The 57,671-nt window shown below is 50.3% G+C and carries 35 protein-coding genes (2 of these 35 only partly in view); 16 read left to right on the top strand and 19 right to left on the bottom strand.

The window, feature by feature from the left end; translation table 11 throughout:
- The 5 genes in view from WBG78_RS08955 to WBG78_RS08935 are tightly spaced (at most 57 nt apart) and all read left to right on the top strand, a layout consistent with a single transcriptional unit that may run on beyond the window.
- Positions 1 to 876, top strand: partial view of an HlyD family secretion protein gene (locus tag WBG78_RS08955; RefSeq protein WP_337326064.1) — the 3' portion only. The gene continues 45 nt to the left of window position 1, outside the view; 876 of the gene's 921 nt are visible here — the last part of the coding sequence; its start codon lies off the left edge, out of view; the stop codon is at positions 874 to 876.
- Positions 877 to 933: 57 nt separating this feature from the next.
- Positions 934 to 1,887, top strand: a complete 954-nt coding sequence (locus WBG78_RS08950; protein WP_337326063.1) for an ABC transporter ATP-binding protein — start codon at positions 934 to 936, stop codon at positions 1,885 to 1,887.
- Entirely contained in the window at positions 1,862 to 2,644 is a 783-nt protein-coding gene (locus WBG78_RS08945; protein ID WP_443092773.1) for an ABC transporter ATP-binding protein, read from the top strand. Before WBG78_RS08950 ends, WBG78_RS08945 begins: the two co-directional genes overlap by 26 nt.
- Before the next feature lie 17 nt (positions 2,645 to 2,661).
- Positions 2,662 to 3,768 (top strand): ABC transporter permease, encoded by a 1,107-nt coding sequence (locus WBG78_RS08940; RefSeq protein WP_337326062.1) that lies wholly within the window; start codon positions 2,662 to 2,664, stop codon positions 3,766 to 3,768.
- Complete coding sequence (locus WBG78_RS08935; RefSeq protein ID WP_337326061.1) at positions 3,765 to 4,883, top strand: ABC transporter permease; 1,119 nt, start codon at positions 3,765 to 3,767, stop codon at positions 4,881 to 4,883. Before WBG78_RS08940 ends, WBG78_RS08935 begins: the two co-directional genes overlap by 4 nt.
- A gap of 7 nt (positions 4,884 to 4,890) precedes the next feature.
- Here WBG78_RS08935 and WBG78_RS08930 read toward each other — a convergent pair whose 3' ends face one another.
- Entirely contained in the window at positions 4,891 to 6,666 is a 1,776-nt protein-coding gene (locus WBG78_RS08930; RefSeq protein WP_337326060.1) for an L-lactate permease, read from the bottom strand.
- Between the two features lie 230 nt (positions 6,667 to 6,896).
- Here WBG78_RS08930 and WBG78_RS08925 point away from each other — a divergent pair, with 230 nt between their 5' ends.
- From WBG78_RS08925 to tnpA, 4 genes are all read left to right on the top strand, one after another.
- The gene (locus WBG78_RS08925) at positions 6,897 to 7,859 is read left to right on the top strand and encodes a D-2-hydroxyacid dehydrogenase (protein ID WP_337326059.1); all 963 of its coding nucleotides are present in this window, start codon (positions 6,897 to 6,899) and stop codon (positions 7,857 to 7,859) included.
- Positions 7,860 to 7,901: 42 nt separating this feature from the next.
- Positions 7,902 to 8,735, top strand: a complete 834-nt coding sequence (locus WBG78_RS08920) for a fumarylacetoacetate hydrolase family protein (protein WP_337326058.1) — start codon at positions 7,902 to 7,904, stop codon at positions 8,733 to 8,735.
- Positions 8,736 to 8,838: 103 nt separating this feature from the next.
- Positions 8,839 to 10,356 (top strand): aldehyde dehydrogenase (NADP(+)), encoded by a 1,518-nt coding sequence (locus tag WBG78_RS08915; RefSeq protein WP_337326057.1) that lies wholly within the window; start codon positions 8,839 to 8,841, stop codon positions 10,354 to 10,356.
- 293 nt (positions 10,357 to 10,649) lie between these two features.
- On the top strand, positions 10,650 to 11,111 hold the full coding sequence (gene tnpA, locus WBG78_RS08910; RefSeq protein ID WP_337326056.1) for an IS200/IS605 family transposase: 462 nt from the start codon (positions 10,650 to 10,652) through the stop codon (positions 11,109 to 11,111).
- A 185-nt stretch (positions 11,112 to 11,296) separates the two neighbouring features.
- Here the strand turns inward: tnpA and WBG78_RS08905 are convergent, their stop codons facing one another.
- The gene (locus WBG78_RS08905; protein WP_337326055.1) at positions 11,297 to 12,610 is read right to left on the bottom strand and encodes an acetylxylan esterase; all 1,314 of its coding nucleotides are present in this window, start codon (positions 12,608 to 12,610) and stop codon (positions 11,297 to 11,299) included.
- Between the two features lie 371 nt (positions 12,611 to 12,981).
- Here WBG78_RS08905 and WBG78_RS08900 point away from each other — a divergent pair, with 371 nt between their 5' ends.
- On the top strand, positions 12,982 to 13,641 hold the full coding sequence (locus tag WBG78_RS08900; protein ID WP_337326054.1) for a phosphoribosyltransferase: 660 nt from the start codon (positions 12,982 to 12,984) through the stop codon (positions 13,639 to 13,641).
- An 89-nt stretch (positions 13,642 to 13,730) separates the two neighbouring features.
- Here WBG78_RS08900 and WBG78_RS08895 read toward each other — a convergent pair whose 3' ends face one another.
- On the bottom strand, positions 13,731 to 15,350 hold the full coding sequence (locus WBG78_RS08895; protein ID WP_337326053.1) for an ABC-F family ATP-binding cassette domain-containing protein: 1,620 nt from the start codon (positions 15,348 to 15,350) through the stop codon (positions 13,731 to 13,733).
- Between the two features lie 83 nt (positions 15,351 to 15,433).
- On the opposite strand from WBG78_RS08895, the gene WBG78_RS08890 reads away from it, so the two are divergent.
- Positions 15,434 to 16,354, top strand: coding sequence for an SAM hydrolase/SAM-dependent halogenase family protein (locus WBG78_RS08890; RefSeq protein ID WP_337326052.1), 921 nt, complete (start codon positions 15,434 to 15,436; stop codon positions 16,352 to 16,354).
- A 377-nt stretch (positions 16,355 to 16,731) separates the two neighbouring features.
- Here WBG78_RS08890 and WBG78_RS08885 read toward each other — a convergent pair whose 3' ends face one another.
- Positions 16,732 to 17,175, bottom strand: a complete 444-nt coding sequence (locus WBG78_RS08885; RefSeq protein ID WP_337326051.1) for a hypothetical protein — start codon at positions 17,173 to 17,175, stop codon at positions 16,732 to 16,734.
- Positions 17,176 to 17,497: 322 nt separating this feature from the next.
- On the opposite strand from WBG78_RS08885, the gene WBG78_RS08880 reads away from it, so the two are divergent.
- The gene (locus WBG78_RS08880; RefSeq protein WP_337326050.1) at positions 17,498 to 19,237 is read left to right on the top strand and encodes an ABC transporter ATP-binding protein; all 1,740 of its coding nucleotides are present in this window, start codon (positions 17,498 to 17,500) and stop codon (positions 19,235 to 19,237) included.
- Positions 19,238 to 19,357: 120 nt separating this feature from the next.
- Complete coding sequence (locus tag WBG78_RS08875) at positions 19,358 to 19,792, top strand: hypothetical protein (RefSeq protein WP_337326049.1); 435 nt, start codon at positions 19,358 to 19,360, stop codon at positions 19,790 to 19,792.
- 80 nt (positions 19,793 to 19,872) lie between these two features.
- On the opposite strand, the gene WBG78_RS08870 is transcribed toward WBG78_RS08875, so the two are convergent.
- The 10 genes from WBG78_RS08870 to WBG78_RS08825 all read right to left on the bottom strand — a co-directional run bounded on the left by WBG78_RS08870 (position 19,873) and on the right by WBG78_RS08825 (position 47,945).
- Positions 19,873 to 23,154 carry a hypothetical protein gene (locus WBG78_RS08870; RefSeq protein ID WP_337326048.1) on the bottom strand — a complete coding sequence of 1,094 codons (3,282 nt, stop codon included), beginning with the start codon at positions 23,152 to 23,154 and terminating at the stop codon, positions 19,873 to 19,875.
- Between the two features lie 178 nt (positions 23,155 to 23,332).
- Complete coding sequence (locus WBG78_RS08865; RefSeq protein ID WP_337326047.1) at positions 23,333 to 23,530, bottom strand: hypothetical protein; 198 nt, start codon at positions 23,528 to 23,530, stop codon at positions 23,333 to 23,335.
- Between the two features lie 90 nt (positions 23,531 to 23,620).
- Positions 23,621 to 25,528: a polysaccharide biosynthesis protein gene (locus WBG78_RS08860; RefSeq protein WP_337326046.1), complete on the bottom strand. Its 1,908-nt coding sequence runs from the start codon at positions 25,526 to 25,528 to the stop codon at positions 23,621 to 23,623.
- Complete coding sequence (locus WBG78_RS08855) at positions 25,525 to 25,746, bottom strand: hypothetical protein (protein WP_337326045.1); 222 nt, start codon at positions 25,744 to 25,746, stop codon at positions 25,525 to 25,527. The genes WBG78_RS08860 and WBG78_RS08855 overlap by 4 nt, the downstream gene beginning before the upstream one ends.
- Entirely contained in the window at positions 25,743 to 30,404 is a 4,662-nt protein-coding gene (locus tag WBG78_RS08850) for an Ig-like domain-containing protein (RefSeq protein ID WP_337326044.1), read from the bottom strand. Before WBG78_RS08850 ends, WBG78_RS08855 begins: the two co-directional genes overlap by 4 nt.
- A gap of 729 nt (positions 30,405 to 31,133) precedes the next feature.
- Positions 31,134 to 32,261, bottom strand: coding sequence for a DegT/DnrJ/EryC1/StrS family aminotransferase (locus WBG78_RS08845; protein ID WP_337326043.1), 1,128 nt, complete (start codon positions 32,259 to 32,261; stop codon positions 31,134 to 31,136).
- A gap of 245 nt (positions 32,262 to 32,506) precedes the next feature.
- Positions 32,507 to 34,777, bottom strand: a complete 2,271-nt coding sequence (locus tag WBG78_RS08840) for an exopolysaccharide transport family protein (protein WP_337326042.1) — start codon at positions 34,775 to 34,777, stop codon at positions 32,507 to 32,509.
- A gap of 120 nt (positions 34,778 to 34,897) precedes the next feature.
- The gene (locus tag WBG78_RS08835; protein WP_337326041.1) at positions 34,898 to 36,133 is read right to left on the bottom strand and encodes a hypothetical protein; all 1,236 of its coding nucleotides are present in this window, start codon (positions 36,131 to 36,133) and stop codon (positions 34,898 to 34,900) included.
- On the bottom strand, positions 36,127 to 37,140 hold the full coding sequence (locus tag WBG78_RS08830) for a PorP/SprF family type IX secretion system membrane protein (RefSeq protein WP_337326040.1): 1,014 nt from the start codon (positions 37,138 to 37,140) through the stop codon (positions 36,127 to 36,129). Before WBG78_RS08830 ends, WBG78_RS08835 begins: the two co-directional genes overlap by 7 nt.
- A gap of 8 nt (positions 37,141 to 37,148) precedes the next feature.
- A complete protein-coding gene (locus WBG78_RS08825; RefSeq protein WP_337326039.1) occupies positions 37,149 to 47,945 on the bottom strand; it encodes a tandem-95 repeat protein in 10,797 nt (3,598 codons plus the stop codon).
- 361 nt (positions 47,946 to 48,306) lie between these two features.
- Here WBG78_RS08825 and WBG78_RS08820 point away from each other — a divergent pair, with 361 nt between their 5' ends.
- The 3 genes from WBG78_RS08820 to WBG78_RS08810 all read left to right on the top strand — a co-directional run bounded on the left by WBG78_RS08820 (position 48,307) and on the right by WBG78_RS08810 (position 51,250).
- The gene (locus tag WBG78_RS08820) at positions 48,307 to 49,014 is read left to right on the top strand and encodes a YebC/PmpR family DNA-binding transcriptional regulator (protein ID WP_337326038.1); all 708 of its coding nucleotides are present in this window, start codon (positions 48,307 to 48,309) and stop codon (positions 49,012 to 49,014) included.
- Between the two features lie 289 nt (positions 49,015 to 49,303).
- On the top strand, positions 49,304 to 50,209 hold the full coding sequence (locus WBG78_RS08815) for an outer membrane beta-barrel protein (protein WP_337326037.1): 906 nt from the start codon (positions 49,304 to 49,306) through the stop codon (positions 50,207 to 50,209).
- A gap of 9 nt (positions 50,210 to 50,218) precedes the next feature.
- Complete coding sequence (locus WBG78_RS08810; protein ID WP_337326036.1) at positions 50,219 to 51,250, top strand: phosphotriesterase family protein; 1,032 nt, start codon at positions 50,219 to 50,221, stop codon at positions 51,248 to 51,250.
- Positions 51,251 to 51,281: 31 nt separating this feature from the next.
- On the opposite strand, the gene WBG78_RS08805 is transcribed toward WBG78_RS08810, so the two are convergent.
- The 5 genes from WBG78_RS08805 to WBG78_RS08785 form a co-directional block, all read right to left on the bottom strand.
- Entirely contained in the window at positions 51,282 to 52,814 is a 1,533-nt protein-coding gene (locus WBG78_RS08805; RefSeq protein ID WP_337326035.1) for a sensor histidine kinase, read from the bottom strand.
- 210 nt (positions 52,815 to 53,024) lie between these two features.
- Entirely contained in the window at positions 53,025 to 53,948 is a 924-nt protein-coding gene (locus WBG78_RS08800; protein ID WP_337326034.1) for a ribose-phosphate diphosphokinase, read from the bottom strand.
- Positions 53,949 to 54,072: 124 nt separating this feature from the next.
- Positions 54,073 to 55,560 (bottom strand): mandelate racemase/muconate lactonizing enzyme family protein, encoded by a 1,488-nt coding sequence (locus WBG78_RS08795; protein ID WP_337326033.1) that lies wholly within the window; start codon positions 55,558 to 55,560, stop codon positions 54,073 to 54,075.
- Positions 55,561 to 55,600: 40 nt separating this feature from the next.
- Positions 55,601 to 56,533, bottom strand: a complete 933-nt coding sequence (locus tag WBG78_RS08790) for an RraA family protein (RefSeq protein WP_337326032.1) — start codon at positions 56,531 to 56,533, stop codon at positions 55,601 to 55,603.
- Between the two features lie 107 nt (positions 56,534 to 56,640).
- On the bottom strand, positions 56,641 to 57,671 hold the 3' portion of the coding sequence (locus WBG78_RS08785) for an enolase C-terminal domain-like protein (RefSeq protein WP_337326031.1). 388 nt of this gene lie beyond the right edge of the window; the window shows 1,031 of its 1,419 coding nt (coding positions 389-1,419); the start codon falls outside the window, past its right edge — the gene reads right to left on this strand; the stop codon is at positions 56,641 to 56,643.

Here is a 57,671-nt window from a genome sequence, read left to right as displayed (position 1 = left end):
ATGGCATTGATAATTATGCGTTGCTCGACGAAGGAAGACAAGTACGATGCGTCGGGAACATTTGAGGCGGTGGAAACAATTGTTTCGGCTGAGGCCAGCGGTGTGCTTAAAGCATTCAATGTAGAGGAAGGCCAGGTAGTCAAAGAAGGAGAACAAATAGGATACATCGACAGCGTACAGCTTTATCTCAGGAAGAAACAACTTCAGGCACAGATAAGGGCAGTCGTTGCCCGAACACCGAACGTTTCAAAGCAACTCTCAGCCCTATACGCACAATTGGACCACGCCCGGAACGAGCAGCAACGGGTGGCTCGTCTTCTCAAGGCCGACGCCGCTACACCCAAGCAATATGATGATGCCACTGCGCAGGTGGCGGTCATCGAGCGACAGATCGAAGGACAACAATCCACACTCTCTGTAACAAAGAACAGCATAGGAGAAGATGTACTTCCTCTCCAGGTACAGATCGAACAACTAAACGACCAGCTGTACCGCTGCCGTATCGTTAATCCCGTCGCGGGCACGGTTCTGGTGAAGTACGCTGAGGCCTTTGAAATGACAAATCCCGGAAAGGCACTGTATAAGGTCGCCGATCTGTCTACACTCGTATTGCGCACCTATGTTACCGGTGAACAACTTCCTGCCATTAAAATTGCTCAGGCAGTGAAGGTGTTTACCGATGCCGCCGACAACCAGTCACATGAGAGCGAAGGAAAAATCGAATGGATCAGCGACAAGGCAGAGTTCACGCCGAAGACCATACAAACAAAAGATGAGCGTGCTAATCTGGTGTACGCCGTCAAGATAAGAGTACCGAACGATGGCCGTCTGAAAATTGGAATGTATGGCGAAGTTAAGTTCCAGCCTTCACACTAGCGACATGCCCGCAGCAGCGGATAATGCAACGGTCAATGAAAGAAAATCCGGCATAGCATGATTCAATTAAAGGAACTAACCAAGACGTACGGCAAAGAAAAAAAGGTCGCGGTTGATCGCGTAACGTTCTCCGTTGAAAAAGGTGAGCTCTTTGGCCTTATCGGTCCCGATGGCGCCGGCAAGACAAGTATCTTCCGGATGCTTACAACGCTCCTCCTACCCGACGGCGGAAGCGCTGCTGTCGACGGCTATGATATCGTGAAGGAATACCGCTCGATACGAAATACTGTCGGCTACATGCCCGGCAAATTTTCCCTTTATCAGGACCTGACTGTACGCGAGAACCTCAACTTCTTTGCCACTGTGTTTGGAACAACCATCGAAGAGAACTATGAACTGATAAAAGACATCTACATACAAATTGAAAAGTTTGCGGATCGCCGGGCAGGAAAACTCTCCGGCGGTATGAAACAGAAGCTGGCCTTGTGCTGTGCGCTCATTCATAAACCGACAGTACTGTTTCTTGACGAACCTACGACCGGCGTCGACCCGGTGTCGCGTCGCGAATTCTGGGACATGCTCGAACGACTGAAACAACAGTCCATCACCATACTGGTGTCAACTCCATACATGGACGAGGCCAACCGTTGTGATCGGATTGCACTCATTCAGGAAGGACAGATACTGGCCATCGACAGCCCGCAAAGAATTACTGCTTCTTATGGCGATACATTGTTGGCTGTAAAGGCAGCCAACATGCACGCACTGCTGAACGCACTACCCTCTTACCCCGAAGCCATAAACAGCTATGCCTTTGGTGAGTATGCCCATGTTGCCGTGAAGAACAATGATGTACATGCGCTGCAACGATGGTTGAGTGAAGCGGGAATCGACGGCGCAGAGATTGATTCGGCAGAAGTAACCGTCGAAGATGTATTTATCAGGCTGCTCGGCAAAAGAGAGGAGCCGGTCGGTCTTCAAAAGAATGAAGAAAGGAAGCTCAGGAGGTGATATCAATATGATGCCAGCAACAACTACAGTAATCGAAGCGCACGAACTCACCAAGAAGTTCGGTGACTTTATAGCTACCAATGCTATCACCCTAAACGTGTACCGTGGTGAGATCTTTGGATTTCTGGGCGCTAATGGGGCAGGCAAAACTACAGCCATGCGAATGTTGTGCGGCCTGTCGGTGCCCACCTCGGGAAGCGCTACTATTGCAGGGTTCGATGTATACCGGCAGCGCGAACAGATTAAGAAGCACATCGGTTACATGAGTCAGAAATTCTCGCTATACGACGACCTTACGGTTCTCGAAAACATTCAATTCTTTGGCGGCATCTATGGTCTGAGCAACGAACAGATTAAAAGCAAGAGCAGCGACCTTATCAAAAGACTTGGACTCGAAAAGGAAGCAAAAAGTCTGGTGGCTACGCTACCTCTGGGCTGGAAGCAGAAGCTTGCATTCTCGGTGGCTGTACTGCATGACCCGAGAGTTGTTTTTCTGGATGAGCCTACCGGCGGTGTGGATCCTGTTACGCGTCGTCAATTCTGGGAAATGATTTATGCCGCTGCGGATAGTGGTGTCACAGTTTTTGTAACGACACATTATATGGATGAGGCCGAATACTGTAATCGCATTTCGATCATGGTGGATGGAAAGATTGAAGCGCTTGATGAGCCTTCGAGGCTGAAGCAAAAGTATAATGCAAAATCCATGGAAGAGGTCTTTTACGTGCTGGCACGCGGTGCCCGCAGAAGCGATTAATTAATCTATAAAATCAGATGAAACGGTTCGCCACCTTCCTTCGCAAAGAATTTGCCCACGTGCTCCGGGACCGGAAGACGTTGCTGATTCTCTTTGGTATGCCGGTCGTACAGATCCTGATCTTTGGATTTGCCCTCACCAACGAAGTAAGCAACGCGCGCATTGCAATCGTTGATCAGTCTAACGACAACGCTACACGAAGGATTATTGAACGGTTATCGGCAAGCCGGTATTTTGATATCACTGAAACCATTACCGATCCTCATCAAATGACCAGTGTGTTCCGCAGTGGCAATGCTAAACTGGTGATCGTCTTTCCGGTACAGTTTGAACAGCGCCTCGCCCACGACAATACCGCCGAGGTACAGGTATTGGCCGATGCTTCAGATCCCAACGTGGCCACTACACTCACGAATTATGTCAATGCCGTGCTGCTTGACTATCAACAGGAACTGTCATCTCCCAATGCGCCAGCGTTTTCCATCAAAACAGAAATGCGTATGCTTTACAATCCGCAGCTCAAGGGTGTTCACAATTTCGTTCCTGGAGTTATGGCACTCGTGCTGATGCTGGTATGCGTAATGATGACTGCCGTTTCGATAGTGCGTGAAAAAGAAATGGGAACTATGGAAGTGCTGCTGGTGTCACCCTTTCAACCACTGTTGGTGATGATATCGAAGGCAGTCCCCTACCTGATCCTATCGATCATCAATGTAATCTCTATACTGCTGCTCAGCGTTTACGTCCTGCATCTTCCAGTCAATGGTAGCCTTGCGCTGCTGATGGCGGAAAGCATACTTTTCATCATTACCTGTCTTACAATTGGAATCTTCATCTCAGTAAAAACAAGCTCGCAGCAGGTAGCCATGCTTATTTCGTTAATGGGCATGATGCTTCCTACCATTCTTTTCAGCGGCTTCATGTTTCCTATAGAAAATATGCCGATCCCGCTGCAGATCATTTCCAACATCGTTCCGGCAAAGTGGTATTATATCATTGTAAAGTCGGTGATGATAAAGGGTCTTGGATTTAGCGATATCTGGAAAGAAACATTAATACTTGCTGGTCTAACACTATTTATGATGGCTCTCAGTCTGAAGAACTTCAAGATCCGATTAGCATGAGAACAATACGCTTTCTGCTGCAGAAGGAATTCCGGCAAATATTCCGGAACAGGGTGATCCTTGCCATGATCGTAGTGATGCCCACGGTACAGCTACTGATCCTTCCTTTGGCCGCAGACTATGAAGTCAGGAATGTAAATCTTGCCGTAGTAGATCGAGACCGTTCGCCTTACTCTCAGAAACTATTATCAGACATTACCAGTTCAGGCTACTTCAGACTAGTGAGTTATGATGATTCATATGATGAATCTTACAAAAGAATTGAAAGCGACGAAGCAGATCTGGTCCTGGAGGTACCCGATCATTTTGAAAGAGATCTCGTGAGCGGGGATGCCGGGAAATTGTTCGTCGCCGTTAATGCCATCAATGGCACGAAGGCAAACCTTGGAGGGGCTTATTTGAATGTCATTATTCAGCGATTCAATCGAGACATTCAGGTGGACCTGCTTCAAACCGGAAACGTCCCGTCAATTCCGTCCATCGTTCTGACTTCGTCCAACTGGTTTAATGTGCATCTCAATTACAGGATATTCATGGTGCCCGGAATACTGTCGATCCTGGTGACGATGATCGGAGGTTTTCTTTCCGCCCTGAACATCGTGAAGGAAAAGGAAATCGGCACGATCGAACAGATTAACGTGACGCCCATACGCAAACATCACTTCATTCTCGGCAAGCTTATTCCCTTTTGGGTGCTTGGCAACATCGTATTCAGCATAGGTATGCTTATCTCCTGGCTGGCTTACGGAATTGTTCCCGCTGGCAACCTTCTTCTTTTGTATTCCTTTATCGGTGTATACCTGCTGTGCGTGCTGGGACTGGGTCTTTTGGTGTCGACGTTTTGCGACACTCAGCAACAGGCGATGTTCATCATGTTCTTTTTCATGATGATTTTTATCCTTATGAGCGGACTGTTTACTTCAACTGATGGCATGCCTGATTGGGCCAAAGCCCTTACACGTGCCAACCCGGTGTATTATCTTGTTGACGTGATGCGCATGGTTGTACTGAAAGGAAGCAGGTTCGCGGATATCGCCGGTCACATGATTACTGTCGCAGCATTCGCAGTGGTACTGAATAGCCTGGCAGTATTCAATTATCGCAAGGCGAATTAAAAATAATTCATGACCTGTTTGAAGTCGCTGTTTTTCGTCCTGCAGTCAGAACAATAATCAGAAGAAACAGCGCTACGCCGAGGCCAATGAGATATGGCCAGCCGGAGCTTCCGGGTTGAACTGCACTAACGCTCTTCACTACTTCGTATTCAGGAATTATTCCCGTGAAAACATAGGCCTGCAGCATAACGAGGATTGAGATAATAAACAACATGAGCAAGCTGTGTCTTACCGTAAAGCGAAAGAGGTCCGACTCCTTACCAGCGAGTCCTACGGCAGCAGCAGCCGTTGCAACAGATTGAGGTGAAATCATTTTCCCTGTAACGCCACCGGAAGCATTCGCAGCAACTGTCACAACAGGGTCTACTCCTATCGTGTCGGCAGTGGCAGCCTGCAGCTTACAGAACAAGGCATTGGATGATGTATCTGAGCCTGTAATGAAAACGCCTATCCAACCTAGTATTGGTGAGAAGAATGGAAACAGAACGCCGGTGGCGGCAAGGGCCAGCCCAAGCGTTAATGACATGCCGGAATAGTTCGCCACAAAAGCGAAGGCGACAACACTGGCAATAGTAAGTATGGCCCAGCGCAACTGCTTTAAAGTCTTACCATATATTTGAACGGCATCACGCCACGTCAGACCGGATACAGGCACAGATATAATTGCTGCGAAGAGAACTGCAGAACCCGGAGCAGACAGCAGGTTAATCTCGTAAGGCTTCACCTCGAGTAAAGCGCCGGATGGTGAATAGATTGAATCGTGGATAAATGGCAAGTGGATCTTGAACAATGCCAGATCATTTAACGTCGCCTTCACCGGCGCAAGGCCCCAGGTGACAATAAACAATGTCATGATGAGATAAGGCGACCACGCACGCAGTATTTCACCCCCGGTGTATTTCAGTGAATTGCCACTTACAACGGTCGGACTACCCGAATTGAACCGGTCCTCCCCTGAAAATTCCCAAGTGCTCCGGGGCCGCCAGAAGCGAACAAGAAGCAGGACACAGAGAATGGAGGCGATTCCTGCGAGGACATCCGGCAGCATTGGTCCCAGATAGTTTGCAGTGAACCATTGAAAGAATGAAAATGAAAGGCCTGAAACCAGAATTGCCGGCCACACTTCCCAGGCGCGCCGAAACCCGGCCATGATCACTACCAGATAAAGCGGTAGCAGCAGTGAAAGCAAGGGAAGCGTTCGTCCCACCATTTGTGAGATGGCCAGCTCAGGTAAATCAGAAATGCGTGAAGCCATGATGATGGGAATACCGATCGAACCGAAAGCAACGGGTGCGGTATTCGCAATGAGGCAAAGCCCGGCGGCATACAATGGATTAAAACCAAGCCCGATCAGCATTGCCGCCGAGATAGCAACCGGCGCTCCGAATCCAGCCGATCCTTCGAGAAATGCTCCGAATGAAAATGCAATAAGCAGTGCCTGCAGCCGCCTGTCGGGGGTGATCGTTGCCATAAAATCACGGATGATGGCAAACTGACCGCTCTTCACGGTAAGATTGAAGAGAAACACTGGCCCCAGAATGATCCAGCATATTGGAAATAATCCGTACAACGCGCCCTGCAATGCGGAGAAGGCCGCCAGCGGAGCCGGCATGCCGTATAGTGTCAGGGCCAGGACCAATGCAATACAGAGGGTGAGGATACTGGCCAGATAACCCTTCATCTTCAGCATGAGGGCCGTGAAAATGAAGACTACGGGAATGGCGGCAACCATCGCTGAGAGGGCGAGGCTATCGAATGGATATACTACCTGTGTCCACTGCATGAGATCGGATTAATGCCTCTGCCCTCGGTTGGGCACTGCACAACCGATGAATGTAATAAAAACTTTTCTTTACGGCAGCATCATTTTTCGTAATCTGCGTATCCTGCAATGGATGTGGTCACTACATTAGCATTCGGTTCTGAGTTGACAATGATAGTATTGAGAGAGGCGGGTGCCGGTAAGTTGAGCATCCGCTGCATTAATCGTACATTAATCAGTTAAAATCGAACGTGAAGCAATCCGATAAGTTCAAAATTGTTATAGCAGACGGATACACTCTCAATCCGGGAGACCTCGACTGGAAAGGTATCGAACGATATGGTGATGTAACCTATTACGATCGTACACCCGCGGCAGAAATGGCCGCGCGTTGCAAATCTGCCGACATCATCATCACCAACAAGGCACCATTAGATGCCGCACTCATTAAGCAGGCAGAACGATTGAAACTGATACTCGTGACCGCTACGGGGTATAATATTGTAGACGTAGCGGCAGCCAGAGAGAAGAGTGTAGTTGTTTGCAATGTTCCCGACTATGGGACCGCCTCCGTCGCGCAGCATACTTTTGCCCTCATCCTGGAGCTTGCCAATCTTGTTGGCGCCAATAGCCGGGCCGTTGCTGATGGCGCCTGGGTCGCGTGTCCTGACTTTGCTTTCTCGAAAGGTCCACTGATGGAACTGCAGGGAAAAACGCTGGGCATCGTAGGCCTCGGAAGAATTGGCAGCCAGGTTGCCCGTCTTGCAGAGGCGTTCGACATGCGTGTCCTGTATCACAGCCGTACTCCAAAGCCTGAAGCAAAGGGAGAATATGCACCACTGGACAAGCTGATGGCCGAAAGTGATATCGTGTCGTTGCATTGCCCGCTCACGAAAGACAACACCAGGTTCATCAACCGCGCGCTACTCAGTAAAATGAAACGAAACGCCTGGCTGATCAACACTTCACGGGGCGCACTGATAGACGAACAGGATCTTGCCGATGCCCTCCGGGAAGGAACCATTGCCCATGCAGCGCTTGATGTTCTTTCAGTTGAACCTCCGCCTGCAAACAATCCTCTCCTTAGTGCACCTAATTGTCTGATCACTCCGCATAATGCCTGGCTCAGTCTCGAGGCGAGAACGCGAATTCTGCGCGTCACAGAAGAGAACCTTTTGAACTATACTAAGAACGCGCCGGCCAACACTGTGTAGTTGTCTATTCAATAACTTATTACCAGCTTGAACACCAGACCTATGAAAATATACAAGACAAAAAACACCATCATCATTGAATCTGAAGGGAAGAAGTACGATGCCGGTCTGCATGACTGGGATACCTTCATTAACCGCGACAATCTTGCAGAATACCTGCGCGATCGGTTGCCTGCTGCAAAGGCTGTGACCGACGATTGGTTTGCTCAGCAGACCGTGGAAGCACCCATTGGCTCGCAGGAGATCTGGGCCGCTGGTGTCACTTACCTTCGCAGTCGTGACGCGCGTATGGAAGAGTCTAAGGATGCGGGCGGTGGAACCTTCTACGATAAAGTTTATGATGCTGCTCGCCCCGAGATATTTTACAAGGGCACAAAACATCGCACTGTGGGAACCGGGGGAAAGGTACGTATCAGAAGGGACTCCACATGGAACGTTCCTGAGCCGGAGTTGACGCTGTTCATGTCGACCAGTGGCTCCATCGTTGGATACACTATTGGCAATGATATGAGCTCGCGCAGCATTGAAGGCGAAAATCCCTTGTACCTTCCACAGGCCAAAGTTTATGATGGATGCGCGGGACTCGGACCCTGCATTTATGTGCCCGGTAAGCCAATTGATGAGAAGTCGAAGATCTCACTTGAGATAAAGCGTGACGGCAAACCGGTGTTCTCTAATTCTATCGCCATCACTCAAATGAAACGCAAGCACGTTGAGCTCGCGGGATATCTTTTCATGGAGTGCAGCTTTCCAACAGGCGTATTCATGATGACGGGTACAGGCATCGTTCCTCCCAACGATTTCACGGTAGCTTCGGGCGATGAGATCGTAATTACTATTGAAAATATCGGCACTCTGGTGAACTTCGTCGCCTGAACAGGCATTTACTTATAAATAGTTTTCTTCCAACAATTCGGCTTTACCAACAAATAATACTCAGGGCTAAGTACTCAGGACTCAGGACTAAAAAACACTACACATGGACGTCATCGGGAAACAATTGATTCGTGGTTCGCAACGTGCGACAGGTAAAGAAACGTTTGCCTCTGTTCACGCGGCAACAGGCAGTGAAACGCAGCACACCTTTTATGAGGCCACAGACGAAGAGATAAACGATGCAGTGGAAGCTGCTGTCGATGCGTTTGAAACATATGGCAAAGTCACGCATGCTGAACGTGCGAAGTTTCTCAGAACGATAGCGAAGGAAATTGAGCAGTTGGGTGACATGCTGCTGGAAACAGCGAGCAGTGAAACAGGGCTCGGTCTTGAGCGATTGCGTGGCGAACGCGGCCGCACCATGAATCAGCTCAATGCGTTTGCATCGTTCATTGAAGATGGATCGTGGCTGCGGATCATCATCGATCGCGCTGATCCCGAGCGTAAGCCGTTGCCCAAACCCGATCTTCGTCAGATGCAGGTTCCGATCGGCCCCGTTGCTGTATTCGGTGCCAGCAATTTTCCACTTGCTTTCTCGGTGGCAGGAGGTGATACGGCCGCGGCGTTGGCTTCCGGCTGTCCCGTAGTGTTCAAGGCTCACCCGGCACATCCTGCCACATGCGAGCTGGCTGCTACTGCCATCATGAGGGCTGTTGAAAAGTGTGAGCTTCCGGCCGGAACGTTCTCAATGCTGCATGGACGATCCAACCGTGTAGGCGGTGCGTTGGTCACACATCCGCATATCAAAGCCGTGGCATTTACCGGTTCATTCCGCGGTGGCAAGGCACTCTTCGATCAGGCCGTGCGGCGTCCTGAGCCTATACCGGTGTATGCGGAAATGGGAAGTGTAAATCCTGTGCTGATCCTGCCCTCCGTCGCGAAACGGAACAGGACGAATGTTGCAAAGCAACTTGCAGGTTCGATCACTCTCGGCTCGGGTCAGTTCTGCACGAACCCAGGCCTGCTGATGATGAGCGGCGGCGACGAGACACAGGATTTTCTCAGCGAGCTGGCAACGGAACTGGCCACTATTCAACCTGCAACAATGCTTACCTCAACAATTTGCAATTCATATATCGAAGGCATTAAAAATCAACGGGCCGTTGAAGGCGTGAAGTCGCTCACCGACGGACCATCATCCAATCCGTCTCCGCATCTGGCGTGGATCTCCGCAGCGGATGCCGTAACACATCCTCATGTTTTAGAAGAGGTGTTTGGGCCCTCGTCGATGGCGGTGGTGGCAAGCTCGATGGACGAACTTCTTGCCTTTGCCAAATCACTGCCTGGTCAACTTACCGCGACCGTGCTCGGTGAAGAATCAGAGATTGGCGAAGCGGCCCCGCTGATTGATGTCTTAAGGCAAAAGGTAGGCCGGATCATATTCAACGGTTACCCTACTGGCGTGGAAGTGTCGCCAGCCATGGTACATGGTGGTCCGTACCCTGCAACGACAGATGCGCGTTCCACATCCGTTGGAACGACGGCAATCTATCGCTTCACGAGGCCGGTATGCTTCCAGAATTTTCCGCAGCAGCTTTTGCCTGCGGAGCTGAGAGACTAACAACGAAATTGGATTTGATACCCGCAGGGATCATCGTCGATCAATATCAATGAAATGAATTTGATCCCGTAGGGATCACAGATCAATAGCAACGAACGTCGAAACGCTCACGCGCGCGACGTTCGTTTTTTTTTAATATATACGAACGCTCATCGCGAGCAATGCACGAACGTTCAAAAAAGTGCACATTCAACGCAGGCAATATCTTCATTACGAAAAAAATGATCAGGATTTTCAGATTGACGTGACGATACGGTACGTCTTACATTCGACCCGATAAGATCGTAATTAAGATGCCCAACACGTACACTCAGCTATTGGTCCAACTAGTTTTTGCCGTAAAATTCCGGGAGGCCGTTATTGCCAGGCACTGGAGGTCCGATCTCTGTATGTACATAAGCGGAATAGTTCGCAAACATGGACACAAGCTATTATGTGTCAACGGTGTCGCGGATCATTTACATATCCTTGTCGGGATGCATCCGAGACAATCAATTTCCGAATTGGTCCAGGAAGTGAAGAAAGCCTCCTCTAAGTGGATAAATGACAATCGCCTGGTTCGAGGACATTTCTCGTGGCAGGAAGGATATTCTGCATTCAGCTATTCCCAGGAGGCGTTGTATAACTTAGTTCGGTACATTGAGAACCAGAAAGAGCATCACAAGAAACGAACGTTTCGCGAGGAGTACGTCGCAATGCTTAAAGATTTCAATATTGAGTTTGAAGATCGTTACATATATAAAGAATTATCCTGAGGCATATTAATTTAAATTCGCGCACCACGTTGCGTGCGAGGAACATTCGTATATATTAAAAAAAACGAACGTCGCACGCGTGAGCGTTTCGACGTTCGTTGCTATCGATCTGCGATCCCTACGGGATCAAATACAACTCTCTTGCTATTGATCTGCGATCCATACAGAATCGAATCCAACTCCCTTCAATTCTTCAACTTCTTCTCCAGCCACGCATTGAACTTATCACGCTGTTCCGGATACGTCCAGTGACCTGTCTCAAGAGCAAGCATCAGTTCCTTCGGCGCCGTGATCACATTGTAGGCCGCGTACATCGAAGTTGGCGGACACGTTTCATCATTGAAACCCCATGAATACAAGCCCGGCACTTTCAGCGTTCGCGCAAAATTTACAACGTCATAGTATGGAACGGTCTCCAGCTTCTCCTTGATGTTATGGACAGCAACGTTGTCCTTATTGAACAGATGCGGCCACCCTCCTGCCCTACCATTCAGATAGCCGGTCACATCGCTGAGCGCGGGATAGAACGCGGCGAGAAACTTCACGCGCGGATCAAGCGCTGCAGTAACAATTGATAAGGCACCACCCTGGCTTCCGCCGGTAACAGCGAGATTCGTTCCATCGAACTGAGGCAGAGAAAAAAGGAAGTCATTAGCACGGACGCATCCCAGGTACACGCGCTTGTAGTAGTATCTGTCGCGGTTGTCAAGGTTGTAGGTGTTGTAATCGGCAAGGGCGCCTGCACGCAGGTCGTTGTACACACCAGGGTCCATATTGACCGGAATGCCATGAATACCAATCTCGAGGGTAATGATTCCCTTCTCAGCCATGGCAACGTCACCCGCATATGGCCTTACACCTGCCCCAGGCACGCGCAGCAGCGCAGGGTACTTGCCGTCCTTTTTAGGCACACATAAAATCCCGTAGACACGCGCACCTATCCTGAAGTTCTGAATATTAACGTGATAAACATTCACGGTTTCCGTACAACGTTCAGGCATCAGTGTCATTCGTGCGTCCAGCGGTATAGTTGCCAGGTCCTTCTTGGCCTGGTCCCAGAACGCATTGAAGTCAGACTTGTCTGCAACGGTAGGTCTGATCGACAGTGGATCGAAGCCCGCCGTACCGAGGCCCTTATATATCTTGCCATCTACCGTTACCTCTGCGGTGCAACGCAGAAATCCTGCAGTTTTCATTGTCCCTCCATTCACACTCAACGTTCCTTTACTGGCAGCTACTCCCTCCTTCTTAATAGTCGGCTCCATTTTCTCGGGCCCTACCTGGTAGTTAATGGCCACGTTGTGCAAAGGATTGCCATTTTGCAGAACCGTGATGGTGAACGTTACAGGTTCTCCCGTCTTGTAAGTCCAGTCGGCGCGTTCAGGAGCCACCACGACTTTGACAAATTGTTCAACGGGCTGAGCCTGAAGACAGGCAATCAACACAAGCATCAGCAAGGCCGTGGCTGAAACGTTGCGGAAAACGAATTTCAATTTCATACAGGGATCGGTTATTGGAATTTTTACTATGAGCGTGTAGGTACTATCAGGGTAATATACACACCGAGATCAATGATGCCAATCTGTACTTGAGTTGCGGAGAAATGACCTGACCAAAAGCGTCTATAACATTGGGGTACTTCGAAATTCTACCCGGCAACGAAATACCATACACTGGTCGGCTTCTGCGATCATTCACCGACAAACGGGAGTCTTCTCACTGAATCGCTTGACTCGAAGCATTAATAGAGTCAAATTCAATATCTGATTTTTCGGTCTGAACACTCCCGTTGCTACCCACAGCGGGTTCCTGTAATGCTGTTCGGAAGGTGCGTGATTTTTTTGACTTGTAAATTTTACCTGTGAATCCTATGGTAGTACCTCAGGAGGCTGTCTTTCAAAACAGAAGGCATGCGGCCTTTTTGCTCGGCGAGCGATTGATGGAATATCGAAACACCGACAACGTGGTGGTCGCTGTACCTGGCGGCGGGATACATATGGGTGCCTATCTGTCCGAATTGTTGAATCTTCCATTGGACGTAATGCCCTGCCGCAAGATCAAACATCCGGCCGATCCGCAAAAGACCATCGGTGCTGTGAGTGTCGATGCCGTTGTATTACCTGAGCAGGATCGCAACCTCCCCCAGGACTACGTTTATCACCAGATCCAACTCCTTCAGCATGTTATCGATATGCAGGCAAGACACTATGCCGCAGCGCGTCCGGCCGTGTCGTTTGAAGGCAAGACCATCATTGTTGTGGATGATCTCATGCTGACGGGCGACAGCGTGCTGGCCTGCGTAAAGGCCGTTAAGCAGCACAACCCTGCAAAGGTAGTGGTGGCTGTCCCGAATGTTACACCAGCTGCCACACAGCTTATCTCAGGATCGATCGACGGAATCGTATATCTCACCATCGAGCCGAACGCAGCGCAACACCTTTATGCTGAATTTCCTCCGATCACAGAACAGGAAGTGATCGACATCCTGCGACAGCGCGCTGCCGCGATGGAGTCGGTTACCATACTGTGAAAATTAGCTGGATCAGCACAGAGTTCCCTAAGAGAAGAGCAGATCATTTCAATTGAGCTCCCTTATTGAGCACTCCCATTGGGCTCCCTCTAAGAATAGAGTACTTCCTTCTGCTCCATTACCTTCTCGCTTGAAATGTATTCATCATAGCTCATTAGCTTGTCGATGAATCCGCGCGGTGTGAGTTCGATGATCCGGTTCGCTACCGTCTGCGTGAACTCGTGATCGTGCGACGTAAACAACACCGTGCCCGGGAAATCCTTCAGCGCGTTGTTAAAAGCAGTGATCGATTCCAGGTCGAGGTGGTTGGTCGGTTCATCAAGTATAAGAAGGTTAGCGCCGGCAAGCATCATGCGCGACACCATGCAGCGAACCTTCTCGCCTCCGGAAAGCACCGTGCAGCGCTTGAATACTTCTTCTCCGGAGAACAACATCTTTCCAAGAAACCCGCGAACGTAGATCTCGTCCTTGTTCTCTTCTTCAGCAAACTGACGAAGCCAGTCGATAAGGTTGTCATCGGACTGAAAGAACGACTCGTTATTAACGGGTAGGTATGCCGTTGTGATCGTCTGACCAAACTTATATTCTCCTTTGTCCGGCTTCAACTCGCCGGCAAGGATCTGAAACATTGATGTGATCGCAAGACTGTCCTTTGAAAGGAAGGCGATCTTCTCACCTTTCCTCACATAAAAGCTTACATCCTTAAACAGCTGATTGCCATCGATCGAATAGCTGAGGTTATCAACAGTTAAAATCTGATCACCCGCCGTGCGCTTTTGCTGGAAGATAATGGCCGGATACTTACGCGTCGATGCCTGGATCTCGTCGACGTTGATCTTCTCCAACAATTTACGACGGCTCGTTGCCTGCTTCGACTTCGAGGCATTGGCACTGAATCGCGCGATGAATTCCTGGAGTTCCTTTCTCTTATCTTCCGCCTTCTTGTTTGCCGACGAGCGCTGCTGCAAAGCTAGCTGACTCGACTGATACCAGAATGTGTAGTTACCGGTGTACAAACGAATGGCGCTGAAGTCGATGTCGACAATGTGGGTACAAACTGTATCGAGGAAGTGACGATCGTGAGATACAACAATCACGGTATTCTTGAAATCGAGCAGGAAATCTTCCAGCCATGACACCGTGTTGATGTCGAGGTCGTTGGTTGGTTCATCGAGGATGAGGATGTCGGGATTACCAAAGATGGCTTGCGCCAGCAACACGCGGACCTTCTGGTTACCACTCAGCGTTTTCATGAGTTTCTCATGATCATCTTCTGCAATTCCAAGACCGCTCAGAAGTGCTGCAGCGTCAGACTGCGCATTCCAACCGTCCATCTCAGCGAATTCGTTCTCCAGCTCGGAGGCACGGATACCATCAGCCTCTGAAAAATCCGGCTTTTCATAGATAGCGTCCTTCTCCTTCATGATGCTCCATAGCCTGCCGTGTCCCATCATCACCGTATCCAAAACAGGAACCTCGTCGAACTCGAAGTGGTTCTGGCGCAAAACAGCCATGCGCTTGCCCGGCTCGATGCTTACAGAACCTCGCGTCGGGTCGATGTCTCCTGCCAGTATTTTTAGGAACGTACTTTTGCCGGCGCCATTTGCACCGATAACACCGTAGCAGTTACCAGGTGTGAATTTTAGGTTAACTTCGTCGAACAACACCCGCTTCCCGAATTGCAACGACAGATTATTTGCAGCGATCATGTTTCAGAGTGGAAAAATTAGCCGCAAAGATAAGTAAAACTCCCGTTTTCGTGGCGCATATTGGGACAACGTCCAGCTATTCTATGCACATAATCTCCCGCCCCCGATTTCAATCGTTCGTTCTGCTATTTCTTTTTCTAACGACGGCCCTGTCGGCGCAAGCGCAACGTCGCGCCCTCGTGTTCCAGTCCGACTTTGGGTTGAAAGACGCTGCCGTCGGAGCCATGAAAGGTGTCGCCTTCGGTGTGTCGTCCGACATTGCCATCTTCGACCTCACCCATGAGATTCCCGCCTTTGATATTTGGGAAGCGTCGTACCGGCTTGGCCAGGCCGCTGCCTATTGGCCAAAGGGAACGGTCTTCGTCTCGATAATCGATCCTGGTGTCGGTTCCTCCCGCCGTTCGGTCGTCGCCCGAACAAAGACAGGCCATTTCATTGTTACACCCGACAACGGAACGTTAACCCATGTTGCCGAGTCATTGGGAATCGACGAAGTCCGCGAAATCGATGAGGCAAAGAATCGATTAACCAACTCTAACGAGTCATATACTTTTCATGGCCGCGATGTCTATGCCTATACCGGCGCGCGTCTCGCATCGGGCACCATAGCATTTGAAGAAGTTGGGCCCGCGTATACCGGAGGCGTTGTACTTATCTCCTACCAGAAGGCAACGTTCAGCAGCGGCGAGGTGATCGGAGGAATACCGGTACTGGATATCCAGTATGGCAACGTCTGGACTAATGTCGATAAAACTACGTTCAGCAAGCTCGGCGCCGGCACAGGCGATTGGTTACAGGTGAAGATCGTTCATAAAGGGAAAGTCGTTTACAACGAGCGCGTAAAGTTTGTGGAAACATTCGCGACTGTGGAAAAGGGAAAGGATCTTGGGTATTTGAACAGCCTCCTGAACTTTTCACTTGCCATAAATCTTGGAAATTTTTCTCAGACCCATCAGGTATTCAGCGGCAGCGACTGGACCATTTCTATTAAGAAAAGCCAATAGTTCCTGACAAACTGCCCGGTACTTTTAAATTCAATATGTATAATAAATCAATAATGTAGAGTTTTACATTTTGCGGTTAACCGCCCAAAAGAACTAGCCTCGTATAGCACGGTGCCTCGCCCAAAAGCCCATAAAAAAAAGTGGTCCAGGCGATATCCCTTCCGGATAAAAGCCTGGACCGTGTAAAACACCCCCATTAAATGGAGCCTGGAACGGCCCCAAGAAATCTTTATATCATTCGGCCCTTTTGATTCTCTGGACTTTACTTGGTCCAGGCGATATCCCTTCCGGATAACAGCCTGGACCGTTGTAAAACACCCCCATTAAATGGAGCCTGGAGCGGCTCCGAGAATCTTTATTTAGCCGACTATACTTTTTCAGTTGTTAACAGTAGCAGATCCCTTGTCGATCCGGACATAGACGTATTTCATCTTGTCTTTACTCGCTTTCTTGTTGCCGCCAGTTGAAACCGGCGACATGGTGAGCGAATTGTTCGTCAATACAATCTCCCATTCTACTATTTTCGCATCGTCAGGTTGCAGCTGGCTTTCCAGATACAACCGTGAATCATTCTCATTCAACCGAAAGGATCCACTGTCAATGCTCGTCGTATGGTTCACATACCTTCCGTCATTTCTGAACTCGATCCATTGCCCTGAAGTTGGATTCCGGGCCACTTCGGTTTTTCCCGAAAGAACTTTCTCCACTTTCCAGGCTCCGCGGATCTTTTCGATCTGCTTATTCGCTCCGTCCTTTACTTGTGCAAGAGCTGATGATGTGATCACCAGAGCGCCAAGAAGGACTGCTATTCTTCGTGACATAGTTGTTTAGCGAAATTCACATAGTTGTTTAGTGAACTTCTGCGAACACATTTGTAAAAACCATGCCGGATGACCGAATCCCTGATTTCAGCGTGAAATGCGCGTCGTGCCAAAACTTATGTGCATTGCTTGCGGAATATATTCCACATTGGCCGTGAAAGTTTTGTACATGTGGCTACAATATGAGGACATGCATAAGCGACATAATATGAGTATTTAGTCCTTAGTCCTGAGTATTTGGTAATAAGTATTTGTACTAATACTCAGGACTAAGGACTCAGGACTCAGGACTTATTAAGTATCAATGCCAAACCATAACTCAATGAGTAAGACCAGCAAAGTAACCCTTGGATATGTATTTAAAACCATCGTGTGGCCGAGACGGTCATTGTTGCTGATCGGATTGATCCTGATCATCATCAGCCGGCTCGCGAGCCTGGTGCTACCCGCGGCGAGCAAGTATCTGATGGATGAAGTTATCGCGAAGCAGAATCTGGAAATGCTGAAGATGTTGCTTCTCGCCGTCGTCGGATCCATCGTCGTGCAGGCAATCACATCGTTCCTTCTCACGAAACTACTTAGTGTGGAAGCGCAGCATCTTATTTCCGTACTGCGGGCCAAAGTGCAACGCCACCTGTTGAGGCTTCCGATAGGCTTCTTTGACAACAACAAAGCCGGCGCCCTGGTATCGCGTATAATGACTGACGTGGAAGGCGTGCGTAACCTGGTGGGAACAGGACTGGTCCAGCTCATCGGCGGTGCAATAAGCGCCGTAGTGTCGCTGGTTATCCTTATCCGGATCAGTCCGATCATGACCGTATGCGTGCTGGTGCCGGTGATCATTTTTAGTCTCGTCTCGCTGAAAGCATTTGCCTACATCCGTCCCATATTCCGTGAGCGTGGAAAGCTGAATGCGGAAGTAACGGGACGCCTGACGGAAACCCTCAATGGCGTCAGGGTGATCAAGGGCTTCAATGCCGAAGAACAAGAGTACAGGACATTCGTACAGGGCGTCGACAAACTTTTCCAGAATGTAAAGAAGAGCCTCACGTCTACGAGCCTTGTAACAAGTTCAGCAACGTTTCTGCTTGGACTGGCATCGGCTGGAATCATGGGCATTGGCGGATATTTTATCATTACCAACGAGATGACCATCGGCGACTTTCTGTCCTTTACATTGTTCCTCGGGTTCATGATTGCGCCGATTGTGCAGATGAGCAACATCGGCAGTCAGCTAACCGAGGCCTTCGCCGGGCTTGATCGCACAGAGGAACTGCTGGCCCATCCAACCGAAGATGATGCCGCATCAAGAACCCAGCGAATAGGCAATATCAAAGGCGACATAGAATTTGAGAACGTGTCGTTTGCGTATGAGGAAAACAAGAATGTATTGAACGACATCAGTTTCAAAGCACCTGCCGGAACGGTAACGGCCCTGGTAGGCACGTCAGGTTCTGGCAAGACGACCATCGCAGGACTGGCGGCTTCGTTCCTTAGTCCGGCAGAGGGAAAGATCCTTGTTGATGGCATCGATTTATCTACGCTGATACTGGATAGCTACCGCAGTCAGCTTGGTGTAGTGTTGCAGGATGATTTCCTTTTTGAGGGTACTATCCGCGAAAACATTTTGTTTCCCAGGCCGAATGCGAGCGAGGAGAACCTTATGCTTGCCGCCCGAGCCGCCCATGTACTCGAGTTTACTTCGAGATTTGAGAAGGGACTGGACACCGTTATCGGAGAGAGAGGGGTCAAACTATCGGGTGGTCAGCGTCAGCGAATCGCGATTGCCCGGGCCATCCTGGCCGATCCGCGCGTGCTCATTTTGGATGAAGCCACTTCCAACCTCGACACGGAAAGCGAAGCACTCATTCAGGAGAGCCTTAGGGTGCTTATGCAGGGCAGAACTACGTTCGTGATAGCGCATAGACTGAGTACAATCCGCCAGGCCACGCAAATACTCATTGTTGAACATGGGTCGATCATTGAGCGTGGCACGCATGATGAGCTTATCGCCAGAAAGGGTCGCTACTTTGAACTGTATACTTATCAGGCACGTATCTGATTCACTGAATATCCCATAAGCCAGCCGTTGTGAATTGATGCAATCGACAAAAAAGTTTGTGATAGCGGTAGATGCAAAGAATATTATTAGTTAACTTTTGGGTATTAAACTCCCAACGCTATGGCAAAAAAAGCTAAGAAGTCTGCCAAGAAAGCTCCTAAGAAGGCAGCTAAAAAAGCCGCTAAGAAATCTGCTGTAAAGTCAGCAAAGAAAGCTGCTAAGAAGGTAAAGAAAGCAGTAAAGAAAGCCGCTAAGAAGACCGTTAAAAAGGCTGCTGCAAAGCCCGCAAAGAAATCAGTTGTCAAGAAAGTTGCCGCGAAAGCCAAGGCGATCAAAAAGACAGTAGTGAAGAAGGCTAAGGCTATCCGGAAGGATGTGTCGGCAACTGCATCATCACTTGCTGCCGCTTCTGCTGAAAAGGCTGTCGAAGTGAAAGACGCAGTAGTAGATACCGCTTCCAACGTGGCTCACACAGTAAGCGATAAGCTCGCAGAAGCAAAAGACGCATTGGAACAGAAGGTATCCGATATCCAAAAGAACTTGTTTGGAGCCTGAGGCTTCAACTGATATTGATGTTGCATAATGGGCTGCCAACAGCCCATTTTGCTGCTGCTGTCGGTATCTGGAGATGAATTTCAGATCTTCACAAACCGCACCCACTGCGTTTTTCCAAAACATCGTACTGCCAGCTGATAGGTGCCTGGTGGCAGTAATTCTAATGACAGCACGCATACTGCGCACCTGTCGTTCGTATCCTTTCTCTGCACTCCCCGCGCCTGTGGGATTTCCATGCAAAACAGCCGAGGCTCAACGCGCATACCTGGAGCGTTGTATATCTCAAATGAAAATGATTCGGTCAAGCGACCTTTCCCACTTTCAATGACCGGCCTATTGTTGGCCGTTCCACTCCCACGCCAGAACTCACTATTACCTTCCCGGCTACTGCCGATTGAACAGGCTCCGCAGCAAACCTGTACAGTCATTTCCTTAACTACGGGGTTTGGATAAGCCTTAATACACAGCTCTTTGTTTTCAGGGGTATATTCATGCTGACTTATCAATGAATGAATTCGGAATGGATGTTCCTGGTCACGCTTATCAATTGACAACAAGGTCGTGTCTGTGGCAGGTGATGGCTGATCAGCACGGGCAATGGAATCAATCAATAGCAACGTAAACCGGTCCGCGCGACGCGATGAAGGATCAGGGCTCACTGTAAACTTAATAGGATGATCCGGCGTGAGTTTATCCATGCGGCCAAGGTAATCGTCCCGCAGCAGACAGGTCAGAAAGCTCAGATCTGCCCAGGAAACATCGAATTGATATGCTCCCTCATTGAGGCCGCTCAAATGAATGCTTATCGAATCAGGAAGTGCAGGACGGCTGTCGATTGCCAGCTCCAGGCCGTCGGGGGACAGTAATGAAATATTCAGTGTATCGTTGAGAAGTTTCACTCCGTCCCAGGCATCAAGGGATTCTTTGCTCTGTTTGCGCAGGCGAACAATGAGCCGATCGGAATGCCTTGCCGATGATACTTTAAGGCACAGTGACGGTACTTGCACAGCGGGTCGCCGGTAGAAGGCAGCATCATCTGTTTTTGCTTCCTCGCGAAATGTGAGTGAAGCATCCGCAGACATTGCGCGAACCCAGAATGATTGCCCTAATGCGATCCTTCCTTCCGGTATGTCAGTGAACTGCGCATCACCGTCCCAATAACGAAAGCGATGATCGCCGTTGTCGGTAATGACGATCACATGTGACAGACCATTCTTTATCAGCGATGGAGACTCCCAACTGATTGAGGACGGGTATGGATTTCCAACCAGGTTCCATCCATTCGCTCTGCCTGAGTGTAATGTATAGGTGAATGGAATCGTAATATCATGCTGATTGATGGGACCGACGAAGTCAACAATGGTGGAAGAGGTATTTCTGATGAATGCTGCATATCCCCGGCCGATGACAAGTGGAGCTTCCGCAGCCCGGCCACCACGGGGGTACTCCCGCCAGCCAGCTAACTTTTCACCATACGTTTCGTCGTACTCGAAGAACGACGGATTAAACGTGCTGATCCCTGGCCCGCTGCTCGGGTCGAGGAATCTGCCAGTTACCGGGAAGTCATCCATCACCGAGCCCACCGAGCCGTTGCTAACCGGACTCGACAGATAACGATAAAGACGGCCCTCGCCACTCATAAAACGCTGCACCGTTACATCCCCTTCTATTGAAGAGCCGGCCCCCAGCGCGCCGATCGCGGCCGTCTGCCCCGCTCCGTCTCCGAGTGACAACAAAGTCAGGTATCCGTTGGAAGCCAGTATGTTGTTACCAGGACCGACGTCGATCTTTTTGGCGATCATCAGCGGACTTGTCATCTCCGCTCTCCCTCCTGTCTTAAAGAGCTCCAGGCGGTCAATAGATGCCCCATTAGCATCGATCGTCTGACGGCCGGCACCAGACAGCCGGACGCCTTCAAGCCTTGTATGAGGAGGCCTGAGTGTGAAATTGCCATTGACAATAAGCGTGTGACCAGCCTGGTCAAAGGTTCCTCTTTCCAGCGCGAAGTCATTCATTACGGTGACATCTGCCACCTGCATGACACCCGCTTCGTTGCTGAGAACCGTGTGCGCCATGGAAGGATGGGCTGTGCCTATCACCTGTCTGTCGGAGCCGTTATAAATGACCGTGGATTGAGCTGTAAAGTGTCGCGGGCCGGGAATGCGAATGTTGCCACCATTCCGCCCCAATTGAATCGCCCCGGATGCATCGGTAGATCCCACCTCAAGAATACCCTGAACGGTAAGCGCACCCTGGTCGCTCGTTATTGCCGATTCTCCCAGGCTCACACGGGCCAGGTCGGTTATCATGTATTCGATGTTGCCCACCAACGGATTGGCTATTGGCGCGATATCCACCCTTTGCAGCACATTGCCATTGAATTCAATCGTTCCCCTGCCGCTCCCTGCGGGCGGGGCCACGAGCCCACCGCGCACAACCTGGAAGTTGCCGGCTACCGATACCCACGACTGGCGCGATCCCGTGCTGTCAGCAACACTCGACGCCATCCTTAGCACGCTCCTTGAATCAATCATCCAGCTGCCCCCAACCACTAACTTCACATTGCCGCGCGTTGACAGGTAGCTTCCGCTGGTTGATTCACTGCGGTATTGAAAATCGCCGCCGATATTCACGGTAACGTTCGGGCTGTTGGTCGTGAACCAGAGTTGCGTCGGCCCTTCGATGATCAGGTTCTTCGCGATGTTGATGGTGGTCTGCTGCGTCGTACATAATCGAAGGGCCTTATTGTTAGTGTTCCGGATAATAAAATTTCCCCGTATGTCGCGAAGATGGCCGTTGAGATCGACGATGAATACTGTTTGATTCGGACAGTCATACTCCACGTTGCCAAAGGCCTGATGCCACGAGGTACTGTGGGCAAGGTTAATGTAACCGTCGTCCGTGAAGCCGGAAATCTGAAAGGTAGATGATACGCGCCAGGTCGCTATCGGAATGAACCCCAATGGTCCCTGCCGGTGCACATAGCGCGAACCTTCGTCGAATAGTGCGTTTGAGGCGTAAACACCCTGCAGACTACTACCTTCTGCGCATTCGACAACACCGGTTACCATAAACCGGAAAGTGTCGTTGTCAGCGCCTGAAAGTCCCAGCAAAGCACCGCCTTCCAATACGAGATGGCCGGCCACCGAAATCGCCTGGACCTCCACTGACGACAGCGAACGGATGGATACCTGATGATTGATGACTACAGCAGAAGCCGCGCCTGGCGCTACACCGGCGTCCCACACGGAGGGATCGTCCCAGTATCCGTTTTTCAACGATATAACGGTATCGCCATGCGCACAAACAGCGGACAACAGAACGGTGGCCATCAGTAGGGCCTTTGCCAGTCTCAGGATCATGCCGAAATCTATGGACCGGCCTGTTGAACGATATGTTTTTAGCGGATAGGAAAACCGATCAGAATATTGAAAGGAAAGTTTATCCCGCCAACGGAACCGTTACTGGTGATGGGGTGCTAAATTGGTGACTGGCAAATGAGCGAATGTCCCTGAAAAAACAAAAAGCCCGGTCGGGCTATCAGTCGGAATCTTTAAGCTTTGTCGAAAGCAAAGCAATGAGTCTGGCCTCTTCCTCAGATCTTCTGAATACCACTTTCATGGCGCCGCGTTCACGGAAGTTTACCTCCCGCTCCTGCTCCGTCACGATGCCCTGCCGCCTGCGCACAACTCTGCGCGTACCTTCAGATTCCCGTGATGATTCAAATGACTCTTCCACAATCTATTGAGAATGTTAGACTTGACTATTTCAATCTGAAGCACAAAGTAAGAAAAAACGACGATAGTTGCCAGCCCGGGAAAAGGACAATTACATATTCGCCTGACCGTCAAGGACCTCGAAACGGGAATAATTGCTTTTGTACTCGGGCACAATTTCCTTCATCAGCGCCACCATTTTCAGCTCATTCCTGTCTTCGATGAGCTCTTCGAGGAGCCCCAGGTGCTGACAAACGTGGTCGTACATGTACTCCGATACCTGCGCCTTCAGGATCTTCTCATGGTGTGTCGGCAGCGTATTCTCCTGATCGTTAAGCAATTCCTCGTACAGTTTCTCGCCGTCGCGAAGGCCTGTAAAAACGATCTCGATGTCCTTGCCGAGTTCCTTGCCAGAAAGCATGATGGTCTTCTTGGCCAGGTCGAATATTTTCACCGGGCGCCCCATGTCGAATATAAAGATCTCACCGCCCTGTCCCATGCACCCCGCTTCAATTACGAGCTCACACGCTTCCGGGATCGTCATAAAGAATCGGGTGATCTCGGGGTGAGTTACCGTTACGGGTCCACCCTTCATGATCTGTTCCTTGAAAATTGGAATAACGGAACCATTGGACCCTAATACGTTACCAAAGCGTGTCGTCACGAATGAGGTCCTCTCCACTCCCATGCGGCGATAGTGCGTGTCCAGCGTCTGCACGTAGATCTCGGCAATGCGTTTCGTACATCCCATCACGTTCGTGGGCTTCACGGCCTTATCAGTCGAAATCATCACAAACTTCTTCACCTTGTGTTGCATCGACAGGTCGGCCAGGAGACGGGTGCCAAATATGTTTACCATCACCGCTTCCGACGGATTACTTTCCATCAGAGGCACGTGCTTGTACGCCGCCGCATGAAATAACATCTCGGGTTTATAGTCACGAAAGATGTTATGAATGCGCGCCTTGTTGCAGATGTCGGCAACGAACACGACGATGTTGGTGTTCTGGTTCTTTGATTTTAGTTCGCGCTCGATGGCATAGAGCGGCGACTCCGCCTGGTCGATCAGGATGAGCGTTGATGGCCTCAGCCTCAGGGCCTGGCGTGCCAGTTCCGATCCTATCGATCCAGCTGCCCCCGTGATGCAGATCGTCTTGTTCTGAATCTGTTTTCCGATCTCGGCGTTGTCAAGGCTGATCACCTCGCGGCCTAACAGGTCTTCAATATTGATGTCGCGGATCTGCGTGATATCGAACTCGTTCCTCAGCCACTTTTCGAATGAGGGCACGTAGCTCACACGGATATGATACTGAAGCGCCTGATCGACAATTTCATTCTTGCGTTCGATCGACAAACTCTTGGTAGCGATAACAAGCTGTCGCACCTTATACTTCTTTACCAGTTCCGGTAGCCGATGCGTTGAATAAATGCGCGTACCATTGATTTCTTTGTTGTCCTTCTTGTGATCATCGTCAAGAAATGCGACAAGCTTAAAGAGACTGGACACATCGGCCTCCATGGCTTGCTTGGTGAGGAACCCGGCAACGCCGGCACCGAAGATAACTACCGGAACGCGCTGCACAGTGTCTGACTTGATGTAAACAAAAATGTTCTTTACCAGCAACCGGTATTGGTACAGGAGCAGCGACGATATGAAGAACGAAATGAATACGACCGAATACGGAATGATGTTCTTGCCGAAGTTGTAGTAGTAGACAAGGTTTGCCACCGAGACGAGTACAAGAGTAACGAGTTCGTTGGCGATGATGCGAAAGCCATCCTGGATGCCGGTGTATCGTACGATGCCTGCGTAACTCTTGGTCATCATCGTGGCCAGCATGGCTGCGGCCATGCAAAGCAATGTTGCCAGCCCGGGATTGAAGTTCTGGATCTCGGGAATATTGAAATTAAACCTCAGCATGAATGCGAGGCCGACTGACAGTACGATCAGCAGCTGGTCAATGAGGATGACCGCGCCGCGGGGAAGAACCGTAAGCCGGTTAAAAAGTTGTTTGATCACTGGTCGTTGGACTTGTCCTTTTTTCTGCGCATCAATCGAGAAACGCCATAGGCGCCGCCACCAATGAGGAGATATTCAAGGCCGGTAATAGGCACAGCGTCAGGGTCTCCTGCAGGGTCGCCCGGATTTCCGGGATTACCAGGACCAATCTGGGCCTGAGCGACCCAGGTGATCAGTGTGAGAATCGCCATAAATGCCAATCGCCGAACTATAGTCATTTTGCTTTGAGGATCTTCTTCGTAAATGTTTTTGTGCCGGCGTTTACTCTCACGAGATACATGCCATCGGGCAGCGAAGTTATGTCAAACGTTGCTGTCTTCAAATCATCATTACCTGACAATTGCGCGCTGCGCAGTTGTACCCCTGTAGTTGAGATCAGTTCAACAGCAGCATCCGATTTTGAACGTACTTCCACGTAAACCTTATCCGGTGCTGGGTTCGGATAGATTCTTATAAAGCCGTCAGCACTTTCAGTTCCCAATATCAGCATCTCACGACCTTCGCTGGTCGTTGAGCAGGTACCGGTATTTACTACAACCGTATAAACACCTGACGATGTTGCTTCAATAGACTTGCCATTAGCACCATCGATGACTTCACCATCAAGATACCACTGATTTCCTGACTCGTAGTTCGATGTCAGTGTGTTGCCATCGACGGAGATAGCGGCCGGTGTCAGGTCGAGTACAGTTGCCTTTACCTCTACGCGTTCACCCTCACAGCCAGCGGCGTTCACCGCAGCAACATAATACGTCTTGCTCTTGCTAAGCGATACTGTTGTGAAGTTTGCTCCATGCTGACCTTCGATCGGAGTTTCGTCGTCAATGCCGTCGTACCAGTTAAACAAACTTCCTTCCACAGCCGATGCGGTGAGGCTTGCTGTACCGGTACCACACACCTGAGCAGGCGTTACGCTGCCGATGACTGGTTTACGGAGCACATTTATCGTCGCCTTTTCAGTCAGTACCTGCGAAGTACACGAAGCACGCTGCGCAGAGATGGTGATTACCGAAGCACCCTGAGGCAACGCATCCACACTTACGGGAATCTGAATTTGTCCACCATTACCAGTTACTGCGGAAGAGACTACAGCCTCATTGAGCATGGCTGTATACTGCACACCAGCCTGCGATGTAGGTAACGTAATAACTGCAGAAGAATTGCCCACGCAGATGGTTTCGCCCTTCACAGTGAGTTGTGTATCAAGTGCTGTTCCATTGAAGCGTATCTCGAAGCGTCCTTTCACTGTTGCAACGTCGCTGACAGAAAATGTGTAAACAGGATTGGAAGAAAGTTCGATCGACTTGTTCTCTGACTTATCGAAGAGTACGGGATGAATATCCGAATCGAAGCTCTCAAGGCCAGTGAATGTAAAAGTGTAATTGCCTTTCACGCCTTCTGCGATTTCGATGGGTACAACTTTTTCGCAGCCTCCTTTAGCGATGGCGTTGATGACGAGACGATCATTTTTGCTGGACAACGTTGATACGCGTAGTCCACTCGATTTGAATTTGTAACCGTCATATTTCGAATCATAAGCATCAGTTGCGCTGTCCATTAGCATCACTGCAAGATGATCGGTTACAGATCCTTGAGTCATAGCAAGCCTAAGGAGGTTGTCAGGCGCCCCCTCGCGTATGAATTTTGACTGTCCGGCAATCTTGTCTTCCTCCCGAAATCTGACAGTGCCTGTTGCATTCGTGGCGGTCACCCAAAAACCTTGTCCCATTGAGATTACACCGTTGAATGCACCGTCCGGAACAGATACACCTGTATTGCCGTTGTAGGTCACGTAGCCAATGGTACCAACGTTTTGATTATTGTCGATAAAAGAAATTGTTCCGTCGACATTACTACTAATGGTCGCCCCCGTGCGAAGCACTGCGTCCCATAATATAGGCGCAGGGAATGGATTTCCAACCAGGTTGAAGCCAGGGTTCGAGCCGGTTTTTGTCACTCCAACATTGACACTGAATTGTCCGAGAGTTCCATGCGAGTCTAACGTCAGCGGAGTGACGGAATGCGTCCTTCCGAATACAGAGTAGCCCCTTCCACTAACAATGGTTGCAGCCGAAGATAACCCGCTGGCCGGGTATGGCACATACGCGTTCGTCGGTTCATTGAAGTAGAACATGGAAGGGTTAGTGGCATTAATCTTTACTCCATCAAAGGTACCTGTGGATGGGTCACTGAAGGTGCCAGAAATCGGAATCTCGTTTTTCCAATCAGATACTACAGTCGTGGTTGTTGGTGCTGACAAGTATCTATATTGGCGCGATGAATTTCCATTTGGCAAGTATCGCTGAACGATTACCGACCCGTTTATCCGACCACGATTATTAGCCGCTGTTCCAGGCATCGCTGGAATGTAGGCGGTGGAATCCGCCGTAGATCTTAACGTTAAACGATCTGTACCTGCCGTAACGGTGGTTATGGAATTTACCTCAAAGCTATTCCTGATAGCTAAAGGTGATGCCAGTGTTAGCGAACCACCGGTTTTGTTTACGACAATTTTAACAAATGAATAAGCAGCCGGCGTGGAAGTAAAAGTTTGATTTGCTGCCCCGTTAAATGTGTAGGTACCATGTCCCGGAACGAGCCCGCCGGCAGCATCAATTCTGAAATTCCCGCCAACATTAATGTTGCTGTTATTGGCATGGAGTCTTCCGCTCTGTACTCGTATCTGACCAGATGCCGTAAGCGTTGAATTCAACGGCAATGCCACAATGCCGGCACTATTTGCAGTATTGTTTATGGTTACATTTGTCAACACATTGGAAGCCGGTATTTCAAATCCAGCGATTATGCTTGGCGCGGTAAAGTTGAGGTACTGAACATTAAATCGGCCGGCGGCTCCGATTGCAGCGGTGAGTTGGCCATTTGTCCTGTATATTGTACCTCCATTTGCCATTCTCAGGCCTCCGGCATTAGAAATGCTGCCATTGTAAACATTAAGTCTAGTCACGTCAATATTGGGAGACGCGTTAGTAAGGTTCAATGTGCCGGTGCGATTCATTGTTAACGTCGCCAAAGTACCCGTCAAACTTACGCCTGTCGGCATTGTTCCGGCGTTTTGAATTGTCAACGTTCCTCCTGCAGCAGTCAGATTGCCCGTTGTAACGGCAAAATTACCATTTACATTGGTCGTTGTATTGGCAAGTGCGAGAGTACCACTCTTAAGATCAAGCAATGACACAATTGTTAAGTTGGCATTCCTTGTCACCAGCCCCCCTGACCTGTTAATAGTAAGACTACCGATCTGCGTACCGCTAAGATATAATTGCCCCGTTGTATTGTTTCCTGCAGCATTACCATACACTCCGCTTCCATTAATAATCAGATTTGAAGTGTTTTGAACCTGGATACGGCCACTGTGTTGCGCTACGTTCACTAACGTGAGAGTAAACGTTCTCACCTGAAGATTTCCAACGTTGAAATCGACAGTTCCGGCGCTGAAATCAAGATTTGACAACATCCGAACATGCGCTGCATTATTAATGATTGTCGTAATGTTAGTTGGCGTTTCTGGCGAAATTCTCTGGAGGGCTGTCCCTCCATAGACCAGGGCGCCTGTAATTGTTCTTGCACCAGTAACCCGCACGTTACCACGCGCAACGGAAGTTCTATACGCGCCCTGAGTGTCGACACTTCTCACAGTAACCCTAGCGCCAGACGCAACATCCAATGTTCCTGGGCCTGCCAAAAAACTGGCGGCCGCTATGTCAAGGTTACCAGTGGATTGGACTGCAAAGTTAATGGGAAAAGTCTGCCCAATAGTCGAAACAAACCCGTGGGTGCCTGCACCGGTAAAGTTCATATTCATTCGGGGTGCTGCTCCTGTACTTGCTATAGGATTTGAAGTATTCTTGTAGCTGCCCGCCATTGAAAGCGTGGTTATACCCGTGCCCAAAGGAAAACCTTCGTCTATGTTTTCTCCTGAAGGATAAAATGTTCCATTAGTGAGTTTTACAGAGTCAGTCACACTAATATTCGCCGCTCCCGATCCATAAGACCCCCCGAATTCTGGCGACTGGGAAATCAAATACCTTCCGACGTTTACGGTGGCAAGGCCATTGCTCGTCACCACTACCAGCGCACTTGGCTGAATGATAAAATCATTACCGACGTTCAATGTAAAATCTTCGTATTGACTAAGGTGGACTCGGGATCCGCCTGTATTGACGAAGGTTAGGTTGTGTGCAACGTTCACCAATGTGCCTTCAAGATCCAGGTAAGTGTCCAGAATCGGCGTATTCCATTCAACGTCGTAGAAGGCCTGATTGAGATTTCCAGGAACAGGGCTTACGTTAGCAATGATTCGGCACAGGGAATTCGGCTGCCAGGTAGCCAAAGGAATTTCCTCACGCTCTGTATTGTGAATATACACTGAGCCGGCGTCGAATCGCATTTTGGCGACATTGTCACTTTGGATTTCGCTTCCATTATTCAACGTTCCATTAACCACTATAATGGCTCCGGTAGCATTGACCCTTAACAGACCAGTACCAGAAACTAATACAGTTCCATTGATGGTCATATCATCGCCCGCGCCCGCCATGATTGACAAAGTTCCTCCGGAAATAGTAAGCGTCGCACCAGCGGCCACAACTACTTGATCAACATTCCGGTTACCGGTAGTAACCTGCACATTGTGGACAATTGTTATTACATCAGCATTAACGTTAGTCGGTGCCGTCGCCGGTGTAACCCATTGTTTTGTGGTGTTATTCCACCTCGCCCAAGTTGCTGTGCTCGTCCATGCGCCACCTTGATAGCTTTGATACTGCCCATCTACCGTTCCGGGCACCGTGGGTAACTGCCCAAACACATACGAAACTCCTAAACAAAAAACCAGAGTAAAAATCCCTCTCATCATACGACCGGATTTGCGCTTTATCAACAAAAGTAAAGAAAGTTTTCCTACCATTTTACATTACGACCTTGCCTGTTTGATAGGTTTCCTTCAGCGCTAGTAACCAACACGGCCTGCCAATATTATCAAAGTGTAAAGTCATCCTAATAGGCTCGGAATCAAGACGTTTAATCATCACCCAAAACGCACACCCAACTGCCTGTAAATCCGATCTCTGAATCCCCCTGGCGCATGCTTCACTTTATCCCAAACATTGCGGTAATCCCCGACAAAATCCCCTGATCATGCCCTTCCGATGGAAGCGGTTCAGCGATTACTTTCTTCACTTTACCCTGACGTAAACAACTCGTATACGGTTGGCTCCGTCAATGTTTTGTCCCAATCTGGGCGAAAAAGCACACGTCGCAATGATCAGGTTTCCCGCAATTTTAAGCCCAAAAAGTACCTTCACGCGATTGCAGGAGTCTGGTAAAGTCTGGACGAGTCCGATTCGACTCCGATAATAGTCCGATGCGAGTCGCATGAAAGTCCGATGCGACTCCGATGGAAGACCGATGACACTCCGATCACTGACCGATGAAAGGTTGGTACAAATTGTTGCGGCGGGCAACACCATTGCCGATCGGCGAGGCAGAGATCTTTAGGTCATTCCATTTTTGGGAATATCCTTTATTGGAAATAAGGCCACTTCTGCTTGAATGGGCTTAAGAGCAAAAACCTGTCAGACATTTGCTACTTCCAGCAGTCGCGCACCAGCCTGATCACTCTATCACGATCGCCCTCCGGAAGATTCGAGCCTGACGGCAGGCAAAGTCCTGTTTCAAACAGCCTCTCCGATACGCCCCGGCTATACGCAGGCGCCGATTGAAATACCGGCTGCAAATGCATGGGCTTCCACAACGGCCGGCTCTCGATATTCTCCTTTTCCAATGCAGCCGCCACCTCTACCCTGTTGGTCCCCGCTTTTTCCGGATCGATCAGGATAGTCGTGAGCCAACGGTTGGCATAGGCGCTGTCTGGCTCAGCCGGAAACGATACTCCCTTTAAATCGCTCAACCCGTCGAGGTAAGCATCAAAGTTTCTTCTTCGCTGGTGCACCCTTTCGTCGAGCACCATCAGCTGTCCTCTCCCTATGCCCGCACAAATGTTGCTAAGGCGATAATTATAGCCGATCTCCGAATGCTGATAATGCGGCGCAGGATCACGCGCCTGAGTCGCCAGGAACCTGGCCTTCGCTATCCATTCGGCATTCTCTGATATCAGAGCTCCGCCGCCGGATGTCGTGATGATCTTATTGCCATTGAACGAATACACGCCGAGATCGCCAAAGGTACCCAGCGCTTTTCCTCCATATGTCGAGCCCAGTGCCTCCGCGGCATCCTCAATAACGGGTATGCTATGCGCACGCGCTGTCTTCATGATCGCCTCCACATCGGCCGGCATGCCGTACAGATGTACAAGTATAATAGCCGATGGTTTTTTGCCTGTCTTGCTAAGGCGGTCCTTAATACACTCTTCCAGCAACACGGGATCCATATTCCAGGTCACTTCCTCGGAGTCAACAAATACCGGCGTAGCACCCACGTAAGCAATGGGATTACAGGAACCGGAAAATGTAAAAGAGGAACAAACTACTTCATCCCCTCCTTTTATGCCCAGCAGAATGAGCGCCAGGTGAATCGCTGCCGTTCCCGAGCTCAACGCCGCGCAATGGCCAATACCCGCATACTCTGCCAGCTCCTTCTCAAACGCCCCTATATGCGGCCCCACAGGCGACACCCAATTGGTATCAAATGCCTCGGCAACAAACTTTCGCTCCATCTCGCCCATGTGCGGCGAAGACAACCAGACTTTTTCCATGGCGCGAAGCTAAAACAGAGAATTAAGAATTAAGAATTAAGAGTTAAGAATTAAATGCCACGACCAAAGGTAGTGTTCGGATTTTTTCCAGAGGTCCGCATTCTTTCAGCAGTCTAAGTGCTTAATACAGACATTTCTTAATTCTGCTGAGCAATCAAAAAAGAAGAAATAGACCCTGACACGACCTTCGGTCGTGGGCTGCTAATTCTTAACTCTTAACTCTTAATTCTTAATTCTTAATTTCCTCAGTAGCTGAGGTTTTTCAGCCGCACATAGTTCAGCACCGTGCCCATAAGGCGACCGTTGATGGACCGCAGATATTTGAGCGACTCCTTGTCCATGTTGGAAATGGCAGTGTCCGCTCTGAAGACAGGAATGACCTTATCGGCAAAGTCGATCAGTTCCTTTGAGTCGGAATAGTCGTTCAGTGCCGGACCTTCCATGAGGATATAGTCGAATTGCTGTGAGAGCGATGAGATCATTTCCTTAAAGTCGCGGCCGGCCATAATCTCTGAAGGAGAATCTCTGCCCCCCACGTTGCCGATAATGTCGACATTAACAAAACGGGTCTTGTTAATGATGGACGCCTTTGTGCGCGCCTTCTGCATGCGGGCTACAGCGTCGTCCTCATCCTGCATCGCGCGACCGTCCTTGCTCTCTTCAACGAGCAACTCATCTTCCTCTTCCTCAAACAGCAGCGCCTTCCTTAAGAGCTTTTTGTTCTCGCCACGACCGCGTGGAAGAAGCGCCTTCGTAAGAGAGTTATGACGGAAGTTTGTGTCAATGATCAGTACCTTCTTGCTCACCAGGCTCAACGCATAGGCGAGACTGATGATCAAAAATGTCTTTCCGGCCTTTGTCTGCGTGCTGGTAATGAGGAATACTCTTCCTTCCGCACTTTGAACCTCATAGCGAAGCTTCCGAAGGAAGTGAGAGAATACTTCATATTCGCGATTGGCGGTGCGGTCGCTGAAGATCTCACGCATGTTGAAATCCTTGCTCTTCAGAATGTTTACGGATCCAAGGTTCTTCAGGCCTGTCGCCTTCTCGAGCCGCGTACCGACGCGAATGTTCGGATCGATGATGTTCACGAGGAATATGCCAATGGCCGTCAGCACGAAGCTGCCAACACCGATGATGCCGAGCCACATCACATTGTCATTCTGCTCGGGCGAATAGCTTGGCTGACCTTCAAGCACCTGGCGAATAGAGCTTCCGATCACCATAGACTTGTTCTTCGCTGCGTTGAATTTGTCCTGGGCATTGATGTACTCCGTAGATGCCAGCTCAACTTCACGCTCATAGTCGGAAGTATTTAATTGTCGTGTAGAGTTGCTGGATACTTCTGAACGAAGCCTGCGCAAAGACAACTCAATGTTGGAAAGGTCCGATTGGGTGATTTCCACCTTTAACTTCAAATCGTCGCGTTGCTTCTCCAGACCTTTGAGTTCTTCAGCGGTCTGCTTGTTCTTCGCTACTTCTTCAACACGCGAATTTTCCATTTGCAGGTCTTCGCGAAGACGGGAAATGCGCTGACGATTTCCTTCTGCATCGGCGTTCTGCAGATCGTTGATCTGTCGCTTCAACTCAACGATGCGTGCGTTCACCACCTGGATCTCATCCTGGTTAAGCCTGCCAAGGCTGGCCTTCTTTGTTTCAATGGTTTTATCGATGGAATTCAGCGACAGCTTTTGGGAATTCAGCTCGGATGTTTGTCTCTCACGTTTCAGTTCATAATCCGTGATGAGTGCATACTTCGATTTGTTTTCAACATCCTGAGTGATCGCGCCGCTGTTTACTTTATAATCGTTCAACGCCTGTGTCTTATCGTCGAGCACTTTTTTCTTTTCATTCACAAGGTTCTCGAGAAACTCGAGCGACTCGGATGAACGTTCAGTCTTTTGCGTCTTGTTATAGCGGATGAATTCCTGGCATACTGCATTAACTGTCATGGCCGACAGAAACGGTTCCTCCGAAAGGAATTCTACATTGATAAAGTCAGAGGCAGCGAGGCGGTGTATACTTAATGTCTTTGCCAGATTATCGTGATCGTAACCATATCCTTTGATGATGCGATACAGAAGCTGATCATTGGGATCGAAGAGATTCAACGTCTTGAACTTCTCAAGTTTCTCCTTGAACACCGCCTTTGATTTTACAATCTCTTCCGTTTCAAGCGATCCTTCGCCTTTGATCGGATCGTATTCGCGGAAAGGTTTGTCAGCTTCAAGGTCGTGTAACATCAAACGATAAGACACCAGCGACAACACGGGAACAGAACCCATGGATTCGATGATGTTGTTGAAGTTGGTATTGACATCGAAAGGCGTGCTGGGACTTTCGCTAAGCTTAACAGCATCATCAGTAGTGAAGCCTGTAGCAAGCTGAGCTGTAGACCGGAACTGTTTATCGCCCGTAGTGATCAGGTAATACGCGGCCCCGACAGACAATAGAGGAATGCAAATGAGCAAAACCCATTTGATGCTAAATATCCCAGACCTAGCGAATAAAGCCATGTACAAGTGTCAATTTACTTAAATTTTGCACTTCTGCTGCCACATTTTATCAGGTATTCCGAAGCTATCGTTTGAAAATAGACCAGTCCCTACAAAAACAGAATCAGGCCCGTAACGAAGTTATCGATAGAACCTGATCCGTACCATTTCTTTGCTTTGAATGGTGCTTTCTGACTGTTCAGTACTGAAGATAATTCGATTACCTTCTATACCGGCCTGTTTAAAGAAATCCAGGATATTGAGAAGGCGCGCCTGATAAGTCTCCAGGGGCTTATCTGCGGGTTTCATTGCAATGATATTGAACTTGATGTCCTTGTGACCCGCCAGTCCGTTCTTAATCCTGACGAGGTTTTGTTTCTGATAATCATTGAGTTCGCTCGTGCCTCCGTCAAAATAAAGCAGCGGTTGAAGGGTCATGCCCGCGATCCGCTGAATTTCTTCATCAGTGAGATAATTGCGCCGGTCAATATCATATTGGGACTTTTTCTCAAAAACCTGAACCTTGAACAGATCCATTTGCTTGAACCTGTTGGAAGCAAAGTAGGCCACGGTGTCGCCGTAGATGGAGAAGTATGCATCGAGGAACTTGGAATTCACCTGCTCTCCCAGATTTTTTGGCGCCGACCAGATCTCCCACGAATCATAGAGACGGTCGCAGTAAAACACGTCGCCATTGCCCTGACCTGAATGTCCGCTACTGGTAAAATAAAGCCTGCGCTTATTGGCGGAAAGGAATGGTGACATCTCGAAGCCGGTGGTGTTAACAGTGGAGCCAAGGTTCTTTGGCTTTGTCCACTCGCCGCGGTCGTTCTTCACGCTGATGTAAAGATCTTCCCGCCCGCGACTGTCGGGCCCATTCATGGAGATGATCATCACCATCTGATCCGGAGTTACATACATGCCGAGGTATTCGTCTGGTTCCAAACCAGGCACAGGCATAAGCCTGGATCTTGACCACGCTCCTCCCTGTCTTGATATAGAAAGAACACCGTCGGGTCTTTTCGATGAAGAAGTCTTCATGTAATACAACACATCACCCTGCTCTCCAACGCCAACGGCGATGCTATTGGCCCGGTCATTAAGATTTTCCGCATTAACCGCTTTTGACCATAATTTTGTAGACGGATCCAGCATCGACATCCAGATGTCGGAACCGGTAAACTTACCTCCGCGGTTAAAGTCACAAAATGAACGGGTGAAATAGAGTGTCTTTCCGTCATTCGAAAGAATCGGCATGACGTCATCACATTCGGAATTGACGTTGTCCGGGAGTTTTTCGGCTACACCAAACTCCCACTCCTGAGCGATCGCCAATGCTGGAAAGAGGCATGCCCACACAAACAGTATTCTTACCATGTCTGCGGGCTCAGGCGTTTGAAATTGTTCAGACGAATGGAGAGCACCAGCTCGTGGCTTCCATCGCTGAATTGCTGCATACCTCCGGTGGATATTTCATAGGAATAGGATGCTCCCAACATTTCGTTGAGATTGAAACCCAGCATAGCCACAAGGTTGCGTGTGCTGCGGTACGTTGCGCCAAACCATATCTTCTGCTCTATGTACATCTTCGCGTTATAATCGATGGCAAATTTATTGTCTGCCTGCCACAACGCAAGTATGCTGGGTTTCAATATGAGTGAAGGGCTGAGTGGCCAGGCAATTCCCGCCATAATGGTTCCTTTATAAAATGGATCGGCTGCCGTTACCTCTGACGTTTTCAAAGTGGCGTTATACACGGGCAGGTATGAAAATCCTAAGTAGAAATTTGATGAATACAGCAACAGACCTGCCCTGAGACTAATGTCGGTGTGGTTTGCACCATTGGCGCGCATGTTCATCCAGAACGGATCGGGATTTTGTTGAAAGGCCAGTTCCAGAGCGTTCAGGTCGATTCGTGTGTTGTCTATGATTACGCCCACGCCGCCGGATAACCTTACCGTATTTGTCACGGGAAAGTGAAAAGCATAATTTATGCCACCTCCTACCCTGTCGATCGGCCCCAGGGATTCGTTATATACATTCACACCAAAGCCGTGAATCACACGCTTCATAGCCGGGATTTCAACCTGCTTCCGGTTTTTGTTTACCGCGCTGGTGGTACGCAACGCGTGAAGATTCATATCAAGCGGTTCCTTGAGACGGAAGTTGTAAGCCAGGTTCAGCCACTTGGGTGCGCCTGCGCCCATGCCGCTCCACTGATAACGGTATCCGAGCTTCAGATCCTTATAACCCTCGATGCCGGAGAATGCCGGGTTAAATACAGGCGCATATTGAAACGCCTGGTTAGTGCCCGGCACATATTGTGCCTGCACTCCGGCGGCAAATAGGCAGATCGTTAGTATTGTGAGTAGAAGTCTTGCCATGTTTTGCTTTATCTCAGTAGCGTGACAGCGCCTTTATACCTTACTTTATTGTAATGTAAGTCGATGGTGTAATAATATGTATCGGTTGGCAACAGGGCACCATTGTATACTCCGGTCCACGGGTCCTGAAGCCCCTTTGTCTCGAATAACAACAAACCGTTTTTATTGTATACCCTCACTTCGGCATCGTCGTAAAGGTTCTCGGTACGCGACGAAATGTTCCATACGTTGTTAACATCATCGCCCTCATTTGGAGAAAATGCGGATGGAATTTTAAGGTCTTCAAATGTGTAGATCAGCTGAATGAGTCTTGACTGCTGCGTGCTGCTCAGGAGACCGTCATTGATAACGATCGACACGCTTCGCATATCGAGCACGAATTCGGAAGCATTGGTGTATTTGTAAAATACGTTACGCATTGCCTGGTCATACTCAGCCGTAGTGGCCACACCCTGCAGCGTCAGCGTACCCTCGTTAAATGATCCGGTTATGGGAGATGAAGGCAGCGGCTTGTAAGTAAGTACGTCGTTTTCAGGACGGTATTGAAAGCCTTCGATCCGGTTAAATCCTATCTGGGCGTAGGTAAGTTTTCCGCCGTCGTCTTTGCTAACAAATCGTCTGGTCAGCACGGAATCTGCTTCGCTGCCGAGTTCGTATTTCAGGGTGTCCGTTTCGGCCTCCATGGTAAATGTCGGCGCATCGTTCACGCCCTCGACACTAATATTCAAAACCGCGCCATTCTGATTTTCGGGATACGCTTCGAAGCCATCGGCACCGGTCCACAGGAACGAGTCGGGACCGAAATAATCCGGCGAAGGCTGGTATGACAGTGTCGCCAGCTGTTCGGCGGTCAGTTTTTGATTGATCGTCACCGCCCCCGCCGCAGTGCTCAGGGTTCCGTGTTCCGGGAGAGACAAAATCAGTACCTCTGCAATCGGGTTTCCTTCGGGATCATAGAAACCGAGACTAAAATCCGCTGAGGTTATCGACAGGTGTGTATCCTCGGCCACAGCCATGGTGAAATTTGTCACAACCGGCCGCGAGTTGATGGTCAGCGTGTAGCTTCCCGACACGGCTACCCCGGCTTCGTCTGTTGCAATCAGTGATATCGATGCAGATTTAATATCACTTGATGGCGGGATGCCGGATATGGTAGCATGTCCGTTCTCACCCTGGGTAAAGGTGAGCCATGAGGGTAGACCGGGGGCCGTTATGGTAATATCATCGTTATCAACATCGGTGACGATGAATTCATAGGTGTACTCCTTGCCGGGTTCGGTGATTTCAACTGGCGTGGAAACGATCACCGGCGCGTCGTTTACCGGCGTAATGGTAATCGTCAGGACTTTCTCGATGAAGTTCACGTTTGGCGCTGGCGACGAAGCACCATCGTCCTGTAGCCTTACCGTTACGTGGGCCACGCCGAATGCGTTCTCCTTCGGCTTGAACGTCAGGGTGCCACTTGTCTGGCCACTCGCTGGGTTCGGAACCTGCGGAAGCGTTTCAAAAAGTTCTTCGTTGTCCGTACCCACAATGAACTTAAGGGTTTGACCAGCCTCAGGAGCGCCACCGCCGGCAGAAATTCCGTTCAGAGGATAGTTCTGCACACCCGTGCCTTCTTCCATGCTGACTTCATCGTTATCAATAGACCAGCTAAATGTCGGTGCGTCATTGATTGGCGCAACGTTGATCGTCACATCCTGCCCCGCCCCTGGAGGAGAGTCAATAAGCGTGATGCGCATCGTAACGGTACCTGACTGATTGGCGACGGGCCTGTAGATTGCAGATGCAGACGTCGTACCCGGAGGCAACGTAAGCTGCTGGGGAGTTGGCGTCGGGATTAGTGCGGTATTATCAGATGAGAACGAGAGGAACATTTGCTCTGACTCCTTCGGACCTGCACTTATATTGACCACGTTCAGCGTCTGCTGGGGTGCATCCTCAAGAATATTGATCGTCGCTATTGGATTGAACGATGGTGGGTCGTACGCGGGCGTTACCGTCACTGACAGAGGGAATGTGTTGCTGTATGCTTTTCCATCATAGATCCGCACATTGACGGTCAGAGTTCCGAAAAAATTCGCTGACGGTATGATATCGTCATTCTGGAAAGTGTAATTGGTGCCCGCCAGAATGTCGATCGTAAGGTCCTGCTTTTGTGTGTCCGTATCAATGTAGCTCAGGTTGTCAATGGTGAGCGTACCTCTGGTATCCTCAGCAATTACAAGCGGAGCACCGGGGCCGTTTATCACCGGCGCATCAGCGTCGTCGGTTACGGTGATCTGCATGGGCCATGGCGTGCTGTTAGCCAGTCCGTCGCTGACCTGCACGTTGACTGAGAGGGTACCCGTAAAATCGAGCGATGGCGTGATTACATATTCAGTTACCGACACTTGAGAAAAGGTGTAGTTCGTGCCTGGCGATACCGTCATTGAAAATCCGGTGGGGAAACTGTTGTCGGGATCCTGTACATCGAGTTGCGTGACCCGAATGGTTACCGGAATGTCTTCGACCGTCGTTACGAGCGTCTGCCCTACGATCTTCGGCGGGTCATTGATCGGTGCGATGGTAACCTGGGCGTTGAAGACCTCGCTTGTGAGCAGCCCGTCGCTGGCGCGTAGGGGTACCGTGATTACCCCGGTTTGGTTTTCCTTCGGTGTGATCTTGTTTATTCCTGTTACGGTATAAGGTGCGTTGGCGGCTGCAGGCTCAACAACAATGGTGAATGGCACCATCTCGGGATCGGTGATATTAAACAGCCCCGCGTTCAGCTCCAGCTCCGTTTCCTCATTCGTTGAGATCGGATTTTGCCCCGTGATGGCTGGCGGATCATTAACCGCGTTTACCGTTACGTTTGCGTTGAACGGCGCGCTGTCGGCGTCGCCGTCGTTAACCACAACGGACACGATAAGCGTTCCATAATAATTTGCCGACGGAGTAATCGAATATACCCCCGATGCCTCTGACACGGTATAATTGGTACCTGGAAGAATCTTCAGCTTGCGAAGGCTTGCATCGCTGTCGACATCGGAGATGGTGAACGCCGTGATCGGTATCGCATACGTCTGGTCCTCGTTCATCGATATTACGGCTGGCTGTCCGGTTATCGTAGGAGGATCGTTCGTGCTGATGACGGTAATGGCAACGTTAAAAACGGGACCTAGTGGGCCTCCATCGGTAACGCGCACCGGCACGGTGAGCGGACCGTTGTAAAATGCGTCCGGTTTAATTGTTGTACTTCCGCTGATGCTGTAGTGGTCACCTCCAAATGGAACCAGGGTAAGTTCGCTGAGGACATTGTCGGGATCCACCACGTGCAGCATAACAAAGTCAAGCGTAACAGCTACGCCCTCGTTCACTGAAATGGGATCCTGGCTGGTGATGACAGGGGGATCATTAACCGGTGTAACGGTCAGAGTGAATGTGCGTGAAGTTGTGTTGGCACCATCAAAAACACTGATCGTAATGGTTCCGCTTCCGTTCAGGTCCTGTGCCGGCGTGATGGTAACGTTACGGCTACCCGTCGTTCCTGACAACACGATGTTATCGATCGGAAACAACGTCGGATTATTAGTGCTCTTGGAAACGACAAGATCGCTGACTGCTGTTTCCGGATCGCTGATGGTAAATGGAATAGGTCCTGCAGGAGTATCTTCCGCCGTAGAGCGGTTCGCAATGGCTGAGATCGTCGGTGAATCATCGACCGGCGAAACGTTCACTATGAAGTCACGGACCGTCGTGCTATGCCCGTCGTAAACGCTGATGGAGATCGTTGCCGTTCCGCTCTGATTCAGTGCGGGTGTTATGGTTACTGACCTGGATGCGCCGCTGCCCCCGATAACTACGTTCGCGTCGGGGATCAATGTTGTATTGCTGGAACTCTTGTTAACCTGAAGTGTGCCCGGCGCGCCTGGTGTATCGACATCACCGATAGTAAATGGTATCGGACCGGCAACTGCATCTTCAGTGATATTCTGATCGCCGATTGCACTGATCGTGGGTGCATCATCATCAGCAGATACAGTGACTTTGAATGTGCGTGTAGCCGAAGCGGGACCATCGCTCACCTTTACCGTAATGTTGGCTACACCGGAAGCATCCGGCGCCGGCACGATACGTATGGTTCTGGCAGCGCCAACTCCCTCTCCGGTCAGCTCGATATTAGCGGGAGCATTGGGAACAACGGCAACGTTATCCGATGTGGCTGTCACTTGCAGTGCTCCAGCACCGGTTTCAAGGTCTCCAACGGTAAAGTTGATCGCGCCCGTAGCGACGTCTTCCGTCGTTACCTGGTCAGCGATCGCCGTGATGGTTGGTGTATCGTTTACGGGTGTGACTGTAACAACGAATATTTCGGTCACGACATTAATTCCATCAGTTACGGTAATGCTGATCGTGGCCGACCCATTCTGGTTAGGTAACGGCGTAACGGTTACGTTTCGCGAAGCACCTGATCCTCCAAGCACCACGTTTGCGTCGGGAATGAGACTCTGGTTATCGGATGATTTTGAAAGAAGCAGGCTGCCTATTGGCGTGTCGGGGTCACCTATAGTGAATGGTATGGCAGTTGTCGCTCCGTCTTCATTTATAGTCACATCATCAATCGCGGATATCGTAGGGAAATCCTCGACCGCTGTAACCACCACGTCAAATGTTTGAGACACCTGAACGGAGCCATCGTCAACGGTAAGGGTAATGGTCGCCGTGCCGCTTTGAGCAGCAAGCGGCGAAGCCGTAACCGTTCGGTTCGCTCCGCTTCCACCCAATACAATATTCGCCAGTGGGATCAGTGCAGCGTTTGATGTGGCCCGCGTAACGACAAGGGTACCAAGTGACTCAACGTCGCCCACCGTAAACGGAATAGGACCTGTTGTTGCATTCTCGGCAATGGTTTGAGTAGGCGGTTTGGTGATCGTCGGCGGGTCGTTAACGGGGGCGACTACAACATTGAATGTGGTAGTTGCCGTCCGTGTACCCGCGTCTGTAACGGTGAGGGTAATCGTCGCCGTTCCGAAGCCATTGGCTACCGGCACAACGGTTACATTCCACGCGGTTCCACTGCCCGACAGACTGATATTGGCATTCGGAACCAGAGTCGTATTCGAGGAACTCTTGTCAATGGTGAGGGTGCTCACGTCTTCGTCACCGACAGTGAACGGCTGAGGTCCCGTTCCTCCTGGCTGGTCCTCGGTTATGTTCTGCGTCCCAATGGCGGTGATGGTCGGATCATCGTTCACAGCCGCTACGTTCACGGTAAAAGTCTGCGAGGTTATTCCGCCGTCTGTGTCTGTAATCTTAATGGTGATATCCGTTGAACCCGACTGATTGGGTAAAGGTGTAACCGTAACGTTGCGCGACCCGCCCGAACCGCCGATCACAACATTCGCGTCCGGAACGAGGGCCTGGTTGGACGAAGACTTATCAACGGTAAGGCTGGCGGCCGGGGTTTCCACGTCGCTTATAGTAAAGCTGATATTTCCGGTACTGAAGTCTTCATTGATATTCTGCGTGCCGATCACCGGAGTCATTACCGGTTTGTCATTGTCGGCGTTAACCGTTACGGTAAACGTTTCCGTTGCCTGCTCCCCAGTGCCATCATCAACGGTCAGCGTAATCAGGCTGGAGCCAGATGCGTTCGATACAGGTGTGATCTTCACTGTCCAGCTTCCGGGCGAAACCTCAACCAGTTGTATGCCCCCATCAGCAACAACAGCAGTATTGCTGGTTTGCTTGCTGACTGTTAACTGATCAGCAGGTACATCGATATCATTGACAGTAAAAGGAACTGCCGGGCTCGCGATATCTTCAGTCAGTGTCATGTCACTGATCGCGGAGATGGTTGGTGGGGCATCTACTGCCGTCACGGTCAACAGGAACGCACTCTGGGCCGTGCCACCATCCGCGTCTCTCACCGTGAGGGTGATGGTCGCGGTTCCCGACTTGTTGATCTTAGGAATGACATTTACATTCCTCAGAGAACCGGTTCCGGTAAACTGAATTTGCGGCTCATCGGCCAGGACGGTGTTCGAAGAGGCTGAAGTCATTCTGAGGTCAACTACCGGTGTCTCCAGGTCGGCAATGGTGAATCCAAGAAGACCAGTCTGACCATTTTCATCGATGGTCTGTGGTGGTATGCTGGTGATCGTTGGAAGGTCGTTTACCGAGTTCACGGTAAGAACAAATGACATGTCGGCAAACAATGTTCCGTCGCTTACGCGCAGGGTGATGTTCGAAACCCCGAACGCATTGATATTCGGTGTAACCGTGACATTGCGGTCGGCGCCGGTCCCTCCAAAAGCGATGCCTGCTTCATCCACAAGCGCCGTGTTTGAGGAGGAGCCCCTGAGGGTCAGTGAGGCCACAGGCGTATTGGGGTCGCCGATAGTAAAGGGAACAGAGCCCAGGGCGCCATCTTCGTTGATTGTTCTGTTTCCAATGGTGGTTACAAAGACCGGTGGCTGATTGACCTCGAGAACCGTTAGCTGGAAAGTTGTCTGAGCCGTCGCATTGCCGGCGTCCTGCACGATGATCGTAATGTTAGCCGTTCCGAACTGACCAGGAGTTGGTGTAATGGTAACGTTTCTGCCGGCCCCGGCTCCGCCAAACACAATTCCGGTGAGAGGGACAAGTGTGGTATTGCTGCTGTTCTTATCCAAAGTCAGCGTGTTAACGTCGTTGTCAATGTCTGCAATGGTGACGGGAATAGGAGCCGTGGATGTATTCTGATTGATTGACTGATTACCGATAGTCGCGATCGTAGGTGCGTCATTGACGGCGCTAACGGTGACCGTAACCACGTCTGTATCGCTGTGACCAGGAGTGCCGTCGCCGGCGAGCAGGTTGATCTGACCAGTGCCGTTCTGATTGGCGGCAGGTGTTGCCCTTAACGTCCAGGTATTTCCTCCTCCCGTGAGCGAAACATTGGCCTGTGGTATGAGTGTGGTATTTGCTGATGTCGCCGTCAGCGTAAGGCTGGCTGGCGCAGTATCAGGATCTGTTAAAGTGATCGTCGCAGTGTTGCTCACACCACCATCTTCCGTTGCTGTCAGCATGTTGGAGATGCTGATCGAAGGAGCAACTGAAGGATTCACCGTTAACACAAAGTCTTCTGTTACGATGTGTGGGCCATCGGTTAGCCTCACCGTGATCGTCGTCGATCCTGATGCTCCGGGCTGCGGCGTAAGGACCAGTGATCTGGATCCGCCGGTGCCTGTCAGGCTTATACCCGAAGGTGCAACCACGGAAGCATTGCTGCTTTCTACGGCAACCACATGACCGACGAAGCCATCGACGTCAGTAATGGTTACAGGGATGGGCGCTGTTGCCGTGTTCTCTGCTGTTGAAAGATCCGAAATCGGCGCAATTGTCGGAGGATCATTCACTGCGGCTACGGTGACGGTCACCACATCCGTATCGCTATGACCCGGAGTTCCATCGCCGGCCAGTAAATTGATCTGAGTTGTGCCGTTCTGATTGGCGGCAGGTGTTGCTCTTAACGTCCAGGTATTTCCTCCTCCCGTGAGCGAAACATTGGCCTGTGGTATGAGTGTGGTATTTGCTGATGTCGCCGTCAGCGTAAGGCTGGCTGGCGCAGTATCAGGATCTGTTAAAGTGATCGTCGCAGTGTTGCTCACACCACCATCTTCCGTTGCTGTCAGCATGTTGGAGATGCTGATCGAAGGAGCAACTGAAGGATTCACCGTTAACACAAAATCTTCTGTTACGATGTGTGGGCCATCGGTTAGCCTGATCGTGATCGTCGTCGATCCTGAAGCTCCGGGCTGCGGCGTTAGGACCAGTGATCTCGATCCGCCGGAGCCTGTCAGGCTGATACCCGAAGGTGCAACCACAGAAGCATTGCTGCTTTCTACGGCAACCACATGACCGACGAAGCCATCGACGTCAGTAATGGTTACAGAGATGGGCGCTGTTGCCGTGTTCTCCGCTGTTGAGAGATCCGATATCGGCGCAATTGTCGGAGGATCATTCACTGCGGCTACGGTGACCGTCACCACATCCGTATCGCGATGACCCGGAGTGCCGTCGCCGGCGAGCAGGTTGATCTGACCAGTGCCGTTCTGATTGGCGGCAGGTGTTGCCCTTAACGTCCAGGTATTTCCTCCTCCCGTGAGCGAAACATTGGCCTGTGGTATGAGTGTGGTATTTGCTGATGTCGCCGTCAGCGTAAGGCTGGCTGGCGCAGTATCAGGATCTGTTAAAGTGATCGTCGCAGTGTTGCTCACACCACCATCTTCCGTTGCTGTCAGCATGTTGGAGATGCTGATCGAAGGAGCCACTGAAGGATTCACCGTTAACACAAAGTCTTCTGTTACGATGTGTGGGCCATCGGTTAGCCTCACCGTGATCGTAGTCGATCCTGATGCACCGGGCTGCGGCGTAAGGACAAGTGATCTCGATCCACCAGTGCCTGTCAGGCTGATACCCGAAGGTGCAACCACAGAAGCATTGCTGCTTTCTACGGCAACCACATGACCGACGAAGCCATCGACGTCAGTAATGGTTACAGGGATGGGGGCCGTCGCCGTGTTCTCTGCTGTTGAGAGATCCGATATCGGCGCAATTGTCGGAGGATCATTCACAGCCGCCACGGTGACCGTCACCACATCCGTATCGCTGTGACCGGGTATGCCGTCACCGGCAAGCAAGTTGATCTGACCCGTGCCGTTCTGATTGGGAGCAGGCGTTACCGTCAGCGTCCAGGTATTCCCTCCTCCTGTGAGCGAAACATTGGCTTGTGGAATAAGAGTAGTGCTTGCCGACGTGGCCGTCAGCGTAAGGCTGGCCGGCGCAGTATCAGGATCTGTCAAAGTGATCGTCGCAGTGTTGCTCACACCACCATCTTCCGTTGCCGTCAGCATGTTGGAGATGCTGATCGAAGGAGCCACTGAAGGATTCACCGTTAACACAAAGTCTTCTGTTACGATGTGCGGGCCATCGGTTAGCCTCACCGTGATCGTCGTCGATCCTAGAGCACCAGGCTGCGGCGTTAGGACCAGTGATCTCGATCCGCCGGATCCGGTAAGGCTTATTCCAGAGGGTGCTACTACAGAAGCGTTGCTGCTTTCTACGGCAACCACATGACCGACGAAGCCATCGACGTCAGTAATGGTTACAGGGATAGGCGCTGTTGCCGTGTTCTCTGCTGTTGAGAGATCCGATATCGGCGCTATAGTGGGAGCATCATTCACAGCCGCCACGGTGACCGTCACCACATCCGTATCGCTGTGACCGGGTGTGCCGTCACCGGCAAGCAGGTTGATCTGACCAGTGCCGTTCTGATTGGCAGCAGGCGTTACCGTCAGTGTCCAGGTGTTTCCTCCTCCCGTGAGCGAAACATTGGCTTGTGGAATAAGAGTAGTGCTTGCCGACGTGGCCGTCAGCGTAAGGCTGGCCGGCGCAGTATCAGGATCTGTCAAAGTGATCGTCGCAGTGTTGCTCACACCACCATCTTCCGTTGCCGTCAGCATGTTGGAGATGCTGATCGAAGGAGCCACTGAAGGATTCACCGTTAACACAAAGTCTTCTGTTACGATGTATGGGCCATCGGTTAGCCTCACCGTGATCGTCGTCGATCCTAGAGCACCAGGCTGAGGCGTTAGGACCAGTGATCTCGATCCGCCGGAGCCTGTCAGGCTGATACCCGAAGGTGCAACCACAGAAGCATTGCTGCTTTCTACAGCAACCACATGACCGACGAAGCCATCGACGTCAGTAATGGTTACAGGGATGGGCGACGTCGCCGTGTTCTCTGCTGTTGAGAGATCCGATATCGGCGCAATTGTCGGAGGATCATTCACTGCGGCTACGGTGACCGTCACAACATCCGTATCACTATGACCCGGAGTTCCATCGCCCGCTAATAAGTTGATCTGGCCTGTACCGTTCTGATTGGCCGCAGGCGTTACCGTCAGTGTCCAGGTATTTCCTCCTCCTGTGAGCGAAACATTGGCTTGTGGAATAAGAGTGGTGCTTGCCGACGTGGCCGTCAGCGTAAGGCTGGCCGGCGCAGTATCTGGATCTGTTAAAGTGATCGTAGCGGTGTTGCTCACACCACCGTCTTCCGTTGCCGTCAGCATATTTGAAATGCTGATCGATGGGGCCACTGAAGTTACTGTTAGATCGAAATCTTCGTTCACCGTAAATGCACCATCCTTGACCGTCACTGTGATGGTAGTTGTTCCGGAAGCTCCTGTTACGGGCGTGATCGTTATGGTCCGGTTGCCATCCGATCCACCGAAAGCGAACCCAGTGCCATTATTTACCAGTGATGCGTTGCTGCTGATTGCCGATACGATATGTCCTGCGAAACCATCCGGGTCAGTAATGGTAATATCAATGGGACCGGCCACCGTATTCGCGGGGATAGAGACGTTGTTAATAGGCGCGATAGTCGGTGGATCTGCTAAGGGATTGACCGTTACAGTCACTATTTCGGTATCTGAATCGCCCTCCGGATCCGACGCCACCAGGTCAATTTGTGTGACACCATTCGCATCAGGTGCGGGCGTTACGGACAATGTCCAGGTCCCCACCGTTGCGCCTGCTACCAGCGAAACGCCGGCCTGAGGAACCAGCGTTGTATTGGCAGATGTAGCAACAAGTAAAAGATTAGCGGGCGAAGTATCAGCATCCGTCACGGTAATCGTAACGGTACCACTGGACGCGTCCTCATCGGCTGTGAGGTTTCCGGTAGTACTGATGACGGGAGCTTCAAGGACGGCTCCCTGCTTTTCAGGAGTGACTATAGCTGCGCCAATTGCCAGCGGCCCTGAATTCAGTGCCAAAGCAATGACGAGGCAAACAGAAAGGGATGTTTGACGACAAAGCGACATAACTATAGACCGGCCAAAAGTAATAATTTTCCAACTAAATAATGTTTGGGCATAAAATGTAACAGTTCAAGACCCACTTTTTTGCAGCACAGAGTATGAAGTAACTGGCAGACAGAGCTTTATATTGAACTTTTTTTTAACGCAACAGGGCAACTAATCACGTAAGTTTTCGACGGGTTTTGTCGATTTCCTAATCACCAGGGTGAGTCTGCCGATCATCAACGAGCTCCAATTATCGCTGGCGGGTCACCTTGACTAATTGTATATCTGCTCTATTTTTGCCTTCGCTTAAGATAAACAAAAGTATCAGAACATGGGTCGCATATTTGAAAAAAGGAAGCACAAGATGTTCGCGCGATTTGACAAGATGGCAAAAGCCTTTTCGCGCATCGGAAAAGACATCGCGATAGCAGTTAAACAAGGCGGCCCGTTACCCGAAAACAATCCACGCCTGCGGGTATGCATTCAGAACGCGAAAGGTGTGAACATGCCGAAGGACCGGATTGAATCAGCCATCAAACGCGCATCCTCCAAGGAAGAAAAGGATTTCCAGGAAGTAATCTATGAAGGTTATGCGCCGCATGGTGTTCCTATCGTGGTGGAAACGGCGACTGATAATCCAACGAGAACGGTAGCCAACGTCCGCCTCATTTTCTCCAAGAACAGCGGCGCAATGGGCAATTCGGGATCCGTCGCATTCATGTTTGACCGCAAGGGGGTTTTCAAGTTTGACCCTGCCGCCATCAACCTCGACGAACTCGAACTCGACCTGATCGATGCCGGCGCCGAAGAGATCGAACCTGGCGATGAGGACCTCACGCTGTATACTAAGTTTTCCGAATTTGGCCATATGCAGAAGTTCCTTGAATCCCGCGGCCTCGAGGCAAAGAGCGCCACGCTTCAGTACCTTCCGACGACTACGAAGGAACTACCTGAAGACCAGCAGGATGAAGTGCTGAAGCTTGTTGAGGCTCTGGAAGCGGACGACGACGTGCAAAGCGTTTATCACAACCTGGCGTAAATCCTGAATTCGTCGTTGCGTTGATTGTTCACGGAAGGGGATTTCGATGGACGCGTTTTGCTATTGATCTGTGATGCCTACGGCATCTTAATTGGTCGAAGATGCCTGCGGCATCTCAATTGGTCGATGATGCTACGGCATGTCAATTGGCCGAAGATGCCTCGGCACCTCAATTGGCCGAAGATGCCTCCGGCATCTCGGCTGGCCAAATAACGCCTCGCCGGTTATGCCTCAGAGAGGGCAGTTGTGTAGCGTACCTTAGCCATTGTGAAATCAGTCGAATAACGACATGGCCCCCGGCAAGTTCTTACTACGTGCTTTCATTTTTTCCCTGCTCCTGCTTCCTGGGGCGGTGCTGCAGGCACAGGAGCTTTCCATGTCCTTTGGGCTGCATACCGGCATCATGTCTACCCTGACCATGGACAACGGCATATCCCGTGACCCGCGATACCGGCCATACTATGGCATCAAGTTCGCCCCTATCGGCGCCAACTTCAGCGTCAATTATGAATATTTTGGGTTCGTTATATCGCCTTCACTCATCAACGTTGGACAGAATTCGTACGTACTGAACAACTACGACGGCGATATCGGCGACCGGGAGTACAACCTGAAGTACCTGACCATTCCCGTGGGCTTCAAGGTGCACATCGTGAACCTCGCCTTCCTCAAGATCAGCGGAATTGTTTCACTCAGTCCTTCGTATTTGCTTGATGGCTCAGAGACAGTTAGCCACGCCGCCGACATCATGACATTTCCCAAAGACGTTTATCCGATCTTGCCACCCGATTACAACATCGAGTACGACGGGGTCGCCGTACCGGAAGTCGACCAGTATGTGATTTCCAGCAAGTCGGATTTCCGACCGATGCAGGTGTTTGCAGGTGCAGGACTTCAATCAGACTGGGACGTTACCAACAGCTGGCGCGTATTCTTTGACCTTCGTTTTAATTACGGCTTGTTCGATCCGCGCACAAAGTCTTATCTTGATAAGGTAAACTCACATCAGACGCTGTATGATATACCCGGAACGCGTCACGACATGTTTGGACAGTTCAATATTGGCATCGCGCGATACATAGACTTCGAAAAGAAGGATGTTGAGAAAAAGAAAAAGATACGTAGTGAACGCAAGGGCTATACGCCGAAAAAATATCCGTACCGGAAACCCAGAAACTCGAAGCCGGGCGGTTAACGCTCCGGTATGATCAGAAGACGCACATTTCTTGAACTTGCGCTGGCCGCCCTTCCCCTTTCACTGCGGGCGACCACGATTCCCGAACCAAAATCAATACCTTTCGAAGGCAAAGTCGTCACGGTCAACGGAGCCATTGCTCCCGAAGCCCTCAGCACGACCCTCATTCACGAACATATTCTCGTTGACTTCTCAGGATACGCGCAGTACGATCCAACTCGCTGGAACGACGACGACGTGGTTCAAAAGATGTTGCCCTTTCTTAAAGAACTGAAGGAAGCAGGCTGCAGGTCTCTGATTGACTGCACACCAAACTTTCTGGGCCGTGACCCATTACTGCTGAGCCGCCTTAGCAAGCTGTCGGGTCTCCACATCATCACCAATACCGGTTACTATGGAGGCTCTGATAACAAGTACCTGCCTCCACAGGCGTTCAGTGAAACGGCGGAGCAACTCGCTGCGCGCTGGATCCGCGAAACAACGGAAGGGCTGGACGGCACGAAAATATATCCTGGATTTATCAAGATAAGCGTCAATCCCGGTCCCCTTTCAGAGGTTTCACGCAAGCTGATTGCTGCTGCGGCAATGACACATCTTCAAACGGGATTAACCATTGCCTCACACACGGGGCCGGCTGTTGCTGCCTTTGAAGAGCTGAGTATTCTTCAAAAGCGTGGAGTCGCGCCAGGTGCATTCATCTGGGTACATGCCCAGAACGCTACCGCCGAAGAACACATTCGTGCGGCGCAGCAGGGCGCCTGGGTCAGTCTCGATGGACTGTCCGACGAAAACACCGATTTGTATGTCTCTTTTCTGTCGAACATGAAAAAGGCGGATCTCCTGTCCCGGGTGCTTATTTCACATGATGCAGGCTGGTACGAACCCGGCAAGCCCAACGGTGGGACTGTACGCGGATACACTGTACTTTTTAAAACTTTGCTTCCGCGATTGAGGGCATCAGGTTTTAACGACCAGGAGATCACTCAGCTGATGGTCATTAACCCCGCATCTGCGTTTACTGTAAAAGTCCGACGGATTTAACCGCACAAAAAAAAATAACCCGCAGCAGGTGTCACTGCCCGGCCTTCAGAGCAATATGCGGCAGCAAGATGGTAAATGTTGTGCCTACCCCTACCGTTGATTCAACGCGGATCGTTCCGGCAAGTTTTTCAACTACGCCCTTCACGATATACAAACCGAGCCCTGATCCCTTGCTGTCAGCACTGGCTCTGAAAAACATTCGGAATATGCTTTCGAGATGTTCCTCAGCAATACCCAGTCCATTGTCCGCAAACTGAAGCTCAGCATGATCAGATCCTGACCTTATTCTCACATGAAGGCGCGAGGCCTTTCGCGTATCGCGATACCGAACCGCGTTTGCAATTATGTTATTCAGAATGATGCTCAAACGGCTGGCATCTGACTCAAACGGCTCAATCACATCCACATCCTTCGTGATGGTCAGCGAGCTTGCTCCTTCCATATATTTGAGCGCCTCAAAAGACTCATCCAGCAGCGCATCGAAATCGATCTGCTTGAGCTTCACTTCCATCCGGGAGTTTCTCGAGTAGAGGATGATGTCCGTGATGAAATGATCCAGTTTGTCGATGCTTTGATCAATCAGTTCCAGGTACTTCGGCGCATGCTCTTTCTCTGGATCCATGTTGATCATGTTGAGCAACCCCTTCACCGACATCAGCGGCGCACGCAGATCGTGAGAGGCGCTGTACACGAAACGATCGAGCTCGGAATTGATCTTGGTTAGCTCCTCATTCTGCGACTTAAGTAGTACTTCCGTCCTCACCTGTTGTGTAATGTCGCGGGCATAGGCAGTAACTCCCGTCACCACTCCGTTCTCCACGATAGGATACGTTTTGATCTCAAGATTGCGAAGCTCCTTTTCGCCCTGGAAAACCTCGTGAAACTTACCAGGCTTGCCTGCAAGGCCAGCCTTATAACGGTCGCGCCATTTGTCGATCAGCGACGCATCTCCCGATGGCAGCAGTGACAACACATTTACACCACGGATCGGCCGCACGCCAAACGCCTGCTTATGTATTTTTTGAAATTGTGTATTGAAATCAATCAGTTCGAGATCGGTGTTGATCAGCCAGATGCTGTCATCTACGGTATTGAAAATAGACCGAAGGTTCGCCTCATTCTGAACGATCTTCTTCTGATATGCCTTCCGGACGGTAATGTCGCGGCTGAATACCGATATCAGCTGTGACCCGTCAGGACGCGCCCGTGACATGAAATGGATCTCCCAGTAATAGTTGCGTCCATCGATCTCAAACACATCTTCGACTTTGATGGGCGTGCCGCTCAGGGCGAGAATGCATCTCTCCTTCCACTCTCTGGTGAGCTCAGGATTTTTTTGCTCGAGCGATTCGAGCAGCAGGTTCCCCTTTCTCAGCTCGATGCCATACGTTTCATAGAAGATCCAGAAGAATCCTGAATTCAGATTAACCACTCTGAAGTCCTCATCAAGCAGCAGAATATTGGCATCAGCGTCTTCAATAATAGACGTGAACATATCCTGCCACACATTTACCTCCTGTTTATCAGATGGCGTTTGTTCGCTGAGCTTCAACGGTCGCTTCAAAGTCGATGGGTTATGCCCGTAAAAAATTCTAAACGACAACCTGTACCAACCTGGTAAAGACCGTATGATCCCGCGACAGGGTTTCAGGGTGCTTTGCGTTCAAACGAAGATAAGTGCGATTTGGATGCCCCGCTTTGTAACAAATGTTGTTAATGCTATAAAATCGACCGGCCATTTAACATTTCACACGTTTGCATCAACACGCTGCTATCATCCCATGCTACTGAGACTCTGGCTGCTGATCAGATTTTGAATCGCCCGGGCCAGTAGCTCGGAACAACTTACGATCCCGATCTTAGGATGGTCAATGGCTTCTACAACGGTATCGGTAATGCACAGCTTCACAAGCGATGACTGGGCGATAGTATTGATGGCGTCACCGCTCAACAGCCCGTGCGTACAATATGCCCGTACCGAAAGAGCACCCTGTTCCATCAGAATATTGGCAGCAGCGCACAACGTACCGGCTGTATCAACCATGTCATCGATAATCACGATGTTCTTTCCATGCACGTCGCCGATCACTTCCATGTGCGCCACCTGGTTGGCCTTGAGCCTTTCCTTATGAATGACAGCAAGGTCGGCGTGCACGAACTTCTTGTATTGTTTGATGCGTTTGATGCCGCCAAAGTCAGGACTGCAGAGACAAAGATTTTCGAGCTGAAGCGCATTGATGTGGTCCACGAACAACCGCATGGATGATAACGGATCGACGGGAATTTTATAAAAGCCTTCAATGGCATTGGTATGCAAATCCAGCGTGATGATGCGGTCAGCTCCCATCAGCTGAATGATGTCGGCCACCATGCGCGACGATATTGAAGTCCTTTGTCCGTCGCGTCGCTCCTGACGACTATGCGGAAGATAAGGAATGATGAGCACCACTTCGCGCGCCGAAGAGCGCCGCGCGGCATCTACGGTCATCAGCATTTCAAAGAAATGCTCATAAGGCATGTTGATTTTCGAAAGAAGGAAAACGGTTTGTCCCCTCACGCTTTCATTGAAGCGCACAAACAACTCACCATCGGAAAACTTTTCACTATATACTTCCCCCAAAGGCAGGCCAAGATATGAAGCGATTTTGCTGCCGAGCAATCTGGCACTGGGAGTGGTGTAGAGCTTGAGTGAGTCCATGACAGCAAATTAAGAATTAAGAATTAAGAATTGTGAATTAGCCACCAGCCTTCGGCTGATTGACAGCCACGACCTTCGGTCGTGGTAGCGAATTCTTAATTCTTAATTCTTAATTCTTAATTTCTTAACTGTAGGTACGGTCGTGAGAACGCTTCTCATCCCATTCTTTGGTCGGCGCAAAGTACGACTGATCTGAAGCATGCAAGTGTTTCTTTACTTCATCGTCGATCAGTTCGATGCCCAGACCTGGTGCTGTGAGCGGAACGGGCGCGAATCCTTTGTCGATAAGCTTTCTTCCGTCGGTCGTCTTTACGAGTCCCTCCCACCACGGCAGGTCTACTGAATGGTGCTCCAGAGCAAGGAAGTTCTGAGTGGCCGCTGCGCAATGAACGTTGGCCATGAATGAAACCGGCGTTCCTGCCTGGTGCATTGCCATAGAAATACCTTTCTCTTCAGCATAGTCGCCGATACGTTTCGTCTCGAGGAGTCCACCGGATGATACCAGGTCAGGGTGGATGATGTCGACAGCGTGCTGATCGATCAGAGGCTTGAAATATTCTAAGAGATATATATCCTCGCCGGTCGTGGTTGGCGTTTCGAGTGCGTCGGTAATCGTCTTGTGCTGCTCGGTGTATTGCCATGGCACCATATCCTCGAGCCAGGCGAGGCGATATTTCTCAAGTGCCTTGCCAAGACGAATGCAGTTGTTGACATCGAAGTGACCATAGTGGTCAGTCGACATCGGGATGTCATATCCCACCATGCTGCGCACGTTGTCTACGATCTTGGCCAGTTCGTCAAGACCCTTGTCTGTGATCTGAATTCCTGTGAAAGGGTGACGGGTATTGGCATAAGAACTATAGCCCCCACCCCACTGACTTGTATTGCCGTCTTTCCAAATCTGAGTGTTTACCAGTGTGCCGGGTATTTTCTGCAGTTCATTAATAGATACATCCATCTTCAGCCATGAATATCCCTGCGTCTCAGTCCTGAACTTGATCAGTTTCATTTGTTCTTCAGGGCTGTTGGATTCAGGTGTATCGGCGTAGATGCGGATGTTGTCACGATAGCGACCACCCAGCAATTGCCACGCGGGCACGTTGTATGCTTTGCCGCAGAGGTCCCACAACGCCATCTCTACTGCACACACGCCTCCCGCCTGACGGGCCTGGCCGCCAAACTGTTTTATGATCTTGAATATCTTTTCAACGTTACATGGATTCTCGCCAAGAATGCGGCTCTTCAGCATAAGCGCATAACGCACATCTGCTCCATCTCTTACTTCGCCCAAACCATAGATGCCCTGGTTCGTGTCGATCCTGATGATGGCGGTACGTCCCATCACTGCTGTTACGGCGTAACGAAGGTCAGTGATCTTCAGGTCAGATGGATTTGAAGACTTGTTTACCTTCGATGTAGTCTGAGCGATGGTATCCTCGGTAGACATGCCGAGCATGGTGCCCAGCGTCAAACCGCCCAATGCAGTCTTCTTGAGAAAATTTCTCCGGTTGTCCTGGGTGTGAGGATTGTCTATCTCTGCCTGCCGGTCGGCAGCGGCCTTCGCTTCGCGCTCCTTATTTTGCTTGATGATTGTTTGGAGTACACTTTTCATAGTTGAAAAAGGTTAAGATTGAAACATGTTTGAGGATAGCCTAGTAGTTGCGTTCCTTTAAGTAGTCATCGAGTTCTTTCTTCGTCATCGGCAATTTGCCGGGGTAATTGTTCACCCAGTTCAGAAAGTCTTTCTTGATCTCTTCGGTCCATTCGCTGTCGATTTGACCTGCGAGATATTTCTTTTCGCGCAGTCTCTGATGGCCGAACTCATCGCGCAGCGCGGTCACTTCCGCAGTGATCACAAGGTTCTCAACAAGATGAGCGGGAATGAAGACAGTCCCGTATTTCTTCGCGAGTACCACGTCGCCTGGCAATACCGTTGCGCGTCCCACGCGGATCGGTGCGTTGATCGTTGTGAGCATCATATCTTTGATGTATGAAGGGTCCTGTCCTTTGATCCACGCATTAAAGCCTTTGATTTCCTCAAGACCTTCCTGGTCGCGTACAGATCCGTAGAAGATCACACCGCGCTTCGAGCGTGAATAAATTGAGTTACCGAGGTTGTCGCCGATCAACGTGCCATCGGCAATCTTTCCGTAGCCATCAGCAACGTAAACATCGCCGGGCTGCAGGATATCAATGGGCCAGGAGTTTGTCCCGCCCTGCTGTGCGCGTGCTTCAACCTTGCCCTGCTCCTTCACCTGTGCCTGGAGGTCCGGACGCAGCGGCATGTATTGCGCGGTAACAACACGCCCCGTCATGGCACTGTCGGGCCATATCACCTGCCACTCCCCTTCATACTGATTGTTATAGCCTTTGTTGCGTAGTACACCCCATGCCTCTTCGATAGAGATGTTCTTAAGACGTTTCAGAATTGCATCTGAAACTTTAGGACGCCCGTCGGGAAATCGCTCGCCCTTCCACTCGGCAGTAAGTGCCTTAATGTATTCCGGCGATGAACCAACGCGCTGGCCATAGCTCACCATGGAAGCACAGATACATGCCGAAATCAGCCATAGTTTTTTAATCATAGTGTGTGTTCTTTAATTTATAAATGGTTTACGTTTTGGTCAAAGTTGAAGGCAGGTCGGTTCGCTTCCGGTCGGAATGCCAAACACAGACACAATAAAGTGATTGCCTAAGGTCTTATCAGAGTACCGTCGCGCTTGCGCACCTGCCAGTTTGATTTTGTCGTTATCGGATACTTTGCCGCTTCCTTTTCATTGATGTCGACACCTAGTCCTGGCACCTCATTCACGGACATGTATCCGTTATTCATCGTGGGACATCCGCTGAATACTTCCAGCATCTTGTCGGAGAAACTTACGGCTTCCTGTATTCCAAAATTCCAAACGGTCAGATCGATATGGGCATGAGCGGCATGACCAACAGGTGATACATCGCCGGGCCCGTGGAAAGCTGTCTTGATATTAAACCACTCACCCAGTCGCGCGATTTTCATGGCCGGCGTTATGCCACCAATCTGCGAAACGTGTACGCGAATGAAATCGAACCACTGATTCACCATGGGCATCTTGAATTCATTAATATTATTGAACAACTCGCCCATGGCAATAGGAACAGAGGTGCTCTGGCGCAATAGTTTAAACCATTCCATGTTCTCCGGCGAGAATGGATCTTCGATGAAGAACGGATTGAATTCATCCAGCTTCTTGATCATGTTGATGGCGTCCATCGGCTGAACGCGTTCATGAATATCGTGCAACAGCTCTATTTCCTCGCCGCATGTTTTACGAACCACTTCAAACATCTTCGGAACAGACTTGAGGTACACGCGTTCGTTCATGTAGTTGTCGGTCTCTCCTCCAAAGCCTGCCTTCTTGAAATCGGGTTGCTCGTTGATGGCACCGACCGCCCCATAACCGCCTTGCTGAATGCGTATGTATTTGAATCCGCGTTCCATGATACGCTGAACATCTTCCGCCACGGCCTCGGGCGTATTGCCCTGTGCGTGCGTGTAGCAGGGAATGGCAAACCGCGACTTTCCTCCCAGCAGCTGATACACCGGCATGTTGGCGCGCTTGCCTTTGATGTCCCATAGCGCTTCATCAAGTCCACTCAGTGCATTGTTAAGCACCGGACCATTGCGCCAGTATGAGCTCACATAAACGGCATTCCACATGTCTTCGATGTTGTCAACATCGCGCC

It is taken from the genome of Chryseolinea sp. T2, from assembly GCF_037203685.1.
Lineage (GTDB): Bacteria > Bacteroidota > Bacteroidia > Cytophagales > Cyclobacteriaceae > Chryseolinea.
Note: the sequence above shows the minus strand (reverse complement) of the source record. Positions and strands in the feature narration are given on the sequence as shown.

Coding starts and splice junctions, on each gene's coding strand:
- tnpA (WP_337326056.1), top strand. CDS start 10,650: ATGCCCAACACGTACACTCAGCTATTGGTCCAACTAGTTTTTGCCGTA.
- WBG78_RS08795 (WP_337326033.1), bottom strand. CDS start 55,560: ATGAAAAGTGTACTCCAAACAATCATCAAGCAAAATAAGGAGCGCGAA.
- WBG78_RS08790 (WP_337326032.1), bottom strand. CDS start 56,533: ATGATTAAAAAACTATGGCTGATTTCGGCATGTATCTGTGCTTCCATG.
- WBG78_RS08815 (WP_337326037.1), top strand. CDS start 49,304: ATGGCCCCCGGCAAGTTCTTACTACGTGCTTTCATTTTTTCCCTGCTC.
- WBG78_RS08810 (WP_337326036.1), top strand. CDS start 50,219: ATGATCAGAAGACGCACATTTCTTGAACTTGCGCTGGCCGCCCTTCCC.
- WBG78_RS08830 (WP_337326040.1), bottom strand. CDS start 37,140: ATGGCAAGACTTCTACTCACAATACTAACGATCTGCCTATTTGCCGCC.
- WBG78_RS08900 (WP_337326054.1), top strand. CDS start 12,982: ATGGTAGTACCTCAGGAGGCTGTCTTTCAAAACAGAAGGCATGCGGCC.
- WBG78_RS08920 (WP_337326058.1), top strand. CDS start 7,902: ATGAAAATATACAAGACAAAAAACACCATCATCATTGAATCTGAAGGG.
- WBG78_RS08845 (WP_337326043.1), bottom strand. CDS start 32,261: ATGGAAAAAGTCTGGTTGTCTTCGCCGCACATGGGCGAGATGGAGCGA.
- WBG78_RS08895 (WP_337326053.1), bottom strand. CDS start 15,350: ATGATCGCTGCAAATAATCTGTCGTTGCAATTCGGGAAGCGGGTGTTG.
- WBG78_RS08940 (WP_337326062.1), top strand. CDS start 2,662: ATGAAACGGTTCGCCACCTTCCTTCGCAAAGAATTTGCCCACGTGCTC.
- WBG78_RS08885 (WP_337326051.1), bottom strand. CDS start 17,175: ATGTCACGAAGAATAGCAGTCCTTCTTGGCGCTCTGGTGATCACATCA.
- WBG78_RS08875 (WP_337326049.1), top strand. CDS start 19,358: ATGGCAAAAAAAGCTAAGAAGTCTGCCAAGAAAGCTCCTAAGAAGGCA.
- WBG78_RS08935 (WP_337326061.1), top strand. CDS start 3,765: ATGAGAACAATACGCTTTCTGCTGCAGAAGGAATTCCGGCAAATATTC.
- WBG78_RS08905 (WP_337326055.1), bottom strand. CDS start 12,610: ATGAAATTGAAATTCGTTTTCCGCAACGTTTCAGCCACGGCCTTGCTG.
- WBG78_RS08820 (WP_337326038.1), top strand. CDS start 48,307: ATGGGTCGCATATTTGAAAAAAGGAAGCACAAGATGTTCGCGCGATTT.
- WBG78_RS08800 (WP_337326034.1), bottom strand. CDS start 53,948: ATGGACTCACTCAAGCTCTACACCACTCCCAGTGCCAGATTGCTCGGC.
- WBG78_RS08930 (WP_337326060.1), bottom strand. CDS start 6,666: ATGCAGTGGACACAGGTAGTATATCCATTCGATAGCCTCGCCCTCTCA.
- WBG78_RS08835 (WP_337326041.1), bottom strand. CDS start 36,133: ATGGTAAGAATACTGTTTGTGTGGGCATGCCTCTTTCCAGCATTGGCG.
- WBG78_RS08850 (WP_337326044.1), bottom strand. CDS start 30,404: ATGATGAGAGGGATTTTTACTCTGGTTTTTTGTTTAGGAGTTTCGTAT.
- WBG78_RS08945 (WP_443092773.1), top strand. CDS start 1,862: ATGAAGAAAGGAAGCTCAGGAGGTGATATCAATATGATGCCAGCAACA.
- WBG78_RS08880 (WP_337326050.1), top strand. CDS start 17,498: ATGAGTAAGACCAGCAAAGTAACCCTTGGATATGTATTTAAAACCATC.
- WBG78_RS08855 (WP_337326045.1), bottom strand. CDS start 25,746: ATGACTATAGTTCGGCGATTGGCATTTATGGCGATTCTCACACTGATC.
- WBG78_RS08950 (WP_337326063.1), top strand. CDS start 934: ATGATTCAATTAAAGGAACTAACCAAGACGTACGGCAAAGAAAAAAAG.
- WBG78_RS08890 (WP_337326052.1), top strand. CDS start 15,434: ATGCACATAATCTCCCGCCCCCGATTTCAATCGTTCGTTCTGCTATTT.
- WBG78_RS08840 (WP_337326042.1), bottom strand. CDS start 34,777: ATGGCTTTATTCGCTAGGTCTGGGATATTTAGCATCAAATGGGTTTTG.
- WBG78_RS08915 (WP_337326057.1), top strand. CDS start 8,839: ATGGACGTCATCGGGAAACAATTGATTCGTGGTTCGCAACGTGCGACA.
- WBG78_RS08870 (WP_337326048.1), bottom strand. CDS start 23,154: ATGATCCTGAGACTGGCAAAGGCCCTACTGATGGCCACCGTTCTGTTG.